Raw genomic sequence first — 57,671 nt, forward strand, 5'->3', positions numbered from 1 at the left:
GATTTCGTACCCCACCGGCGCCATGATGAACAAGGTGGCCGCCAGAGCGATTCCGTTGATGGCCATGCTCGGAGGTACCTGCTGTACGCCGATGGCATTGCGGGTAATCATCAGCACAATCACGATTTTCAAGAAGGCTGTGCAGACCACCAACAGCATGGGCATCAACGACAGCGCGCCCAGAAATATCGCCAGGACGATCGGGTCCAGCCCTTGAAGTATCATCGACCGAACACCACTCGGGACAACTGCAACCCCAGGCGCCCGTCAACTTCCACCAACTGCCCCTGGCCGATGGGCCGATCGCCATAAAACAGACCCGCCATGCCTGGGGCAAAGCCGGTAATGCCCAGTACCGAGCCGGGCACGAGGTTACGCAACTCCCCCAGGGTCAGGTTCAGTGTTCCGCAGCGTACGCTCAGCGTCATGCTCAATTCATCGAACGGCTCGGGGCCGAATACGTCCATTACGGGTTCATCGTCTTCATGCCCCGAGTGATGAGGTACATCTAAATCTTCGTCCACAGACACGTCCTCGATAGAAGTAAGAGTGAAACGTAACCACCCGGTGTCATCGTCAATGCCGCCATGCAGGCGCTCTCTGCCGACCGACACATAACCGCTGCCCCGGGCCTGGAAAAAGGTCTGTTCAAGCAGCAGCACATCGCCGGCTCGCAGACTGCCGGCCTGTACAATCGGTAACCGCAACCGCCCAAGGGTCACGGCAATTGCCAGTTGAAACGACAACGGCAGCGGCGCAGCCGTGGCCCGCCAGGCCCCCGCCTCGTACAAAGCCAAAAAGCTTTCGCTGCTCAACCACACATAACCCTCAACCCACGATGCCCCCAGGGTCACGGTGAGGCGACAGCCAAAGCCCTTTGGTCGCCCGGTGTGTAGCAATCGCACATAACCCAACAGCGCTCGCACTTCGGGGCTCAGGTAATACTGAAACAACGTCCAGAACCAGGAATCCGGTTCGTTGTCGACCCCTGCAAGGGTCACCGGACATTCGCCCAGCAGGCTAAGCAACGGCCCCGCCTTGGCGAGCGCCAGCACACCGCACTGCGTGTCGAAGCACACCACGTCACCGCCAACAGGCGCACGCCCAGGCTCAAGCCGCAACTCACCGGCCTGACCCGCAACATGGAACGGCAGGTACAGGCCGCGACCCAGCTGGCGGCGTGCGGCAACCCCGTCACTCTGGATCGAAGGTAATGTCAGTAGCGGTACGATCATGGGTTGCCGACGCTTGGCAAAAGAAGGCTGACCGGCAGCCCCAGCGCTTGCGTAAAACGGTCCTCACACTGTTGCCGTACGCCGCTGAGCCAGCGGGCCGTGGCGTCGTGTTCCGCTTCCAGTCCAATGGCCCAGCCGCTCTGCTCTCGGCGCACGCTGGCGTTGATCCGCCCCAGGCGTGGCAAGTACAACACTGCCTGCAACGGCCACTGCGAACCGGCCAACACACGAGGCGTCAGTTGTTCGGCCAGCGCCTCGATCATGGCAATACCGGCCGCAGATTTTTTTCGCGACAAGGAGGCGCTCGTCCCGGCGCCCTCCCCATCACCCGCAAACAAACGCGCAAACAGTCGCCCTTGTTCCCACGCAACCACGCCCGCCGCTCCTGACTCACGCTCTTCGCGCTCACGCAGGGGGGGTCGTTCAGTGGGTTTATTCGCAACCTGGGTCATGTCGGCTCCTGTGCAAGCAAAAGTGATAGCTCCTGTAACTTCTCCACCTGTCGCAGGCATTCGGTGGCTTGCCTCTGAGCACTGCCAACGTGGTGTTCCTTTTCTTGCCGTTGGTTGCGCAGCGCCTCAAGCTGCCCCTCTTCGCGCTGGGTACTGGCGGATAAGGAGCGCTCCTGTGCGTTCCAGGATTTCAGGCCCGCCAAGGTCAAGAGCTGGCCCTGGTGCTGACTGAGCAACTCAGCACTTTGCCGGGCTTGCTCCTGCCGAGCGTGTTCAAGTGCATCCTGGGCCTGCTGGATATGCGCGAGCAGGGCCTGCTGCGCACGCTTGGCCTCACGCAGGGCACGTTCGGCACGATCGGCCCTGTGCCTGCGCAGGCAACGCAGCATCTGCACTTCATCGTGCAGCACATCAGAAGGGGACATAGGTCGTCAGCTCCTTGAGTTGCTCCAGCGTGACGGCCATCGGTGTCGGCTCACGCAAATCCTGGCGCAGGAAACCGTCCACCGCCTGGCGACTGTTCACGGCCAGGTCCGTCAACGCATCGCTGCCAGGCTGGTACTCGCCCAGCTTGAGCATCAACTCGATCTGCTGGTACGCCGATAACAACCGTCGCAACGCCGTGCCCGCCTGAATATCCTCTGGCGCCGCAACGTTGCTCAATATTCGTGAAAGGCTCGCCAACACATCCACCGCCGGATAGTGCCCACGCTCAGCCAATTTGCGCGACAGCACGATGTGGCCGTCGAGCAATGAACGTACTTCATCGGCCACCGGGTCGTTCATGGAGTCCTGCTCAATCAGCACTGTGTAGATCGCTGTGATCACGCCGTCACGGGTCAACCCGGCGCGCTCCACCAAGCGCGGGAGCAAGCTGTACACCGAAGGCGGCAGGCCTCCGCGCCCCAGGGGTTCGCCGGCAGCCAGGCCGATTTCACGCTGGGCCCTGGCGAAACGGGTCAGGGAATCAATCAGCAGCAACACCCGCTGGCCCTTGCGCCGAAAACCTTCAGCCAGTGCCGTGGCGGTAAAAGCGGCGCGGGCACGCTCCATGCTGGAGCGATCAGACGTGGCACACACCAGTACCGCTTTGGAGCGCAGTTGCTCATCGAGCTCATGGTCGAGAAACTCACGCAGCTCGCGCCCCCGCTCGCCGATCAAGCCGAACACGATGACATCGCATTCGACGTTACGGGCGATCTCGGCCAACAAGGTGGTTTTGCCACAACCGGCCCCGGCGAACAGACCGACACGCTGGCCTTCACCGAGCGTCATCAATCCATCGATGGACCGCACCCCGGTGGCCAGCGCACGGTTGATACGCGGCCGCTCGGTGGGCAAGGGCGCTTCACATAACACCGGGCTGGTATCCGGCAGTTCGGATTCGACAAATGCGCTGGCACCCTGGCCCGTAATCGGCCTTCCGAAACCATCCAGAACCTGGCCCAGGAGCGCCTCGCTGACTTGCACCCTATGCGACACGCCCAGGCGCTCGACCGGCGCCCCCACGCGCACGCCTTCCAGGTTCCCAAGGGCACTGAGCACCGCATCCTGCTGATCAAAACCGATGATTTCAGCGAGCATGCAGTCACCCGGACCTTTTTCCACCTGGCACAAGTCACCGATACGCGCCTGAGGCAGCCGGCACTGCAGCAGCATACCGTTGACGCGCTGGATTCGCCCGCGCATGGACACCGGCGCAAAGCTGCCAAGCGCCTGGGCCTGGCGTTGCTGCCAGGCGTCCAGACGCGCTTGCTCGGAGGTACTCACCAGTGCACCTCGTAACGCTGTGCGCCATCAAAAACCACTTTGCTGTTGTCGATCAGCACCAGGCGCAAGCCGTCCACCTGATCCCCCAAAAAGAGCCGGCTACCCTCTTCCAGAACCACATGGCCGTTAGGTCCGCCGACTATTTGCACGATCCTGAACGGCAAGGCGTCATCTCGCACACGTACACGACTGATCACCGGCACCATACTGTCGAATTGCTCACCAAAGCGGCTGAGCATCCGCGACACCAGCTCCACGTCGTCCTGGGAAACATCGCCGTTTAGCACGACTTGACCGTTGATGACTTGCAAGTCGATCCGTTGGCTCAGCTCACGCTCGCCGAGCATTTTCAACAACTGCTGACGCACATCAAACGGTGAAGCCAACTCTTGTTTGCCAATCACCGATGGCATCAGCGAAGCCTGCGCGTCATGTTCCCCGGTTGAAACCATGCCCACCACTGCGATGACTACCGCCACCACCAGCATCAGGCTGATCAACCGCTTTTGCTGCGAGGGTGAGATGGACGATAACGGCAGTGTCTGCACAGGTTGTTCCGGTGATGGCAATGCTGCAGATACCGGGGCCTCAGGTTCAGGCCCAGGCCATGGATGATCTGCCAAGGCGACGCACAATCTCACGCTGCCCACCAGAAAGGGCGCGTTCAACGCCAGGCTCGGGATCTGCGCCAAGGCCTGGCCATCAGCCCCGTACACCAGCTGCGCCTGGGCCTGCACCGACCAGTTAGCGTCGCAAAACTGCAGCAGGGCATGATGCTCGGCGACCCCAGGATCGCTCAGCACCAGGTCAGCGTCCGGCTGGGCACCGATGCTCCATCGCTCGCCGAACAACGGCAACGCAGCGCCCTGGCGCAGCCCATCAAGCACGCGTAACTCATACATCATCGAGCCCTCCTTCGTACTGTCCATGGCTGCGAAATCATGCCGCTGCGCCACGCATCAATGCTTCCTGACCGAGGTCAATGCGCCCCAACACCTTGACCTTGGATGTGCTCCCCAACTCAGCGAAAGACAGCACCGGTACATGGTTGAACTCTTCGAGCAATAAAGTCCGCAAGGGGCTGCGCAAGTCCTGCGCCACCAACATCACGCTCTTGCTCTTGGCCCTCAAGGTAAAGGCCTGATTGAGCAGGTTGATAAACGCCGCGCTGTGATCCTGGTCCAACGCAAAGAACACCCCGGTCTGGGTCTGGCGCAGGGCTTCGCGCAGGATGTTTTCGCTTTGCGCAGACAACAGCCAGGCGTGCAGGCCGTCGGCTTCGCTGTACTGGTGATAGATCTGCGCCTTGAGAGCAATGCGTGCATAGTCGGCCAGGGCTTCCGGCTCACGCTCATGCTGTCCGTACTCGATCAGCGATTCGACAATCAGCCGCACCGCCCGCAGCGGGACACCTTCACTGGCCAGGCGCTGCAACACCGCAGAAAAACGCGACAGCGGCATGATGCGCTGCAGTTCCTGCACCAGTTCCGGCTGATTATGCTCAAGCCAACTCAGGATCGACTTGCTCTCCTGAATCCCCAGGAACTGTGGCCCGCTGAGCATCATCGCCTTCCTCATACGCTCCAGGATCAGGCTCGTGGCGGTGAAGCGCTCCAGTTGCGGATCATCAAGCAGCGGATCGTCAGGGGCCAACCAGAGCCAATCCTGTTCATCGCGCTCAGCCAACCCGGCGATGGCGTGCTCTGGCTCAACCTCAAACGCCATGCGCTCAACAGCCATATGATTGACCACTGACGCCCTGACCATGGGGACTTCATGCACACAAAAGCGCATCTCATCAGGGGCCAGGGAGTCATCGAGCTCGACTTCGAACGGCGGCAATGTCAGGCCAATATTGGCGACCAGCGAATTTCGCGCCTGGCGAATCCCGTGAATCAGATTCGTCACTTCAGGCGTGCCACGCAGAACAGGGGAAAACTGCAACAGGTAAGGGCGCGACGGGTCAAAGCCGCGCAAGTCCTCTTTACCGTTCTCTTCAGGGCGAACGACTTCGGCGGCCTCGTTGGAAGGCCCTGCCTGGTGTTGACGCTGGCGCACCAGGTAGTAACCCACGCTGCCGGTGATCAGCGCGATCAGGATAAATACCAGAGTAGGCATGCCAGGGACTGCGGCAAACGCAAGCATTCCCACCGAGGCAATTATCCAACTCTTGGGCTCGCTGGTCATTTGCCGGGCAATTTCGACGCCCATGTTACTGACGCCTTTGCGTCCATCCGGCGCAACACGGGTGATGATCATGCCCGCAGTCAAAGAGATCAGCAGCGCCGGAATCTGTGCAATCAGGCCATCGCCGATCGTCAGTACCGAATACAACGCCATCGAATCGCCTGCGCTCAAGCCGTGCTGGAACATTCCTGTGGAGAAGCCGCCCAACAGGTTGACCACGACGATGATCAAGCCGGCGATGGCGTCGCCCTTGACGAACTTCATCGCCCCATCCATGGCCCCGAACAGCTGGCTCTCACGCGACAACTGCTCACGCTTGTCCCTCGCCTGCATGCCGTCAATCAGCCCTGCACGCAGATCGCTATCGATAGACATCTGTTTGCCCGGCATCGCATCCAGGCTGAACCGCGCCGCCACCTCGGCGACTCGCTCCGAGCCTTTGGTGATCACCAGGAAGTTGACCAGGGTCAGGATCAGAAAGATCACCATCCCTACCGCCAGGTTTCCCCCCACCACGAAATTGCCGAAGGCCTCGACGATGTCACCGGCATCCTGTTCCAGCAGGATCAAGCGCGTGGTCGCAATCGACAGCGCCAAACGAAACATGGTGGTCAGCAACAGGATCGATGGGAACGATGAGAACGCCAGAGGGCCTGGTAGATAAAGCGCCAGTACGATCAACAGGCAAGATATGCAGATATTGAGCGCAATCAGAATATCTACCAGCCAGGTCGGCAGTGGCACGATAAAGATAAAAACAATGGCCATGACCACCACGGCGCCCAGCACTTCTGCGCGCTGTGCCACTTTGAGCAGCAAGCCGTTGATGGTCGACAGCAGGGTCACGTCATAACCCCGGCCAACTCAGGAAAACGCTGGGTACCACCGTCGATCCGGTTCAGCTCGTCCATCACCGCTACAAACCTGAACAAGGTTTCCTCACGGACTCTACTGTCAGACCATAAGGCCAACGGCAACTGCCGGATAAGAGGGTAAAGCGCGTTGAGAGCGGCCAGTTGCCTGGAGGGCGAACCACTCCCCATCTCATTCCCCAACCGCAGGATTTCCTCGGCGGCAATGCCGCTGTCGGCGTATCCAAGCAGGCGCTGCAGCAGGGAAACGGCATCCTGATCGATGCCCAGTCGCAGGTTGAACGCCAGGCAATCGGCCAATACGGTGCCCAACTGCCCACAACTTCGCAGGCCCAGCAGCAAAGAACGCAGCAGTGGGGTGGGCATCGATGACACCCGGGCCGCGATATCGTCTGCCAAGGCTTTACGCATCACATTGAGCCCTTCATAGAAGCGCTCGCCGCCGTATACGCCCAGCAGGGCTTGCATCATGGTCGCCAGCGATTGGCGCGTGACCACGCTGGCATAGTAGAGCGCGCGGAGCGCCTGGCGTTCCTGCGGGTCTGCGCCGGTTGCTTGCAAAGCGACGGCAATGTTCAGGCCAGCCTGGATTTCTCCTTTGAAACGCGCCTCGAATTTGGCAATGGCTGCGCGGGCCAAGGCAGCCTCGGATTTACGCAGTTCAGTGTCCGCCTGGCTTGCCACGTGCTTGAGGACCACGAACGCACGCGCCGGGTCGCCGCCTGTGAGGTCGAGCAATTTGTCGACGCTGGCGTTTTGCAGTAACTGCATCCTGATGCGGCGAGAAACCGAGGCCATGCTCGCCTGGGCCGGATGCCCCAACTGGTCATAAAGCTGCACCAGTTGTTCCGCAGCAGGCACGCGCGGGCCCATCTGCCGCTGGGCCAGCGGAAGTTTATTGAGCTCTACTTCCTGAGTGAACAGTTGGGCCAGTTCATCAACACCCTTCGCAGGCGCAGGCACGGCAGTATTGCTGATAACAGGTTGATCCAGGCGTTGGACCGTTGGCACATCGTTGCGCGATTCGACTTTCATGGACAGGCCAGTTCAGGAAGAGTGTGTCTCTGTGTGGCAAAGCCTACCCATATGGTTCCATTGAAAATCGAGACGACGGCAGGTTTGAAAATACTTGCACGGACCTCTAATCCTCACGTGCAAAAGTCTGCGCAAAAAAGCATCAATTCAAGATATTTATATATATAAATTAAGTAGTTACGTGATTTTTTCTGTTTGGCACAAGCAGTGCAATCGGGTTCCTGTCGATACGTTTCGACTGCGTCTACCTTAAGGAAAAAATCATGAATATTCCTATTGAAGCCTTAGTTCACCTTGGTGGCAATTCGCCTCAATTCATGCTTCATCTGACAGACGATCAACAGAAAAAGCTTCGCCGCTTTATTCATAAACGCGTGCTTAACCCGGAAGATGCGGATGATCTTTTGCAATTGACCTACCTGGAAGCCTGGCGTAATCGCGACCGTTTCAGCGGCACCGCAACGCTCAGCACCTGGATGTGCGGCATCGCGCAGAACCTGATCCGCAATCACTTTCGGCGCCTGTATGCCAAACCCGCACATTGCGAATTCGATGAGTCGCTGTGGCATGGCCAGGAAGATACCCACAGTCTGGATTGGGAGTTTGAGATCAACCGGCGCCTGGAAAATACCCTGAGCGCTATCGATCACTTGCCGACCGAGATGCGCAAGACGCTGTACGCCTCATTGGAAACCGACGGTAGCTATCAGGACACCGCCGACGTACTGGACATCCCTATCGGCACCGTGCGCTCGCGCCTGTCACGGGCACGCGAACAGCTCAAGCGCGTGACCCACACCCCCCTGCATCGCTAAGCTGAATTAGCCGGGCAAGCGTTGGGCGACAGGGATATCTGCCCAACACTGTCAGACTTGGCCTGATAGACACCAATGCTCTGCATCTGCCCCCGCTACAGAGCGCATCGGCCAGCGCCCCTCCCTGCCGCCTGTCACCCAAAGCAGCGTTTTCGGTTAAACGGTTGAAAGCGTAGAAAAAAACTCAACAAAAAGACTTGACGCATTGCCGTTCCGAGCGAATAATGCGCGCCACTTGGCTACATAGCTCAGTTGGTTAGAGCATAGCATTCATAATGCTGGGGTCCGGGGTTCAAGTCCCTGTGTAGCCACCAAGTACTAAAAACGGCTTACCGAAAGGTAGGCCGTTTTTTTGTGCGCGTAAAAAACTCCCCAACTGTATTTTGACGCCCCCCACCCCCACTGTTAGTGTCCAGCCTCCCTAAAATGCGGAGTGCCCCGATGAAACTGGACATCTACCAAGTCGACGCTTTCAGCCAACACCCCTTCGGCGGCAACCCGGCGGCGGTGTGCCCGCTCACCGAATGGTTGCCCGACGAGCAACTGCAGAATATCGCGGCTGAAAACAACCTCTCGGAAACCGCGTTTTTTGTACCCCGTGGCGAGTTCTACGAGCTGCGCTGGCTCACCCCCGAAGTCGAGGTAGACCTGTGCGGCCATGCCACCTTGGCGGCGGCCTGGGTATTGATTCATATGCTGGCCGATGCGCCGCAAGTGCTGCGTTTTGCCACGCGCAGCGGCGAGTTGCGGGTGACGCGCAATGGCGATGAACTGGCGATGGATTTCCCGGCCAAACAGCCCCAACGCTGCGAGCCACCGGCCGGAATGTTGAGCGCACTGGGCATTGAGACTGCCGAGGTGTTTGGCACCGATGACTACATCGTGCTGGTGGAAAATGAAGCGCAGGTGGCGGCACTGACACCCGATTTCGCACGGCTCAAGGGCCTGCCCAAACGTGGGATTGCAGTCACCGCCAAAAGCACACAGTTTGATTTCGTCTCACGCTGGTTCGGCCCGAATGTGGGGGTCAATGAAGACCCGGTCACCGGCTCGGCGCACACTTCGCTGGCACCGTTCTGGGCCGAGCGCCTGGGCAAGTTGCAACTGACCGCCGAGCAAGGCGGCCAGCGCAAGGGCCAGTTGCGCTGTGAACTCAAGGGCGACCGCGTGATTATCTCCGGCAAGGCGGTGCTGTACATGCAAGGCACGATTTATCTGTAAAACGCAGTTCCCGAAGGACAACAGATCATTCTCAAAATGAACGGAGTTCAGCGCGTGTTTTTGACTTCCCGCCGTCAGTTGACGGTCATCGCAGCAGCCCTGGCCCTTGCGGCCTGCCACACGTCTGTCACCGAACAACCACCAGCACCGGAGCTGGGTTCGGGCTACCGCACTGACCTGAATACCCGCCACGCCGAGCGTCATATGGCCGCCGCCGCCAACCCGCTGGCTGCCGAGGCCGGACGCGAGATGTTGCGCCAAGGCGGTTCGGCCATCGACGCGGCGATTGCGATGCAAGCGGTGCTGACCCTGGTGGAGCCACAGTCTTCCGGCATTGGTGGCGGTGCGTTCATCATGCTGTGGGATGGCAAAAACGTGCAGGCCTACGATGGCCGCGAGACCGCACCGGCGGGGGCGACCGAGCGCTTGTTCCTGAGGGCCGACGGCACGCCGATGGCGTTCACCGATGCGCAAATTGGCGGGCGCTCTGTCGGTACGCCGGGTGTATTGCGCGCACTGGAAATGGCGCACAACAAGAGCGGCCATCTGCAATGGGCAAAGCTGTTCGAGCCGGCGATCCGCCTGTCGGAGCAGGGCTTTGCCATTTCACCGCGCTTGCATAGCTTGATCGCGGCGGATCGCTTTATCGCGCAATCGCCCGAGATGGCGGCGTACTTCCTGAATGCCGATGGCTCGCCCAAAGCCACCGGCACGCTGTTGAAAAACCCGGCGCTGGCCGAGGTATTCAAGCGCATCGCCAAGGAAGGGCCGGATGCGCTGTACCACGGGGCGATTGCCGATGAGATCGCACGCAAGGTGCAGGGCAATCACAATGCCGGCAGCTTGTCCGTAGCCGACCTCAAGGGCTACAGCGCCAAGGAGCGCGCCCCACTGTGCACCGACTACAAACAATGGAAAATCTGCGGGATGCCGCCGCCCTCCTCTGGCGGGATTGCCGTGGCGCAGATCCTTGGCACCTTGCAGGCGCTGCAGACCCGCGACCCGCGCCTGGCGATCGCGCCGATGACCCCGACCAAGAGTACTTCGCCGGCCGGGCTTGAACCGACACCCGAGGCCGTGCACCTGATTGCCGAAGCCGGGCGCCTGGCCTTTGCCGATCGCGCCCTGTATGTGGCCGATGCAGACTTCACCCCCGTGCCGGTTGCCGGCCTTGTTGCACCCAACTACCTGGCCCGGCGCGCCGCGCTGATCGGCGAGCGCAGCATGGAGGTCGCCAAGCCTGGCCAACCGGAGGGCGTTCAAGTGGCGTATGCACCGGATCGCTCGCCGCTGCGCATCTCCACCTCGCAAGTGGTGGCGGTGGACGACCAGGGTGGCGCGGTGTCGATGACCACCACCGTGGAAGCGGCGTTCGGCTCCCACGTGATGGTCCAAGGCTTTTTGCTTAACAACCAGATGACCGATTTCTCGTTCATCCCCGAAGAAAACGGCCAGCCTGTGGCCAACCGCGTGCAACCCGGCAAGCGCCCGCGCTCGGCCATGGCTCCGACCCTGGTGTTCGATCGCAACAGTGGTGAGTTGCTGGCCACCGTGGGCTCCCCGGGCGGTTCGCAGATCATCGAGTACGTGAGCAAATCCCTGGTGGCCATGCTCGACTGGAAGCTCGACCCGCAAGCGGCCATCAGCCTGCCGAATTTCGGCAGCCGCAATGGCGCCACTGAGTTGGAAACCGGCCTGTTCAGCCCTGCGCTCAAACAAGCGCTCAAGGACAAGGGCCATGCCCTGAGCGAGATCGATATGACCAGCGGCGTGCAGGCCATCGTGCGCACGCGGGATGCCCAGGGCAAGGTGACATTGAGCGGCGGTGCTGACCCTCGGCGTGAAGGTGAGGCGCTGGGTGACTAAGGGGTTTTGATCAACGGAGAATGCACGGTGCACACAGCCCACAATCTCGGCGCCCTACCCGGCGTCGATCACGGTTTTTGTTCGATTGATGACCCGCTGCGACCTGATGATGTGTTCATCTGCAAGCAGGTGCACAGCGCGTCGGTGATTGAATGGCAGTCGGGCCAAGTGACTAATACGGTTGAGGCGGACGGGGTGTTCACCCGGAGCCGGCAGCCAATTGCGGTCATCACGGCCGACTGTTTGCCCATCCTGATCGCAGGCGGTGATTTAGTGGCCGCCATTCATGGCGGCTGGAAGGGCCTGCAACGCGGGATTATCGGCAATGCCGTGCAGCGTTTTATCGATGAAGGCATTAGCGCGGACCAGTTGCGGGTGGCAATTGGGCCGTCGATCAAGCCTTGCTGCTATGAGGTGAGTGAAACGTTCATTGCCCAGTTCCAAGCGGATCAAGGCCACCTATGGGAGGACAGCCAGGCGCCCTGGAGCATTGAGCAAACGACACCGCTACAAGCTCCGCACATTACACCGCCCCACGCCAGGCAAGCGGGAAGTGCCTGGTTTGACTTGAGCGGGTATGGGCTGCTGTTGCTGCAAGCGGCGGGGGTCAAGCGCGAGCAGATCGAGGTGAGTGACGTGTGCACTTATTGCACGTCACCGACGTTTGCCAGCTATCGCAGGAGGACGCATCACTTGGAGGAGCCGAAGACATTGATCTATTCGTGGATTGCTCGTACGACCTGACGGACATACCGTACCTTGTGGCGAGGGAGGTTGCTCCCGCTGGGCTGCGAAGCAGCCCTTGAACCGCAAGCCACCAGCAATCAGCGGCTGATCTTCAACCCCTTGCGCCCCGCATGTCGCTCCAGCGCCAACTCAATCAACCGGCTCACCAACTCGCTGTAGCTCATGCCCGCCGCTTGCCACAGCTTGGGGTACATGCTGATGCGGGTAAAACCGGGCAGTGAGTTGATCTCGTTGATCAGGACTTCGCCCTCATTCGTCAGGAACACATCCACCCGCGCCAGCCCTGCGCAACCCAGCACCTCAAAGGCTTCGATGGCCAGGCGGCGAATTCGCTCGCTGGCTTCATGGCTGATAGCCGCAGGCACCACCACTTGGGCGGCCTGATCGTCGATGTATTTACTGTCGTAGGAATAAAAGCCGTTGCTCACCACAATTTCGCCGCAACCGCTGGCGATGGGGTGATCATTACCCAATACAGCGCATTCGATTTCACGGCCCTGCACGGCGGACTCCACCAGCACTTTTTCATCAAAGCCCAGCGCCAGTTCAACCGCGGCGCGGTACTCGGCTTCGTTGCCGACTTTGCTCACGCCCACTGAGGAGCCCTGGTTGGCGGGCTTGACGAACATCGGCACGCCGAGCTTGTTCGCCGCCGCTTCAAAGGAAGTGCGCGCCGCGTTGCCACGGGTGAGGGTGATGAACGGCGTGACGGCAATACCCGCGTCACGCAGCAGGCGCTTGCTGATGTCTTTGTCCATGCACACGGCCGAGCCAAGCACGTCGGAGCCGACGAAAGGCAAGTCGGCCATACGCAGCAAACCTTGCAGGCAACCGTCTTCGCCAAGGGTGCCGTGGACAATCGGGAAGATCACATCAATATGTTCCAGCAGGCCCTGCCCGGAGGTTTCCACCACCTGCTGGCTGGCCTTGCCGGGCACCACCGCCAATTCGCGGTTGGATTGGTTGAGGGCGATCAGGGCCGGGTTTTCCTGGTTGATCAGGAAGTTCGACGTGTCGTTGAGGTGCCAGTGGCCGGCCTTGTCGATACCGATCAGGATGGGCTCGAAGCGCGAACGGTCGAGGGCATCGACGATGTTGCGCGCCGATTGCAGCGAGACCTCATGCTCAGCCGAACGGCCACCAAAAATAATACCTACCCGCACCTTGCTCATGACCTGGCCTCACTGTTGAAAGTAAGGCTTCTTACCACGGGTAGTCAGCGGTTCGCCACCAGATGCGCCCCGAACAACAGATAGCAACTGCCGGCAAAGCGGTCGAGCCACTTGCGCGAACGGCTGTAGAGGTTGGCCATGCGCTCGCTGGAAAACACCAAGGCTACGCTGGAATACCAACTGAACGACAACGTAGCCATGGTGATGACCGCCAAGGTCAGCAACGTCGGCGAGGGTGAGGGCGGCATGGTCGAGGCGAAGGCCGTGGCGACGAACAGAGCGGCCTTGGGGTTGGACAAATTGCCGAGCAAACCGAAACGCCATGCGGAAAATAATGAACGTCGCGGCTCATCGGGCAACACCGCCTGCCCCGTTGTCGGCGCCGAGCGCTTGAACAGCTTTAGCCCAAGGTAGATCAGGTAGCAACCGCCGATGATCTTGAACGCCAGGTACAACATGGGCGCGGCGGTAAACAGCGACTTGATACCCAGGCCACCTGCCAGCCCCCAAATAATCGTGCCCGTCGCTACGCCCGCCGACGCCACTACGCCGTGACGTCGCGAACAACTGGCGGCCAATTGCGCCGTATTGAAGAAGTTGGGGCCGGGGGTCACCACGGCGACCGTCCACAGCAGCGCGAGCGAGACCAGCGGCGCCACATAGGCAGGGTTGAAAACATCCATGGAGGGTTCACCAGCGTAGTAGACGAACAGCGATCATAGGCCCCGGCCGACGCCTGCACAATCGTACAAGACCCCAGGCAGACAACCGCGGCAGACTCGGTTAACGTGTTCCCACCTCCTTCTGTGACAAGTCACCATGGGCAAACCCACCCACTCCCTCGACTGGCTGCACCGCGCCCCGCACGCCAGCGGCCTGGACCGTATCGAGGCGTACTTTGCCGGTTTCGCATTCGACCCCCATCGCCATGACACCTACGCCATCGGGCGCACGTTGTTCGGCGTGCAGAGTTTTCATTATCGCGGTGGCATGACCCACAGCATGCCTGGCACCACCATGGTGATTCACCCGGACGAAACCCACGACGGCCGTGCCGGCAGCGATGAAGGCTTCAAGTACCGGATGATTTATGTGGAGCCGGCGCTGATCCAGCAGATCCTCGGCGGCAAACCCTTGCCTTTCATTCCCGGCGGCTTGTCCACCGACGCTCGGCTGCACCGTGCCAGCGAGGTATTGCTGCAAAGCCTGGATTGCCCGATTGACCCGATGCAAGAGCAGGACGCCATGTTCGACCTGGCCCAGGCCCTGAGCGAGGCATCCGGTGTCGTCGTCAGCCGTAAATCCTTCGACTACGCAGCCGCCGAACGCGCCCGTGAATTTATCCACAGCGCCCTGGGCCGCAGCATCACCCTGGATGAAATAGCCGACCATGCCGACCGCGACCGCTGGGCGTTATCGCGGGATTTTCGCTTGTTGTTCGGCACCAGCCCCTACCGCTACCTGACCATGCGCCGACTGGACCTGGTGCGCCACTTGTTGGCCCAGGGCCAATCGTTGGTGGATGCGGCCATGACCGCAGGCTTCACCGACCAAAGCCACATGACCCGGCAATTTCGCAGCACATACGGGATGCCGCCATCGCGTTGGGTAAAGATGCTCGGACGCTGAGTGCTGGGTTGGAATACGTTCAAACTGTGGGAGCTGGCTTGCCTGCGATGCAGACACCTCGGTGTATCAGGCACACCGCTATCGCAGGCAAGCCAGCTCCCACAGTTGGATGAGGTGGTGTTGCTGGCATTTGGTCATGGTTTGTAAAGGGCCAGCAAGCTGTGTCCCTTTAAATTGCAGGACGTTTCCGAGACAATCCCTGCCGCCTTGTGCCTGTTGGAATCGATGGCTAGTCTTCGGTCCGTCGCTGGATTTCAGTGATCGGGTTTAGCAGCCTGAGTTCAATAGGCACACGGTCCACATCTGCATTTATGGTGGCTGTGCGCGGGGCACCTTCGGGTGCGCTGGTTTTCCTATTGACCGGTCTGCTAACCCGCGTACAGCTGCCACCCTACGTTTAGCAGCGTTGGTGGTCGCTCCCATGCCCAATAGGAGTTACACCATGACCAAAGCACTTCCCGATCCACCCATGGACTGCCTCGTCGTCAACGAAGACCTCAGCTTCGAAGACGCTCAACTCTATATCTCACACCTGATCAACAGCGCCTCTGCCACCGTGTGGGACTGTTGCGATCACCTGCAACCCCATGACCGTGCCAGAATCCATGCCGCGTGGCATTTGCTGGAGATGGCCAAGACCGTGCTAAACCGCACCATCGAGTGCATGCCACGCACCTGAAAACACGACAAAACTCATGTGGGAGCTGGCTTGCCTGCGATGCAGACACCTCGGTACATCAGGTACACCGAGGTGATGCTATCGCACGCAAGCCAGCTCCCACATTTGGGTTCTGTTGTCGCCAAAATCGAGTTTGGTGTCCGAACGTGCTCTTTAGCTCGACAACTGATTGGCGAACTGCCCGACCGCACTCACCACTTTTTGCGCACCGTCCTGAATTTCCACAATCACCGTACCCGCCTCGGCCGCCAGGGCCAGGCCTTGCTCGGCTTGCAGGCGACCGTCGGCCATCAGCGCAACCGCATCGCGGGCCATGTCCTGGTTCTGGCGCACTACGCCGACGATTTCCTCGGTGGCTTTGCTGGTGCGTGAAGCCAGTTGCCGCACTTCATCGGCCACCACCGCAAAGCCACGCCCCTGCTCACCGGCACGCGCGGCTTCGATGGCGGCGTTGAGCGCCAGCAGGTTGGTCTGCTCGGCAATGCCACTGATGGTCTTGACGATGCTGCCGATCACCTGGGACTGAGCGTTCAGCGCCTCGATACCTTCGCCGGCCTGTTGCATGTGCTGGGCCAGGTCGCGCATCACGTCCACCGCCTGGGTGACCACGGTGGTGCCGCGCTGGGCGCTGTCGTCGGTTTGCAAGGAGGTGCTGTAGGCAATGTTGGCGGCGTCGGCCACCGCCTGCTCGCGGTTGACCTGCTCGGTGATCACCGTGGCGAACTTGACCACTTTGTACAGCCGTTCGTTGGCGTCCAGCACAGGGTTATAGGTGGCTTCCAACCACACCAGGCGACCGTGGCTGTCCACACGCTTGAAGCGCGCCGCCACGAACTCACCGGCGTTCAAGCGCTTCCAGAACTGCTGGTACTCGGCGCTGTTGTATTCCTGCGGTTCGCAGAACATACGGTGATGTTTACCCTGAATCTGCGCCAGGCTGTACCCCATGCTGCTGAGGAAGCGGTCATTGGCGGTGAGCACGTTTCCGTCCAGGTCGAACTCGATCAACGCGGTGGAACGCATCAGCGCGGTGATCAGGTTTTCATGCTCACGCGAACTCTCGATGGTGCGGGTGAGGTCGCTGGAGAACATCGAAAAATGCTTGATATGCCCCTGCGAACTGCGCACCGGCTGCACGATCGAGCGCAACCACGCTTCCTTGCCATTGCCACGCATAAGGCGCACGGCGCCGGCGAAGTGTTCGCCGCGGGCCAGGGCGTGCTTGAAGCGCAACTGAAACTCATCCTGGCGCACATGGGCCGGTACTAGGTCTTCGATTGCACGCCCCACAATCTCACTCAATGAATAAGCCAGTTCTTGCAGGAAGTTGGCATTCGCCCACTCCACCCGGCCTTCGGCGTCCAGCGTCAGGACGAGCATTTCGCTTTCCAGGCTCTCTTTCACCTGTAGCAAGCTCGACAATTCTTCGCGCAGAGCGGTCAGCTCCTGCTTCAGGCGGGTATTGAACATGGGGCACCATTAGGCAAATGGGGTGGGCGTCCTAATCTGCATCGGCGCTGGCGCAATTTTCTAAAGAGAGCTTGCAGCCCAAGTCGAACTATATTTTCAGCGCCATCAGCCCCCATTGAATCGGCACACACCCATCACTTGATATTCCAGGGTATTGAGCTTGCCGCTGGAGTCTTCATAGGTCATGCGCGACGGCACGGCGTTGCACGAGCGGATCGGCGGCGTCACGTTGACCACCTTGGCGATATCCAGATCCATGCCGTAGCGATAGGTCTGCACCTGGGGTACTGCCTTGCCTTTTTTGATCGCGTAAGCGGCCATGGCTTTCTCGTTGCGCTCCATCATCAGGGCAAAGGTGCGATCCCCTCCGCCTTCGGCCAGTGCACCGAACGACAAGACCACCGTTAATACGCCCAAACCCACTGTATAGAAGTTCATGACCAAGTCCTCGACTAAAAGTTAAGTGTCGAGACTAACCAACCAACCCTGACGCCAGGTTCACCAGAACATTACGTATTTGTTAGATGGCCGTTAGTTTCCAGAATCGTAATCTTCACGCAATGCGCCTGTTATACGCCGTTTGCAACTATCAGCCTGGGCCAGATCAATAAGAACGCCTGCCTCTATAAGAAGCCGATAACTGCCATCACCGAGGAGCGCATCATGAATATTCGTCACTACACCCTTCCCTTTTCACTGATGGCCGCGTTGCCCCTGGCCGTGGCGGCAGGGCAGGAAAAGCCCGAGGGTTTTATCGAAGGCAGCAGCCTGAACGTACTGGCGCGCAATTTTTACTTCAATCGCGACGATCGCAAGGGCCAATCCAGCCCCACCGGTAACGGCTATTCCGAAGCCTGGGCGCAGGGGCTGATCAGCCGGTTCGAATCCGGCTTTACCCAAGGCACCGTGGGGTTTGGCCTGGACGCGTTTGCCATGCTGGGGCTCAAGCTCGACTCCGGTGCAGGCCGCAGTGGCGGCAAGGGCTCGTTCGGTGTGTTGCCAGTGGACAGCGCCAATCAGCCCGAAAACCGCTACAGCAAACTCGGCGGCGCGGCGAAACTGCGGGTATTGGATACGGTAATCAAGGCCGGCGACGTATTCCCGCTGACGCCCGTAGTGGCGTACGGCGATTCACGGGTATTGCCCCAAAGCTTTCGCGGTTTCACCGTACAAAACACCAGCCTGGATGGCCTGAGCTTGCAAGGCGGACGCTTGAGCGGCATGAGCCAGCCCAATGAAAGCGGGATGAACAAAGGCTTTGCGACGTTCTATGCGGGCAAGGTCGACTCGCCTTGGATCGCCTACTTCGGCGGAGACTACCAACTCAACAGCCACCTTGGCTTGAGCCTCTACAGCAGCCGCTTGAAGGACGCCTGGGATCAGTACTACCTGGGCAGCAATGCCAACTATGCGCTGACCGACGACGTGTCACTGTTCGGCGATTTCAACTACTACAAGGCCGTGGACGAAGGCCGCAAACGGCTCGGCGAATTCGACAACAACATCTGGAGCGCCAGGCTTGGGGTCAAGGTCGGCGCCCATAGCTTGGCCGTGTCGCACCAGCGCAACAATGGGGACGATGACTTCGACTACCTGCGCCAGTCTGATTCGATCTTCCTCAACAACTCGATCCAGTACAGCGACTTCAATTCGCCCAAGGAGCGCTCATGGATGGTGCGCTACGACCTGGACATGCAGGCGTTCGGCATCCCGGGCCTGTCGTTCATGACCCGCTACGGCAAGGGCACCGGCGCCGACTACAGCAATGCCAACACCGTGTATATGCGTCGCGATGCGGCGGGTAACCCGCTGACCGATCAACGCCGTTGGGAACGGGATATCGAGGCCAAGTACGTGGTGCAAAGTGGGCGTTTCAAGGATTTGTCCCTGCGCTTGCGCCAGGCCACCGTGCGCTCAAGTGCCTTTGAGTCCGATCTGGAAGAAGTTCGCTTGATTGCCGAATATCCACTGGCCGTTTTGTGACACTTACATTCGCTCGCGATTAACTAACATCTGTTCACAAATAGCCGGTTATCAAAATTGTAATATTGGCCTCAGCTTCTCGTTAAGTTCAACTTTCTATACTCGCGCCAACTTATTTACCGAGCACGTTCATCTCTGAAGCTTTTGTGTAGCTCCTTTGGAAAGAGATGAATTTTTAACGCCCCGCTTGGGGCGTTTTTTTTGCCTGCGGCGCGGTGCGACCGACGGTCGCAGTTGACCCTAGAGTTACTTCAGCCTTCAGACTTTTCCCACTTTGATAACAGCCGCCATAAGGACATGGGCGCCTTCTCTCCATCATTCAAGAGGTAACCCCCATGCGTATCCTTGTGATTGAGGACGAGCAAAAAACCGCTGACTATTTGCGACAGGGTTTGAACGAAAGCGGCTACGTGGCCGACTGCGCCGCCAATGGCATTGATGGCCTGCACCTGGCCGAGCAGCATGCCTACGAGTTGGTGATTCTGGACGTCAACCTGCCGGGCAAGGATGGCTGGCAAGTGCTGGAACAACTGCGCCGCAATGGCAACCAGCGGGTGATGATGCTCACGGCCCGCGGCAGGCTGGCGGACAAGATCAAGGGCCTGGACATGGGCGCCGACGATTACCTGGTCAAGCCGTTCGAGTTCCCCGAGCTGCTGGCGCGGGTGCGCACCCTGTTGCGGCGCAGCGAACACATCCCCCAGCCGGAAGTGTTCCGCGTCTCGGACCTGGAACTGGACCCGCGTCGCCACCGCGCCTATCGCGGCACTCGGCGCATCGACTTGACCACCAAGGAATTCGCCCTGCTGCAGGTGCTGATGCGCCAGAGCGGTGAAGTGCTGACCCGCACGCAGATTATTTCGCTGGTGTGGGACATGAATTTCGACTGCGACACCAATGTGGTGGAAGTCTCCATCAGCCGCCTGCGCGCCAAGGTCGACGACCAGAGCGAGGTCAAGCTGATCCACACCATTCGCGGCGTCGGCTACGTGCTGGAGGCGCGCCCATGAAAACCGGCAGCCTGTCGATGCGCCTGGGTTTGACCGTCAGCCTGATGGGCGCGGGCCTGGTGTTGCTGCTGGCGACCCTCGCCTACCTGGCCCTCACCCATGAGCTTGAAAAACTGGCGCGCAAGAACCTGGAAAGCAAGATGGAACAGATCCAGCACAGCCTCGCCCTGGGCCTGGACGTCCATGGTATTCGCGGCCGCCCACATTCGCTGATGGACCTGGTGATGGGCCACGACAATTTCCACCTGACAATCGTCGGTACCGCGCCCGATAACAGCGTGCTGCTGAACGTCGGCAGCAAGCCCCAGGAACCACTGCTCACCGACTTCAAGCCACGGGAAACCATTGGCTATCTCAATTGGGTCGACAGCTACGGCAACCAAATACTCAGCGCCTCCAGCCTGATGCGCCTGGCCAACGGTGAACGTGTGCGAGTATTGCTGTCCCTGGACCGCATGGACGACCAGGCATTGCTCAGTGCCTACCTGCGCGCCACGCTGATTGCGCTGCCGCTGCTGTTGATATTGATCGGCATGGGCGCCTGGTGGCTGGTGCAACGTGGCCTGGCGCCGTTGAAGCAGTTCAGCCAGGTGGCGGCGAAAGTCACGACCCAGGACCTCACCCATCGCTTGTCGGTGGACAACTTGCCCCACGAACTGGGTGAACTGGCCCAAGGCATCAACGTGATGCTCGACCGCCTGGATGCCGGGGTGCAGCAACTGTCGCAATTCTCCGATGACCTGGCTCACGAACTGCGCGCGCCCTTGACCAACCTCATGGGCAAGGCCCAGTTGACCCTCTCGCGTGAGCGCCCGCCGCAGGAATACAAGGCGGTGCTGGAATCCAACACCGAAGAGCTCGAACGCCTGGCTCGCATCGTCAGTGACATGCTGTTCCTGGCCCAGGTCAGCCATCCGGCGGCGCGGGCCTCATTCACCGAGGTGTCCCTGGCGCAGGAAGCCCAGCGCGTGATGGAGTTGTTTGCCCTGAGTGCCGAAGACAAACACGTCACCCTGAGCCTGCGCGGCGAGGCCTGGGTGACTGGGGATCGTCTGATGATCCAGCGGGCGATTTCCAATTTGCTCTCCAATGCCATTCGCCATACGCCTGAAGGTTCGAGCATCCTGCTGTTGGTGGAAACCTACGGCCAGAGCGTGTCGCTGTCGGTGGGTAACCCCGGCCGAGGCATCGACGCGCACCACCTGCCGCACCTGTTCGAACGTTTCTACCGCGCCGACAGCAGTCGTACCCGCGCCGAAGGCGGCAACGGGCTGGGGTTGGCCATAGTGAAATCGATCATGCATTTGCATCAGGGGCATGCTCATGTCACCAGCCAGCCGGGGCGTTTCACACGGTTTAGCCTGGTGTTTCCTTTGCAAACAACAGAGATCTCATGTGGGAGGGGGCTCGCCCCCGATGGCAGTGTGTCAGTCAACACATGTATCAACTGACCTGCCGCTATCGGGAGCAAGTCGAATCGTCGCACCGCCCCCCCCACATTGGTTGTGTGGTGCATTCAAGATTGTTATTCGGCCTCTTCTTCACGGCGATGGGCCCACTGGTACAACGCCGGCAGCACCAGCAATGTCAGCAAAGTCGAAGAAATAATCCCGCCAATCACCACCGTCGCCAACGGGCGCTGTACTTCGGCGCCGGTGCCGGTGGCGAGTGCCATGGGGATAAACCCGAGGGACGCTACCAGCGCGGTCATCAACACCGGGCGCAGGCGGGTCAGTGCGCCTTCGTGGATTGCCACCGATAACGAGCGGCCTTCTTCACGCAGGTTGCGGATAAAGGCGATCATCACCAGCCCGTTGAGCACCGCCACACCGGACAAGGCAATAAAGCCCACCCCTGCCGAAATCGATAGCGCAATATCCCGCAGCCACAGCGCCATGATTCCACCAGTCAGCGCGAACGGAATCCCGGTGAACACCAGCAAGCCGTCCTTGAGGTTGTTGAACATCATGAACAGCAGGCCGAACACCAGCAGCAACGCCACCGGCACCACGATACGCAGGCGCTCGGAGGCTTCTTTCAACTGCTCGAATTGCCCGCCCCAGGTGGTCCAGTAGCCGGCAGGGACTTTCACCTGGGTGGTGATGGCGGCTTCGGCTTCCTCGACAAACGAGCCGATATCACGCCCCCGCACGTTGGCGCTGACGATCACCAGACGCTTGCCGTTCTCGCGGCTGATCTGGTTGGGGCCCAGCACCAGGTCGAGGCTGGCGACCTGGGACAAGGCAATAAAGCCCAGTTGCCCCGAGGTACTACCGGCCAGCGCCGGCACCGGAATCAACAGCCGTGACAAGCCTTCGATGTCTGTGCGCAGCGCGTCGGACAAGCGCACCACCATGTCGAAACGCCGATCACCTTCGTACAACGTACCGGCCTGACGCCCACCGACGGCGACAGCGATGGTGTCCTGCACATCGCCCACATTCAGGCCAAAGCGAGCGGCCTTGTCGCGGTCGATATTGATGGTTAGTACCGGCAAGCCGGAGGTCTGTTCCACCTTCACTTCCGAGGCGCCGTTGAGCTTTTGCAGGGTCTCGGCGATTTCCCCGGCGGTGCTGTTGAGTACCGCCATGTCATCGCCAAACACCTTCACCGCCACATCGCTGCGCACCCCGGAAATCAGCTCGTTGAAGCGCAGCTGGATCGGTTGCGACAGCTCGTACGCGCTGCCCGGCACAATCGCACTGGCCCGTTGGATATCGGCAATGAGGGCCTCGCGGGACTTCTTCGGGTCCGGCCATTGGTCCTTGGGTTTGAGCATCACGTAGCTGTCGGAAATATTCGGCGGCATCGGGTCGGAGGCGATTTCCGCCGTACCAGTGCGCGCAAATACCCGCTCGATTTCCGGCACTTGGGCCAGCAAGGTTTTTTCCAGTTGCTGCTGCATCTGCACCGATTGCGTCAGGCTGGTGCCAGGTACGCGCAGCGCCTGCTGGGCGAAGTCTCCCTCGCTGAGGCTGGGGATAAATTCGCTGCCCATACGGCTGGCGACCAGGCCCGATACGACGATGGTCAGCAGCGCCAGGCCAAATACCAAGGCGCGGCGCGTCATCACCCAATTGAGCACTGGGTCATACACCCGGCGTGCGCTACGCATGACGAAGTTTTCTTCTTCCTTGACCTTGCCGGTGACGAACAACGCAATCGCCGCCGGTACGAAGGTCACCGACAGAATCATCGCGCCGAGCAAGGCAATCACCACCGTGAACGCCATCGGGTGGAACATCTTCCCGGCCACCCCGGTAAGAGCAAAGATCGGCAGGTACACCACCATGATGATCAACTGCCCGAAGATCAGCGCCCGTCGCGCCTCTTTGGCAGCAGCGAACACTTCGTGCAGGCGCTCACTGCGGGTCAGCAGGCGGCCGTGACGCTGCTGCGCATGGGCCAGGCGGCGGATGGCGTTCTCGACGATCACCACCGCGCCGTCGACGATAATGCCGAAGTCCAGCGCACCGAGGCTCATCAGGTTGGCGCTGACTTTGTTGGTGAACATGCCGGTGAAGGTGAACAGCATCGCCAGCGGAATCACCATGGCGGTGATCAGCGCCGCACGGATATTGCCCAGGAACAGGAACAACACCGCCACTACCAGCAACGCGCCTTCGAAGAGGTTCTTCTTCACGGTGGCGATGGCTTTTTCCACCAGGTTGGTGCGGTCGTAGACGGTGACCGCCACCACGCCCTCGGGCAGCGAGCGATTGATCTCCTCAAGCTTTTTCGCCACTGCCTGGGACACGCTGCGGCTGTTCTCGCCGATCAACATGAACACGGTGCCCAGCACGACTTCGCGGCCGTTTTCGGTGGCGGCGCCGGTGCGCAGCTCGCGGCCAATGTCGACCTGGGCCACGTTGCGCACGCGGATCGGCGTGCCGTCCGAGGTGGTGATGACAATATTGGCGATGTCATCGATTGATGCCACCTGGCCCGGCGCACGGATCAATAACTGCTCGCCGCTGCGCTCGATATAACCGGCACCGACGTTGGCGTTGTTGCGCTCCAGCGCGGTCACCAGATCGTTGAGCGTCAGGTTATAGGCCGCCAGGCGCTTGGGGTCCGGCGCAATCTGATACTCCTTGGCGAAGCCGCCGATGGTATTGATCTCGGCCACGCCCGGCACGTTGCGCAACTGCGGCTTGATGATCCAGTCCTGGATCACCCGCAAATCGGTGGGGGTGTAAGGCGTACCGTCCTCTTTGCGCGCACCGTCCTCAGCTTCCACGGTCCACAGGAAAATTTCCCCGAGCCCGGTGGAAATCGGCCCCATCGCGGTTTCGATGCCATCGGGCAATTGTCCTCGGGCCACTTGCAGGCGCTCGTTGACCAGTTGGCGGGCAAAGAACAGGTCGGTGCCGTCCTTGAAAATCACCGTGACCTGGGACAAACCGGAACGCGACAGCGAACGCGTCTGCTGCAAGCCCGGCAGGCCGGCCATGGCGGTTTCGATGGGAAAGGTGATGCGCTGCTCGGTTTCCAGCGGCGAAAAACCGGCGGCCGCCGAGTTGATCTGCACCTGCACGTTAGTGATGTCAGGTACCGCGTCGATGGGCAATTTCTGGTAGCTGGCGATGCCGACACCGGCCATCAACAGTACCGCCAGCAACACGATGATGCGCTGCTCGATGGCGAATTGGATAAGGCGCTCAAACATGGGGAGTCACTCGCAGATCAATGGGCGTGTTCGGCCGAGCCTTTGCCCAGTTCGGACTTGAGGATGAAGCTGCCAGCCGTCGCCACTTGCGCACCGGCCTCCAGGCCCTGACGCACTTCGACGTAGCCGTTTTCACTGACGCCCAGTTCAAGATGACGGGTGATAAAGCCGTCTGCGGTGCGTACGAACACCGAGGGTTTGTCCTCGACGGTCTGGATCGCAGCTTGCGGCACGGTGACCTTGGCCTGGTAGGTATCGGTGGCGACCTGCACGGCCACGAATAAACCAGGACGCCAGGCGTCGTCGGGGTTGGGCACCGTCACACGCACGGTGGCGGTGCGCGTTTGCTCGCCGAGCAAGTTGCCGACATACGCCACGGTGCCCAGCACTTCGGTGCCCATTTCCGTCGAGCTGACTTTTACGGGTTTGCCTACACGGACCTTGTTCAAGTCCTTGGGAAAGACACCGAAGGTGACCCACACTTGAGACAGGTCCGAGAGCGTGAACGCGTTGCTGGTTTCACTGACCACCTCGCCCACGCCCAAGTGTTTTTCCACCACCACCCCGGCGAACGGCGCCCGCAGTTCATAGCGATTGCCACCGGCCAGAACTGCGCTGCCGCTGAGGGCGGTCATCTTCTGCCGCGCATTGTTCAGGGCGATTTCGGCCTCTTGCAGGGTTTGCCGCGCCAGCAGGTAATCCTGCTCGGCGGAAATTTTGTCCTGCCACAACTGGCGCTCGCGCTCAAAGGTGGTACGCGCCAGTTCGACCCGGCGCTGGCTGGCCGCCAACTCACTGCGCTGGTCGGAAATCTGCTGGCTGGCGATCACCGCCAACAGCTCGCCTTTTTTTACCGACTGGCCCAGATTGACGTTCACCGCTTCCACCACACCCGCAGCACGGGGCACGATGTGGGAGGTACGGTCTTCATCAAAACGCACCTCGCCGGGCAGCGTCAGCACCGTGCTAATCGAGCGCGGCTGAGCCTGGGCCAGTTGAATACCGGCGGCCTGGATCTGCTGCTCGGTGAGTTCAAGTTTGCCTTCTTCTTCCTCGGCGTGGGCCAAGCCCGATAGCAGCAGGCCCAAGGCGACGGCGAGCGCCATGCCATGTTTTTTGTTCATCAGGGGACTCCAGGAAAAATCAAAACCGGGCGAGGTCGCCGTAAATTCGTTCGATACGCACCCAGGCATCGGTGGCCTGGGCCGTCGCCGCGAGGTACTGGGTGCGGGCCGCGATCAAGGTACGCTGGGCGTCGAGCACATCGAGAAAGTTGAACTTGCCCATCTCGAAGCCACGGGTGGCGCTGTCGACCGCGCTCTGTGCGGCAGGCAGGATCTGTTGGTTGAACGCACGCACTTCGGTGTTCGCCGTTTGCCACAGGTCCAGGGCCTGGCGGGTTTCGGTGCGCAGGCGCAGCTCGGCGGCGTTGCGCAGGTCGCGGGCCTGGTCGGCGCGTCGAGTGGCCGCGAGGATGTTGCCCTGGTTGCGGTTGAACAGCGGGATCGGCATCGACACGCCCACCAGGTTGACCCGCTCGCGCACGCTGGCGTCATACTGGCTGCCGATGGACACATCCAGGTCCGGAATGCGCTGGGCTTTTTCCAGGCCCACGCTGGCTTCGTTCTGCACAATATTGAGTTCGGCCAGGCGCAGTTCGGCGGTTTGCTCAAGACGGGCCAGCAATGGCGCGGCGGCGGGTAACGCCGGCGCGGAGGTGCTTGGCGTGGCGACGGCCTGGAAGTCGGTGGCCGCGCTGCCGGTACTGGTGGCCAGGCGGCGGTAGGCGTCAGTGAGGCCAATCTGGGCGCGGTTCAGTTCCAGGCGGATTTCCGATACCTGCACCTGGGCGCGGGTGGCTTCCACCGGTGATGACTTGCCGGCGGTGACGCGCCCGTTGGCGACCACCAGGCCGCGTTCGGCAAGCGTCATTGAGCGTTGCGCCAGGTCGAGGCGCTCCTGAGCGCGCAGAGCGCCGTAATAGCTGTCGATGACCTCGGCGCGCAACAGGTTGCGGCGCTGCTCCAGGGTCAGCGCGGCGGCATCCTGGGCGCGAGTGGCCACCTCGATGCGCGCACCGCTCTTGCCGCCCAGTTCCAGGGTCTGGCTGAGCTTGATGCTGGTAGTGCGGCTGTTGCGGCGGGTGTCTTCGGCGTCCCAGGAGGCCACCGGGTTGGGGATCAAGCCGGCCTGCTGGCGGCCGCCCTGGGCGATGTCGATTTCCCATTGTGCGGCCGCCAGGTCCGGGTTGTTGGCGAAGGCGGTTTGCAGCGCTGCATCGAGGGTGAGGGGTTGTGCCTGGGCGGCGTTTGCGGATATCCACATTGCCAATGCCGCCGCCCCCAACAGTGTTCTAACGGAAATTGCCATAACGAGAGTTCCACGCCCATGAAGTCGCTGAGGTGTCCCAGCGGAGGCAATGTAGCTGTCGGTACTTATCAGGGCCGTGGGTGAAAGATTACAAATCCGTTAGCCAGGCTCAGGCATGCACGTCGTCGTGATCGTCATGCTGAAAACCCTCGCCCTCGACCTGGATCGTGGCATGGGAAATATCGAATTGCTCGTGCAGTAACTCCGCCACTCGGCTGAGGATCTGTTGCTCAGTACCCTGGGACGCATCCGCGACCAAATGCGTACTCAGCACATTCTTGCCACTGGTGAGGGCCCAGATGTGCAGGTCGTGCACGTCCTTGACCCCAGGCACGCTGCGGATGCCCTGCTCCACCTGCTCGATATCGACGCCTTCCGGCACACCCTGAAGCAGGATGTTCATGCTCGCCTTGAGCAGGGTCCAGGTGCGCGGCAATACCCAAAAGCCGATGGCGGCCGCGACCACGGAATCGACCCAACCCCAGCCGGTGAACATGATCACCAGCGCGGCAATGATCACGCCGACGGAGCCGAGCATGTCGCTCCAGACTTCCAGATAGGCACCCTTGACGTTAAGGCTCTCGCCGCTGGCCGCGCTGAGCAGGCGCATGGAGATCAGGTTGACGACCAGCCCCAGCAGCGCAATCACCAACATGCCGGTGGACTGGATCTCGGCGGGCGCCTGCAGCCGCTGGTAAGCCTCGTACAAGATGTAGAACGCCACGGCGAACAGCAGCAATGCATTGAACGCAGCCGCCAGAATCTCGAACCGCGCATACCCGAAGGTGCGCTTGCGATCTGCCGGGCGCTTGGCGACCTGGATCGCCACCAGGGAAATCGCCAGGGCCAGGGCGTCGGTCATCATGTGCGCCGCATCGGACAACAGCGCGAGGCTGCCGGTGACAAAGGCGCCGATGACTTCGGCCAGCATGAAGCTGCCGGTCAGCCCCAGGGCGATCCATAACTTGCGTTCGTGGCCGGCGCGTACTTGGGCGTGGCTGTGTCCTGCGCTCATGGGATGTCCTTGTGGGTTGGGAGGAAGCGGATCATAGAGCTATAGGCCAGATCCACGGGCATGGTTTGCAAAATTGTCATCTGAGCGCCAGAACGTCGTTAGCGTTGAGCGCACCAAAATCGTTCATGGACACGCTGGGGCAGTTCTATCAGGTATGCTTTTCAAGCCGAAACAAAAAGAAACATATTAGCCAACCTGCTCGATAAGGAGTTCTGTTTTGGAGTTATCGACTGCCGCGTGGATGGTTCACGACACCCGCCTTATGCTCTGCGTCCTGCTGGCCATCGCGAGCATCATCGTGCTGATCAGCGCGACCAAATTGCCGCCGTTCCTGTCGATTCTGATCGGTACCTTTATCGCCGGTGTGGGTGCCGGTCTGCCACCAGAGGAAGTGGCCAAAGCGTTCAGCAAGGGCGCCGGGGCGATTCTGGGTGAGGCCGGGATTATCATTGCCCTGGGCGCAATGCTCGGCGCGCTGATGGCCGAATCCGGCGCAGCCGACCGTATCGCCACTACCTTGCTTGGGCTGGGCAAAGGCAAGTCATTGCCGTGGGTGATGGCGCTGGTCGCCATGGTGATCGGCCTGCCGCTGTTCTTTGAAGTGGGCCTGGTGATGATGGTGCCGATCATCTTTGTGATGGCTAAGCGTTCGAACCAGCCGCTGCTGAAAATCGCCATCCCGGCATTGGCGGGCATGACCACCCTGCACGCCCTGATGCCGCCGCACCCGGGGCCGCTGATTGCCGTGGGCGCGTTGCACGCCGACCTGGGCCTGACCATGTTGCTGGGCTTTTGCCTGGCGGTACCGGCGGTGATCCTGGCCGGGCCGCTCTACGGCAACTGGCTATCCAAGCGCCTGCATGTGGATGAACCCGCCGAGATCGGCGCACTGTTCAGCGCACCGCCCAAGGCCCCGCGCCAGCCGAGCTTTGGGGTGTCATTGCTGATCATTCTGTTGCCGGTGATCCTGATGCTCGGCAGCACGCTGGCCAAAGTCGCGCTGGCGCCGGAAAGCCCCCTCGGCCTGACCTTGAAATTTCTCGGTGAACCGCTGATCGCCCTCGGCCTGGCCGTCATCGCCGCAGTGATTTGCCTCGGCTGGGCCGCAGGCATGCCACGCGCCGACGTCGGCAACACCTTGCGCAAAGCCCTGGCGCCCATCGCCGTGTTGCTGCTGACCATCGGCGCCGGTGGCGGCCTCAAGCAAACCCTGCTGGACGCAGGCGTCAGCCAGACCATCAGCAAGATCGCCGAAGGCGCGCATATGCCCTACCTGTTGCTGGCCTGGCTGATCGCCGTGGCCCTGCGCCAAGCCACCGGCTCGGCCACCGTCGCTACCACTACGACGGCGGGCATCCTCGCGCCGATGATGGCCGGGTTGGCGGCAACGCAAAGCTCATTGGTCGCCCTCGCGATTGGCGCCGGCTCGGTGTTTTTTTGTCACGTCAACGACGCCGGGTTCTGGATGGTGCGTGAGTACTTTGGCTTGCAGTTGAAGCAGACGATATGGGTGTGGTCCGTGTTGCAGACGATTGTTTCGGTGGTTGGGTTGGTGGGTACCTTGTTGCTCTGGCACTTCCTGACCTGACCCTCAGGCGGCCAAGGTGTGGCGTTTGCCAAATAACGCCACACTTCCCACCCCCACCGCCCCCATAACCACGCAATACCCCACGCAGACCCACGGGCTGGTCGGCATCAGCGCGATCAACAGCAGCGGCGTAGTACTCGCCCACAGCGCATAGGCAATGTTGTAGGTGAAGGAAATGCCCGATACCCGCACCTGCGCCGGAAACAGCCCGACCATCACCGACGGCACCGCGCCCACCACGCCGCAGCTCAAGCCTGCCACGGCGTACGCCGCGCCCAGCCACACGCCGCCGCTGATCAGGCTGGCGTACAGGATAAAAATCCCTACCGGCAGCAACAGGCTATAGACCAGCACCGCGCGCCACGCGCCGATGCGGTCCACCAGCAGGCCGGCGAGGACGCAGCCGATATTCAGGAAGACGATGCCCAACGCGCTCAGGGCGAAGGTGTGGCTGGGGCTCATGCCGAAGGTTTTCTGCATCATGGTCGGGGTGATGACCACCAGCACCACCACGGCTGAGGTGAGTACGCAGGTCAGGATCATGGCCGGCAACAGCACGGCGCGATGCTCGCGCAGCACGGTGCGTAATGGCATTTCGGCGGCGGCCTGGCGACGCGCCTGCATTTGGAGGAACACCGGGGTTTCGCTGAGCCAGCGACGCAGCCATACGCCAATCACGCCGAATACGCCGCCGAGCAGGAACGGGAAACGCCAGGCGTAGTCGAGGATTTCGGTGGGGGTGAAGACTTGCGCAAGCAAGGTCGCGGTCAATGCGCCCAGCAGGTAACCGAAGGTCAGGCCCGCTTGCAAAAAGCCCAAGGCGTAGCCGCGATGGTGGCGCGGTGCGTGCTCGGCAACGAAGGTCCAGGCGCTAGGCACTTCGCCGCCCACCGCAGCACCTTGCAGCACGCGCAGTGCCAGCAGGATCAGCGGCGCGAAATAACCGATTTGCGCGTAGGTCGGCATGATGCCGATCAGCAGGCAGGGCAAGGCCATCATCAGGATGCTCAAGCTGAATACGCGCTTGCGCCCCAGGTGGTCGGCAAAGTGCGCCATCAGGATGCCGCCCAGCGGACGGGCGAGGTAGCCGGTGACGAAGATGCCGAAGCTTTGCAACAGGCGCAGCCACTCGGGCATCTCGGGCGGGAAGAACAGTTGGCTGAGGGTCAGCGCAAAGAACACGAAGATAATGAAGTCGTAGATTTCCAGGGCTCCACCCAAGGCGGCCAGGCCCAGGGTTTTGTAGTCGGAGCGGGAAAAACGCTGCGCCCGTGGGGAAAAGGTGGCAGTCATGTGCAGGCTCGGCAGACAAACAAAATGGCGTGCAGGTTATGAGCTGAACCCATTGAAGGCAATCACGACGGATATATTTGTTTTACTCATTGATCGTTGAAGATAACTACATTCCCAAATCAATGGGGGTAGAGGAACATGCCGTAAAACTGCCAAACCCCATAATAAATACAAGAGGAAAGCTTCATGGCCGATGCTATCGAAGAAAGCCGCTACGCTCGATTTGCCCTGCGTTGTTCCAATTTTGCCGAGCGCTGGTTTCCCGACTCCTGGGTGTTTGCCGCTCTCGCGGTGATTATCGTCGCCGTGGCGACCTTGGGCATGGGCGCAGCGCCCGCCGAAGCGGCCAAGGCATTTGGCGACGGGTTCTGGAGCCTGATCCCGTTCACCATGCAGATGGCGTTTGTGGTGATCGGCGGTTATGTAGTCGCCAGCTCCCCGCCCGCAGTGAAGTTGATCGACCGCTTGGCGCGCATCCCCAAGAACGGTCGTTCGGCGGTAGCCTGGGTGGCGTTGATTTCCATGGTGGCATCGTTGCTCAACTGGGGCTTGTCCCTGGTGTTCGGCGGTTTGCTGGTGCGGGCGTTGGCCCGTCGTGCCGATTTGCGCATGGACTACCGCGCCGCCGGCGCTGCGGCATACCTGGGCCTCGGTGCCGTGTGGGCGTTGGGGCTGTCGTCGTCAGCCGCCCAGTTGCAGGCCAACCCGGCCAGCTTGCCGCCGTCGATCCTGTCGATCACCGGGATGATCCCGTTCACCGAAACGATCTTCCTGTGGCAATCCGGTGTGCTGCTTCTGGCGCTGATCGTGGTGTCGCTGATCATTGCCTACGCGACCGCGCCCGGCCCCAACAGTGCACGGGATGCCAAGGCCTGCGGCGTCGACCCGGCCTTTAACCTGCCCAAGCCGCAACCCCCGACGCGTCCAGGGGAATGGCTGGAACACAGCCCGTTGCTGACAATCCTGCTGGCATTGCTGGCAGCCGGCTGGCTGTTCCATGAGTTCTCGACCAAGCCGGCGATCAGCGCCATCTCCGGGCTCAACACCTATAACTTCCTGTTCATCATGGTCGGCGCCCTGCTGCACTGGCGCCCGCGCAGCTTCCTCGATGCCGTGGCCCGTGCGGTGCCGACCACCACCGGCGTGCTGATCCAGTTCCCGCTGTACGGCTCGATTGCCGCGCTGATGACGGTGGTCAAGGGCGGTGACGGCCAGACCCTGGCGCACCATATCTCGACGTTCTTCACCTCCATCGCCTCCCACGACACCTACGCGCTGCTGATGGGCGTGTATTCGGCGGTGCTGGGTTTCTTCATCCCATCGGGTGGCGGCAAGTGGATTATCGAGGCGCCCTATGTGATGCAAGTGGCCAATGACCTGCAATACCACCTGGGCTGGGCGGTGCAGATCTACAACGCCGCCGAGGCACTACCGAACTTGATCAACCCGTTCTATATGCTGCCGCTGCTGGGGGTGTTGGGGCTGAAGGCGCGGGACTTGATCGGGTTTTCGTTTGTGCAGTTGCTGGTGCATACGCCGCTGGTGTTGTTTTTGCTGTGGGCGCTGGGGACGACGTTGAAATATTTGCCGCCTGTGATGCCCTGAATAACGGGTGACCGCAACTGTTGGTAGAACAGCTGCGGTCAAGGATTTACAGGAAGGCGTGCCAATAGATCAGGTAATGCACTCTGTATCGTGTCCCAAACAACATCCAAGTTGATATCGAAGTAACCATGAGCGATTCGGTTGCGCATCGCTCGCATATTGCGCCAAGGAATATGTGAATGGCGTGCCGCGAAGTCCGGATGCTGATCCATGATTTTCGTCGACGCTTCACCAATGATGATCAGGCTCATGACCACAGCTTGTTGTGTTCGCCGGTCCGCCAAAAACGCTTCTTTGCTCAAGCCCTCTAAAAAGTGATAGCGTCAGTGGCAGCTTGCCTTATGTGCTCCAGATAATCCCCTAAGCGATTTTCTGTCATACAGGACGGGCCTCAGCCAACACCTTGGCGCGAAATTTCAAAGGCAAGTCGCCAGGCGTCAACAGGTCGACATTGACGCCTAACAAGTCCTCAAGCTCGACCTGCAACCCGCCAAGATCAAAAAGAGTTGTCCCCGGTGGCGCATCAACCAACAAATCAAGATCACTGCCTTCTTGGTCGGTACCCGTTAATACAGACCCAAATACTCTCGGGTTTGATATTTGGAAATGTCCTATCACTTCTCTGACAGCTGCTCGTTGTAGATCAAGTGCAGTTGAAGGTTTCACGACTCACCTCGGTGGTGTGCATTAGAAGCTCAGTCTAGAAGCGCTTACTGTGTGTAGACACGCTCCGCTCATCACATGTGTGTCTTCGTTCCGTCACATTCCATTGCTACCGTCCTGCGAAATATCTTGCAACATCTCGCCAAGGACTCCCCCCGCAATGAGTGACGAGCACAACGACCGCCCTGCCCCCAACTCTGCCCCCAACACGCCGGTCGACACCAGCCGTCGGCGCTTCCTCGGCGGTGCGGCGGTGTTGGGGGTAGGCGCGACCTTGAGTGCCTGCGGCCATACCAGCGAAGCACCGAGCACACCGGTAGCCCGGCCGCTCACACCCCAGGAGCTGGACAAGGCCTTGAGCGACCAGGTTAAAACCGTGGTGGTGATCTACGCCGAGAACCGCAGCTTCAACAACCTGTTTGCCGATTTCCCCGGGCTTGAAAAACCACTGTCAGCGTTATCTGCCACTGACACCCGGCAGCGCGACCGCGACGGTAGTGTGCTGGCCAGCCTGCCGCCCACATGGGGCGGTGTGTTGCAAGTCGGCCCGCAAACGGTGGACGGAGTGACCTACCCCAGCGGTGTGCAATTCCAGGAAAACCTGCCCAACGCACCGTTTGCCCTCAAGGGCCCGAACGCCGAAGACCTGCCATTGAGCTTGGTGACCCGCGACCTGTGGCACGTGTTCTATCAAAACCAGATGCAGATCAACGGCGGCAAGAACGACGGTTTTGTCGCCTGGGGCGATGCCGGGGGCCTGGTGATGGGCCATTACGCCCAAAGTCGTTATTCCCTGCGCCTGTGGGACGTGGCCAGGGAGTTTGTGCTCTGCGATAACTTTTTCCAGGGCGCATTTGGCGGCTCGTTCCTTAACCACCACTACCTGATCAGCGCCACGGCGCCGGTTTATCCCAATGCCGCGCAGTCGGTGGCCAAGGCGCAGATCGCCACGCTGCAAAGCGATGACCCCACCGACACGCGCCTCAAGCCGCTGGACGCGTCCCCGGCCAGCGCCATGACCGGCCCGCCGCAGTTCGGCCCCAGCGCACTGACCCCGGACGGTTACGCCGTAAACACCCTGGCCCCGCCGTATTGGCCCACCTGGATTCGCGATCCGCAAAACCCGGATTACTCAAAGCCTGACCTGCCCAATGTGCTGGTGCCGCAAACCCACGAGCACATTGGCGACAAGCTGTCGAAAAAGCACGTCGACTGGGCCTGGTATGCCGGCGCGTGGCAGGCCACTCTGGAGCAGTTCAAGGACTCAGGCGGTATCCCCAAGATTCCAAACTTCCAGTACCACCATCAGCCGTTCAACTACTTCAAGCAGCAGGGTCCGCAAAACCGTGCGGAACGTGATAAACGCCTGCGCGACGGCGGCTTGGGGGATGAATCAAGCACGAACAAGTTCTTCGCCGATGCCCAGGCCGGCAAGCTGCCGGCCGTGAGTTTCTACAAACCCCAAGGCAACCTGAACATGCACGCCGGTTATGCCGATGTGGCCTCGGGCGACCGCCATATCGCCCGCGCCCTGAAAGTGCTGCAAGAGAGCCCGCAGTGGAAAAACATGGTGGTGGTGGTCACCGTCGATGAAAACGGCGGCTGGTGGGACCATGTCGCGCCGCCCAAAGGTGACCGCTGGGGCCCGGGCACGCGGGTGCCGGCCCTGGTGGTGTCGCCGTTTGCGCGCAAAGGCACGGTTGACCACACGGTGTACGACACTGCATCGATCCTGCGTTTGATCACCCGGGTGTTCCAATTGGAGACTCTGGACGGCCTCAAGCAGCGTGACGACGCGATGATCGCTCGCGGCCAGAAGCCCATGGGCGACCTGACCAACGCTTTGCAATTTCACCCGTAGAGGCTTATCCAATAACGACATGCCTGGCGATTTAACACGCGATTTTCCCGGTCAGCCGCTACTGTGTGCAGGTGGGCTTTTATCCCGCGCAGACGGGCGTCGCTGACAAGGAACCAACTATGTTTAAAACGACCAGGCTGTCCTTCACCCTCGCCGCACTGCTGGTGAGTGCGGTCGTACAGGCCGACATCGAGGTGCCTCTGGGCAGTACGCAGCGCGTCACCCAGTTATTCGCATTTCCCAATAACTGCAACGTTATCTGCTTTCGGCCATGGACACTGGAGCAGACCGCTGAGCACTACTTGAACCAGAGCCTGCAGCGTGACGGCTACAGCCGCGCCAGGGTCAGTGTGAAAACCCACGATGGCCAGGTCTGGGCGAATTTCAGCGGCGTACCGGACACCTACGGCCAATCCTTGACCACCTTGCTCAATACCGCCGACCTCGCTTATCAGGGTGCCAGCCGGCTCAACAGCGATGGCAAGTGGGCTTATAACTGGTACCTGTTCCTACCGCTGGGCATGGCCCTGGAGAACCGCAAGAGCATCGAACTGCTGCACTTTCCTCCGGACTACTCGCTCACCCAGGCCCAGGACTACCTGGAGTCGGCCACCACTGACCGCTGGGCGGCCTTGCTTACCGACAACGGCATCCCGGCCAGCGAGACACCGGCTTACCAGACCATCATCGATATCGCGCCCATCGCCGCACCGTCCAATGCAGGCAAGGCTCTTGAGAACGTCTACAGCTACTTCACCGACTATCAGACCCGCATGGTCAAGGAACTGAGCCTGCACGCCAACGGCTCGCTGCCGATGGTGGCGTTCGGCGCGCCGGTGCGCAGTTGGCTCAAGCAACAATACGGTCAGAACGTCGGCGTGCTGGAGCTGACCCAGATCAGCCCGACACCAGGCACGAGCGTGTCAGTGCTGGGCGCCAACCACCCCAGCTACATCTGGTACGCGGCGGATCCGGCAAGCTATGACGGCGATGAACAAAAGGCCGACGAGGCCGGATTGAAAGTAATGGGGCAGGATTTAAGCGCGGCCTGCTGGCAAGCGGGCATGGGCCAGAAACCCGCCAGCGATGCGAATGTGTTGCTCAAAGCCTGCTTGAATACCTGGCAGGTCACACGCAAGGAGCAGACCTGTGAGCTGTTCTTTACCTCGGTGCGCAACCTGACCCCGGAGCAGGCCAATACCAAGTGCGCCACACCAATTATCAAGGCGCAATTGAAGCAGCTGAAAAACGCCGCACCGCCCCCCACCGTTACCTCTCCCGCGCTTTAACGCGAACCCGCGGTTTCTACTGTCAGATCTGACAGTAGAAACCGGCTTCAACTTCGGCGAGTCTTGGCTTGCGCCCACTTGCTGCAAGACTGGCAGTCAGAACACCCCAGATCCATGCAGCCCAATTCAGGAGAGTGATGAAGACTCAAGCCATGGATAAGGCTAAAACGGCAGTGAATGACTGCCTCTACCCCTTTGAGACGCTGCAGGTGGAACAGGGTTACCCCTCGACCGCACAATTCAAGGTCGTGCGATACCCTAATGGCAAGCGGGGTGGCATCAAGGCTCGCATCGACTTTGACAGTCGAGTACGCATCGCTCTGGTTTCAGGCTACGCAGTCAGCGAGCGCCGGGCGCATACGCTGCAACTGTCGCCGCGTATTCACTTGTACGATAGGTGGTTCTGCGGCCTGATACGGCACTCCTGCAAGCCGAACGTGCTCCTGGACACCACGTACATGGAACTATGGACCCTGAACACCATTACCGCAGGCAGCCTGCTGACCCTGGATTACGCCATTACTGAAGACGCGCTTTACCGGCAGTTCGCTTGCCATTGCGGCGAGCTGAACTGCCGGGGCTGGATCACCGGCAGCAAAGAGCCGTTGAACGCCCAGGGCCTGGCCTGGTGGCGTGAAAACAAACGGCCCTAGGCTTCGCCCAACGGACGCAGGCGGTATTGCGGCGGCAGTTGCTCGAAGCCACTGATGGTGGTGTTCAAGCTCTTCCAGCGACCGTCCTTGATGCCGTAGATGCAGCCATGGATCGACAGGCTCTGCCCACGATGCCAGGCATTTTGCACAATGCTGGTGTGACCGACATTGGCCACCTGCTGGATCACATTGAGTTCACACATGCGGTCAACGCGTTCTTCTTCAGTTGGCAGTTGAGCCAGCAGTTCGCGGTTCTCGTAGTAGAGATCACGAATAGTGCGCAGCCAGCCGTCGATCAGGCCGAACTGGCGGTCCTGCATCGACGCACGCACGCCGCCGCAACCATAGTGCCCCGTGACGAGGATGTGTTTGACCTTGAGCACGTCCACCGCATACTGAATCACCGACAGGCAATTAAGGTCGGTGTGCAGCACCACGTTAGCCACGTTGCGGTGCACGAACAGATCACCGGGCAACATGCCGACGATCTCATTGGCCGGCACCCGCGCGTCGGAGCAACCGATCCAAAGGTATTCCGGGGTTTGCTGGCGGGCGAGCTTGGCGAAGAATTCGGGATCTTCCTGTTTGATCGCATCCGCCCAGCGTTCGTTGTTATCAAGCAGGTCTTGTAGTTCGTTCATCAGGGAAAGCCTCAGGAATGATGCGCAGTTTTGTGACTGACAACCCCTCGTCCGGGTCACGCCGAGTGTTAATTAGCTTGAATCTTTAGGACGCAGCGCCTGTCCACACACTATAAGCCCCACAGTATGAGGATTGGCCATGACTGAATCACGACGTCCCTACGGCGCAACCCAGCCGGAACCGATCGACGACAACGAAGACCGCATGGGTTCGATGCGCGAGCTGGATTTTGACGAAGAGGACCAGACAGCGGAAATCGGCGATGAAATCCCGCGTGGCGAGCGCGAGCAGCTGATGCCCGACGAACGGGTGCGAGAGGCCGGGATGACCGGGGCCTCGACCGCTGATCATGAATCAACCGATGATGATATGAGCCCGGAAACGCTGATTCACGAGGATGGCGCGCGGGATGCCAGGGAAGCAGGTGAAGATAACCCGGCGGATTTTGACCTGAGTATCGTCGACGAGGACGAAATTGGCGGCGGCAATGGCCTGGATGAGGCCGAGCTGGCCGATATTGACCCTGTAGACGGTAACCGCTGAAAAAACGCGGTTCAACATGTGGGAGGGGGCTTGCTCCCGATGGCGGTGTGTCAGGCACTTAATAAGTCACTGCCCCATCGCTATCGGGAGCAAGCCCCCTCCCACATTGGTCTGTGTGTTCAGTCGACCAGGGTGCAGGCCATCACGACTGCATCTTCGCGGCCACCCACAGCCGGGTAATAATCCCGGCGACGGCCAATCTCATTGAAGCCATAGCGCTCATATAACCGAAACGCCCCGGTATTGCTGTCCCGCACTTCCAGGAAGCATTCCCGCGCGCTGGCCGCGTAGGCACGAGACATCAGGTGCTCCAGCAGCGCCAGACCCAATCCGCGCCCCTGGTTTTCCGGCTTGACGGTAATGTTCAGCAAATGCGCTTCATCGAGAATGATCTGCACCACCCCATGGCCCACTTGCTGCTCGCCTTCGAACATCAGCCAGATCTGGTACTTGCCCAGCCCGTCGAGAAAGATCCCTCGCGTCCAGGGATGGCTGAACGCTGCGTATTCGATTTTCAGCACCGCGTCGAGGTCGGCCTCGGTCATCGGGCGGAAGGATAAAGCCTCACTCATCAGTTGTTTTCCAGCGCGCCATCAGCCGGCGCATGGCTTGCCAGACATCAGCCTTACGCTGTGGCTCTTCCATTAATAATTCCAGACCCGGCAGGGCCCATACCGAACCCAGGCTGTCGACCTGCAGTTCGCGGTACCAGGCCTCGGCATTGGCTTCACCGGCAAACCGCACGGCAGGCAAGCCGATCAGCCACAGGCACACGCAGGGTTCGTCTTCCAGACGCGCCGAGACAAAGCCCTGGACAAAATCCCGCGCAGCTTCCGGGCCCTGATCCATGGTGCCGCGTACCAGCAGCGGCCAGCGCACCGGCTCACCGATGATTTGCGGGCTGTCGGGCAGGCCGGCGGCGCGCAGCATGTCCTTGAGCAGCAGGTAGGCCGGGTCGCGCGACTGGAAGCGCTCGCCGGTGGGCAGCTCCACCAGCAACAGGCAACGCCCGGCCCGCAGCAATTGCAGGGCAAAGCGGGGCGGCGGCACTACCGGTGCCTTGACCACCGGCGCAGCCTCCTCCACCACCTTGGCAGCCTTGGTCACCGGCGCAGGGCGTGGCACTTCGATCTTTGCCCGTTCGACCGCCGGGCGTGTTTCGACTGGGGGCTTGACCACCGCCACAGGCGCGGCCGCCTCTTCCCCTGACGACTCGAACGCCTCATAGGGCTCAAGCGCCTGCAACAACTCGGCCCGAGATGGCGCGGCAAACGGCAGTTCGGTGCGGGGCAGCCAGTTGACCACCTGCATGGCGGTCAAGTAAGCGCGACGTCGGGACTCGATAAGCACAGCTCGGCCACTTGTGGATAAGTAAAGAGCGGGGATTCTACCGCTGTTCGGCAACAATCGCCCACTGCGCACTGACCGGCTGTGGATAAATCCCGCGTCTGATGCAGTACAATCGCGACTTTTAATCGCCAACCAGCCGGCCATTCCCATGATCGAACCCAAGCGCGTCCTGCGCGCCCTCGCCGAACACTGGGCCTTACTTGAGCCTCTGTGCGAACACTTCGACCAAGGCACCCTGAGCCTGAGCGAGCTGCGCGCACAATTGGCCGCCCAACAACTGGACAGCACGCCCCAGGACATCACCAGCCTGCTGGACGTGTGGATTCGCCTGGATATCCTGGTACCTGTCGCCAAGAGCCCGAACCGTTTCGAGCTCAACGCGCAGATCCACGACTTCCTCGCTTATCTTCGCAAGGAGCACCGGCTTGGCCTGTGCCTGGAAATCGAAGCCTACCTGCGCCACCTCGAGCGTCTGGCCGGTTATATCCAGGACGCCTTCGACATCCGCGACGGCCATGACCTGGCCCGGCAACTACGCTTGCTGGATATGCGCGTGCGCGACGTGCTGAAAAAGCTTGCCAACGACGAACAGGCCCTCGCCGCCGTGGCCGATCGCGCCAAGACCAGCGACCGCCAGATCCCGTTGCGCCAGCGCTACGCCGAGGTGTTGGCAACCTGGGACGAATACGTCGAGCCGATGATCCAGTTGGTGAACGCTGACGGCGCCTTCGAGCAAGGCGTGCGCAAGGTGGAAAACGTGCTGCTGCGCATGCTCACCGAGCAACAGCGTCTTGGCCACCTGGTGGACGACGACATGCTGCTGCGCACCCACGCGCGCATCCTCGAAATGCAGACCAGCGCCCAGCTGACCTTGCGCCATGCGCGCGAGCTGCTGTTGCCGCTGCGCGAAGAAGCACGCCGGCATAACGCAGTGACTCGCGGCGCTGCGCTGGCCTTGTCGGCGATTCGCCGTAAAGGCCTGGACGCGGTGCCGCAAGCGGCGATGCCGATGTTCACCCGACCGCAAAGCACCTTCCTGGGCAGCGCCAGCCAGGTCGAGGCTTATGTGTATGCCCTGGCCAATTTCGAGCCGAAACCGGCGCGATTCCCCAAGGCGCACAAATCCCACAAGGGCGAGGCCCCGCGCGCCCCGCGTACGGTCAAGGAAATGCTCGAACGTTGCGAAGACGCCCTGCCGATGCCGGACCTGATGACCTGGCTGCTGGAGCAGGAGCCGGACGGCGCCACCGACGAATTGCTGTACTGGTTCTCACGCCTGTCCCGGGAAAAACGCTTCAAGCGCGAGCGCCTGGAACGTCGCGATTACCACACCCACGAGCATCAGGTCAGCCTGCGCTCCTTCGCCCTGCTCCCGGCCGGCGTTGACGCCACCGAGAATTCTGCGAGCACCCCTTATGCATCTTGATCTATCCGAACTGTCCCAGCTGGCGCCGATTTTTCGCGAGCTGTTCAAGGGTTACCACGTCAGCCGCCGCGACCCGGAGCTGTACGCGCAGCTGTCGAACTTCCAGGACCAGTACCGCACGCTGTTCAAGGCCTTGGGCTTTGAGCTGGTATGCGATACCCGCGGTTTCTACTACTTCGTCCCGGACACCGCCGTGGCTGCCGCGCAGGTCAACAAGACCGCCCAGCGCCTGGCCTTGTTTACCTTCATTATCGTCGAGCACCTGGCCGACCAGGGCCGCGACCCGGTTGCCGTGCTCGACGGCGGCAGCCTGGGGCGCGACGAATTGCCTTCGTTGCTGGAGAAGTACCGCGACCTGTTTATCCAGGCCGAAGTGCAGACCCAGGAAGAGCTCGAAGAAAAAATCATGCGTCGCATGACCCAACTCGGTTTTGCCAGCGAAGACAACGGTATCTACCGCTTCCTGCCACCAATGCACCGTTTCCTCGACGTGTGCCTGTCGGTGCAGCAGGACCGCGACCTCGCCGCCAGCGTGCACAGCGTATTGCCGCTGCCGGTGCCAGTGATCATCGACGAAGACAGCGATGAAAAACTGCTGAAGACCGATGACCCGCTGGACCTTAGCGCCTTCGATGAGGAAAGCGAAGAAGACGCCCTGGCCCGAGCCATTGCCGAAGAACAGGAAACCGACGTATGAGTAAGGAACGTTACGGCATCCGCCGCTTCGCCCTATTGAACACCGCCGGTTACAGCCTGGGCTTGTTCCCGCTGGAAGAGCCGCTGTCGGTGTATGGCGCGAACAACCTGGGTAAATCCGCATCCATCAACGCCTTGCAGTTCCCGATCCTGGCGCGCATGTCGGACATGAGTTTCGGCAAGTACACGCTGGAACAATCGCGGCGCTTCTACTTTGCCACCGACACCAGCTACATCCTGGTAGAAGTCTCCCTGCCCCACGGCCCGCACGTCATCGGCGTGGTCGGACGCGGGCCGGGCGGTGGTTTCGGCCACCAGTTCTTTGCCTATGCGGGCAAGCTGGACCTGGCTCATTACCAGAAAAACGACACCTGCCTGCGTCAGAAAGAGCTGTTTACCAACCTTGAGCGCGAGGGCCTCAAAGCCTACGAACTCAAGCCTGATGAACTGCGGCGCTTGCTGGTGGGCGGCCATACGTCGATCCCGCTGGACCTGACCCTGATCCCGCTGCGCTCCACCAGCGAACAGAGCTTGAAGACGTTCCGTGCGTTGTTTATCAACCTGCTGCACATGCGCGAAATCACCGCGGCCAAGCTCAAGCAACTGTTCCTCGACGCGTTCGAACACAGCTTGCGTTCAGGCAGTGTCGACTACATCGCTGCGTGCGAAGAAGCCTTCCGTGATGTACGACGCATGGAGCAGGACTACAACTCCCTGGTCGCCGCCGGGCCGTTGGTTGAAGCCTTGGCCAATGGCGTAAAACAACGCGACGCCTTGCGCGGCAAACTGCACCGCCTGTCACCGCTGCTGGATTCGTTGCTGGGCACCTGGTCGGACTACGCCAGTGCACGCAAGGAAGAGCTGACCATCCAGGCCGAGCACTACCGCAACGAGCAGGACGCGCTGCAGAACGACCAGCGTGGCGGTACTCAGGAACTGATGCGCCTGGAGCGGGAGATCAGCGGTATCCAGCGTTGGCTGGGCGAGCTGTCGGTACTCAAGCATCGCTTTGCCCTGGTGGATGACGTCAAGGTGCTGGAGCAACAGTTGCTCGCCGCCAAAGACGCCCACGATGAACTGGCGGGCGCATTGGCGCAGTCGCGACAGTTCAGCGCCGAGGACCTGGACGAGCGTCTGCGCGACCTGGAAAAGCGCTTGAAGTCGGTCAGGCAGCAACTCGATCACGCCGACAACAACAGCTATGCCAAGCTGCGCGAGGAGTTCTCGCAACAGGATGTCGAACGTCTGATGCGCCTGTTCAACAGCTCGTTGTTCAGCCTGCCTCTGGGTGAGCACGGCATCACGCTGGACGAGGACGGCCAGTGGGTCAAATCCCTGGAGCAGATCCTCGATGGCTTCAAGGGCGAGCGCTTTGAAGTGCCGGGGCTGTCCATCGACATCTCGCACATCGAGCCGCCTGCGTTGCAGGCCCTGGCCGACCGCGCCGCCTTGCGCGACCAGAAGGAGCGCCTGGAAAAAGAACTCAAGCAACTCAAAACCCAGCAGGCCGTAGCGTCCGACCGCGCGGCGAGCAAGACCCAGACCGAAGCGCTGTATCAGCAGGTGCTGGATGCTCAGAAGGCATTGGAAGATTTCCGCCGCACCCAGACCCTGAGTGCAGAAGAAGGCGAGAAGCTGGAAAACCTGGCGCAAATGGAAGCCGCCCAGGATGAGCTGAAGCGCTCCAGCGATGCCTTTACCGAGCGCGTCCAGCAATTGTCGGCCAAGCTGCAACTGGTCGGCCGCCAGATCGGCGATATGGAAGCCAAGCAACGCACGCTGGATGATGCGTTGCGTCGTCGTCAGCTGTTGCCGGCGGACCTGCCGTTCGGCACGCCGTTCATGGACCCGGTCGACGACTCCATGGACAACTTGCTGCCACTGCTCAATGACTACCAGGATAGCTGGCAGGGCTTGCTGCGCGCCGACGGCCAGATCGAAGCCTTGTACGCCCAGGTGCGCCTCAAGGGTGTGGCCAAGTTCGACAGCGAAGATGACATGGAGCGTCGCCTGCAGCTGCTGATCAACGCCTATGCGCACCGCACCGACGAAGCGTTGACGCTGGGCAAGGCACGCCGAGCAGCGGTGACCGATATCGCCCGTACCCTGCGCAATATCCGTAGCGATTACGACAGCCTTGAACACCAGTTGGCGCTGTTCAACCGCGAGATCAACAAACGCCAGGTCTCCAACCTGCAGAGCTTTCGCATCGTGCTGGCGCCGAACAAGGAAGCCCTCAAGCATATCGACCAGATCATCCACAGTGCTGGCCAGTATGAAGAAGGCGAAACGCTGTCGGTGTTCGACCTCAGCCAGAGCGCCGAGCAGGACAACAAGAACGAAGAGGCCAAGGAATACCTGGCGCGCCTCGTTGCGGCCAACCATAACCAGCTGGGCCTCAAGGACTTGTTCGAACTGGCGTTCGAGATCACCAAGGTGCACGGTCAGCCGGTGATTCATACCGACATCGATGGCGCCGCGTCCAACGGCACCACCATGACCATCAAGGCGCTGACCAACATGTATCTGTTGCTGCACTTGATGGACCGCGACCAGGCCGGCCGTGTGCGTTTGCCGTATTACCTCGATGAAGCGGCAGACATCGATGAGAAGAACCAGGCTGCCTTGCTGGAAACCAGCTTGCAACTGGGCTTCGTGCCGATCCTGGCCAGCGTGAAGCCGCAGGTTTCCGCCCAGGTGGCGATCGACCTGGAAGGCGGCAGCGGGCCGAACGGAATCTACATTGATGAGGCGGACTGGAAATACATCCGTCGCCATGATGTGGTGAAGGCGACGATGAATGTGCAAGCCGATGAGCCGGAGCTGGATGAGGTCTGACGCGTTGCGCTGACATGCAAAAAGGCCGCGATCTTTTGGATCACGGCCTTTTTTTCGGCTTGGGATTTGCGGTGTGTTTGTGGGCCTCATCGCGGGCAAGCCCGGCTCCCATAGTTAGAATGCATACTTGCCGAAAATGCATATCCCTGTGGGAGCCGGGCTTGCTCGCGAAGGCCGCGCATCGGTTTATTTACCGAGTGGAATCTTGGGCGCCCAGGTCAGCCACTCATCTTCAAACTTATCGAACAACGGGAAGGTCTGCTGTGGCCGTGCCGGGTTGCCCATGCGCTCGCCATCTGGCGTGGCAAAGGCGATACCGCCGGCCACCAAAGTCTCCAGGGACTCGGTGCGCACCGTCGCGCCCTTGAACAGGCCAAAGTCGAGACCGAAGCCGCTGGTGTTCCAGAAGCGACTGCCACTGCGTACCAGGGGGGCGTACTTGGGCTCGATCAGGATATGCACCAGCACACGGTCGGCGGTCTGGCCCAGCTCATAGCCGATGACCTTGCCCACGGTGACTTCACGGTAAGTGACCGGCACGCCTTCTTTGAGCGAACCACGGCGAGCGGCGCTGAGTGTCAGGCTCAGGCCTTGCTCCTGATGGACAGCCTCCGGTGGCTGATCCAGTGCAACAAAGTTTTTTTGCGGCCCGGCATTTTTCACCGCCGGCTGCACCTCGATGTATTGCCCGGTGACCAGGGTTTCAAGATTGGAGGTCTTCATCAGGCCCAGCTCCGGCTTGACCACCCAGAACTGGCTGCCTGCACGGGCGATACGATCAGCTACCTGAGTGATACGGGCGCGCAGCAATACAGACTGCATGTCGGCGCTGAGGTCGACGCTCTCGACCTTGCCAACATCCAGACCTTTGAAGCGTACGGCTGTACCGGGGCGCAGGCCGTCGGCACGATCGACCTTGATCGTCACCAGGGTGCCATGCTGATTCGCGGCGTCACGGTCGGCGAACAAACGGAAGCGCGGGATACGGTGCTTCAGGGGAACGTTGGGCTCCGGTGTTTCGAAGGCGATACCGCCGGCCATCAGGCTGGCCAGGGATTCGCTTTTGACCTGGATGCCACCGGTGAGCCCACCAGTGAGAGTGACACCGCTGGCGTTCCAGAAACGTGTCGAGCCGTTGACCAGGCCTTCATACTCTTTCTCGATATGAACGCCGATCACGAGTTGCTTCTTCTTGCGTGAAAACTGGTAGCTCTGCACCGAACCCACCTTGACCTGTTTGTACAGAATCGGGCTGCCGACATCCAGCGAGCCCAGGTTGTCGGTGAGCAGCACCATGTGCAGGCCGGGGGAGCGCAGGTCCAACGGCGGCGCCTTGGCGCGGGCCACATACTCACGTTGTGGCGGGGTGCCTTTGTCACCCGGGCGGATCGCGATGTAGTTACCTTTGACCAGTGCTTCCAGGCCGGTGATGCCTGCCAGGGAGATGGACGGCTTGACCACCCAGAATTGCGTGTCCTGGACCAGGTAGTCTTCGGCCAAAGGATCAAGGGTCAACTCGGCGCTGGCGCTGGACAGGTCCGGGTCGATCTTCAAGGTTTTCAGGCTACCAACCTGGATGCCTTTGTACATGACCGGGGTACGCCCGGCCTGGAGGCCTTCGAAATCGGTGAGTTTGACCTTGACCTTGATGCCGGCTGCGGCGGCATCGAAGTCCTCGTACAGGCGAAAAGGCAGGCTCGGGTCGGTGGGTGGGCTGTCTTGGCGATTCTCCGGCGTGGCGAAGGCGATACCACCGGCCACGATGCTTGAAAGCGATTCGCTGCGCACCTTCACCCCGGAGAGGTTGGCGTCGATGCTGATGCCGCTGGCGTTCCAGAAACGCGTGTGCTTGCGCACCAGGCTGGCGTAGGTCGGCTCGATATAAACCTTGATCTCGACGATGCTCTGGTCTTCGGACAACAGATAGCTTTTGACCTGGCCGACCTGAATCTGCTTGTAGAACACCGGGCTGCCACGGTTCAGCGAGCCCAGGCGGTCGGCCTTGAGCGTCAGGTGCAGGCCCGGCTTGGCGTCGGATAACGGTGGTTCTTCAGACAGCGCCTTGAACTTGCGCGTGGGCTCACCATCGCCCGGGCTGGCGGCGATGTAGTTACCCGAAACCAGGGTCTCCAGGCCCGTGATGCCGGCGAGGCTGACGCTGGGCTTGACCAACCAGAAGCGGGTGTTTGTCCTCAGATACTGCTCTACATCCTTGTTCATCTCGATGGTGGCGATCACCCCGCGATTACTGCCTTCGTCATCCAGGGCCAGGGTCTTGACCTTGCCGACGGTCATGCCTTTGTAGACGACTTCAGTCTTGTTGACTTGAATACCCTCGCCGCTCTCAAAGCGAACCTGAATCTCAAGACCTTGCTGGGAGTAGGCGCGCCACCCCAGCCAGCCACCGATGATCAGGGCAATCAGGGGCAACACCCAAATAGCCGACCAATTGGAGGCCGGGCGGGTTTTAGCTTTAGGCAAATCACTCATGGTCGTCGTCCGACTCCGTGTTATCCCAAATCAGTCGGGGATCGAAAGTTACTGCGGCAAGCATCGTCAAGATCACCACACTGGCGAACGCTGCAGCGCCGAGATTGGCCTCGACACTGGCAAGTCGCCCAAAGTTAACGACCGCCACCAGGATGGCGATCACGAAGATATCCAGCATGGACCAGCGGCCAATGAATTCGATAAAACGGTACATCACAATGCGTTGTTGCGCAGACAGCGGTTGGTGACGCTGCACCGAAAACAGCAACAGGCCGATGCCTACCAACTTGAATGTCGGCACCAGGATACTGGCGATGAACACCACGGCGGCGATAGGAAACATGCCGTGCTGCACCAGTTGGATCACACCCGCCATGATGGTACTCGGGTCACCTTGGCCGAGGGAGTTGACGGTCATGATGGGTAACAGGTTGGCGGGGATATACAAGATCGCTGCGGTGATCAGCAATGCCCAGGTACGGGTGAGGCTATTGGGGCGACGCGCATGGATCAACGCGCCGCAACGGGTACAGAGTTGCTCTTCGGTATCCGCTTCCTGCTTGTTCAATTCATGGCATTCGGTACAAATCAGAATGCCTGCATCAATCGCCCGCATGGTCATCCTCTCCTGACAGTGCTTGCCAGATCTGATGGGGCGACATGACCACCTCAAGCAGAACTTGAACCATTAATAAACTGACGAAGCAGACCAGACCCAGGCCGATCGTGATGGAGGCCATGTCGGCGAGCTTTACGATCGCCACCAATACGCCCATCAAGTAGACCTCCAGCATCCCCCAATCCTTCATATGGTGGTAGATGCGGTACAACAACAGCCCGTAACTGCGACCGATGTTCCAGCGGATGCTGAGCAACACTGCCAATTGGCAGAGCAGCTTGAGCAAGGGGATCCCCATGCTGCACAAGAACACAACGGCAGCAACGCCTTGCATACCGGTATCGAATAAGCCAACAACGCCGCTCCATACGGTGTCCTCCGAGGACTGCCCGAGTAGATTGAGCTGCATGATGGGCAAAAAGTTCGCCGGGATGTAAAGCAGCAGGGCCGCAAGTACTAAAGCAAGGCTCCGCTCGACCACATTGTGGCGGTGAGCGTACAACTCGTAGCCACAGCGTGGGCACTGGGCCTTTTCGCCAAGGGCGAGCGTTGGTTTGCGCATCAGCAAATCGCACTCATGGCATGCCACCAGCTCGTCCAGTGGTAAATCCGATACCTCAACGGCATCAACCAGATCGGGCATAGATAGGGCTCTGACTCTAAAAATAGTTAGGCGGCTATTCTAGTGCTCTGGCTCGGAAATAACTGTGCAATTTTGTCGGGCGATTGAGAGACGCCAGCGGTACGGGCAAGGGCAGACGCTTTTCGACCGCCCAAAACAAAACCCCTGTTTGCGTTAGCAAACAGGGGTTCTGGAATTTAATCTTGACGATGACCTACTCTCACATGGGGAAACCCCACACTACCATCGGCGATGCATCGTTTCACTGCTGAGTTCGGGATGGGATCAGGTGGTTCCAATGCTCTATGGTCGTCAAGAAATTCGGGTACTGAGTCGCGACCAGTTGGTCTCGCTTCAGCAAATTGGGTATGTGACAGCTTTCGGTGTTTTGTGAGCGTCGAACTTTCGGTTCATCTTCGTCTTCACACACCGCAATCTGATGCTCTTTCGAGAAACAAATTGCTTGGGTGTTATATGGTCAAGCCTCACGGGCAATTAGTATTGGTTAGCTCAACGCCTCACAGCGCTTACACACCCAACCTATCAACGTCGTAGTCTTCGACGGCCCTTCAGGGAACTCAAGGTTCCAGTGAGATCTCATCTTGAGGCTAGTTTCCCGCTTAGATGCTTTCAGCGGTTATCTATTCCGAACATAGCTACCCGGCAATGCCACTGGCGTGACAACCGGAACACCAGAGGTTCGTCCACTCCGGTCCTCTCGTACTAGGAGCAGCCCCTCTCAAATCTCAAACGTCCACGGCAGATAGGGACCGAACTGTCTCACGACGTTCTAAACCCAGCTCGCGTACCACTTTAAATGGCGAACAGCCATACCCTTGGGACCGGCTTCAGCCCCAGGATGTGATGAGCCGACATCGAGGTGCCAAACACCGCCGTCGATATGAACTCTTGGGCGGTATCAGCCTGTTATCCCCGGAGTACCTTTTATCCGTTGAGCGATGGCCCTTCCATACAGAACCACCGGATCACTAAGACCTACTTTCGTACCTGCTCGACGTGTCTGTCTCGCAGTCAAGCGCGCTTTTGCCTTTATACTCTACGACCGATTTCCGACCGGTCTGAGCGCACCTTCGTACTCCTCCGTTACTCTTTAGGAGGAGACCGCCCCAGTCAAACTACCCACCATACACTGTCCTCGATCCGGATAACGGACCTGAGTTAGAACCTCAAAGTTGCCAGGGTGGTATTTCAAGGTTGGCTCCACGCAGACTGGCGTCCACGCTTCAAAGCCTCCCACCTATCCTACACAAGCAAATTCAAAGTCCAGTGCAAAGCTATAGTAAAGGTTCACGGGGTCTTTCCGTCTAGCCGCGGATACACTGCATCTTCACAGCGATTTCAATTTCACTGAGTCTCGGGTGGAGACAGCGCCGCCATCGTTACGCCATTCGTGCAGGTCGGAACTTACCCGACAAGGAATTTCGCTACCTTAGGACCGTTATAGTTACGGCCGCCGTTTACCGGGGCTTCGATCAAGAGCTTCGCGTTAGCTAACCCCATCAATTAACCTTCCGGCACCGGGCAGGCGTCACACCCTATACGTCCACTTTCGTGTTTGCAGAGTGCTGTGTTTTTAATAAACAGTCGCAGCGGCCTGGTATCTTCGACCGGCATGAGCTTACGGAGCAAGTCCTTCACCCTCACCGGCGCACCTTCTCCCGAAGTTACGGTGCCATTTTGCCTAGTTCCTTCACCCGAGTTCTCTCAAGCGCCTTGGTATTCTCTACCCAACCACCTGTGTCGGTTTGGGGTACGGTTCCTGGTTACCTGAAGCTTAGAAGCTTTTCTTGGAAGCATGGCATCAACCACTTCGTTAACTAAAAGTTAACTCGTCATCAGCTCTCGGCCTTAAGATCCCGGATTTACCTAAGATCTCAGCCTACCACCTTAAACTTGGACAACCAACGCCAAGCTGGCCTAGCCTTCTCCGTCCCTCCATCGCAATAACCAGAAGTACAGGAATATTAACCTGTTTTCCATCGACTACGCTTTTCAGCCTCGCCTTAGGGACCGACTAACCCTGCGTCGATTAACGTTGCGCAGGAAACCTTGGTCTTTCGGCGTGGGTGTTTTTCACACCCATTGTCGTTACTCATGTCAGCATTCGCACTTCTGATACCTCCAGCAAGCTTCTCAACTCACCTTCACAGGCTTACAGAACGCTCCTCTACCGCATCACTTACGTGATACCCGTAGCTTCGGTGTATGGTTTGAGCCCCGTTACATCTTCCGCGCAGGCCGACTCGACTAGTGAGCTATTACGCTTTCTTTAAAGGGTGGCTGCTTCTAAGCCAACCTCCTAGCTGTCTAAGCCTTCCCACATCGTTTCCCACTTAACCATAACTTTGGGACCTTAGCTGACGGTCTGGGTTGTTTCCCTTTTCACGACGGACGTTAGCACCCGCCGTGTGTCTCCCATGCTCGGCACTTGTAGGTATTCGGAGTTTGCATCGGTTTGGTAAGTCGGGATGACCCCCTAGCCGAAACAGTGCTCTACCCCCTACAGTGATACATGAGGCGCTACCTAAATAGCTTTCGAGGAGAACCAGCTATCTCCGAGCTTGATTAGCCTTTCACTCCGATCCACAGGTCATCCGCTAACTTTTCAACGGTAGTCGGTTCGGTCCTCCAGTTAGTGTTACCCAACCTTCAACCTGCCCATGGATAGATCGCCCGGTTTCGGGTCTATTCCCAGCGACTAGACGCCCTATTAAGACTCGCTTTCGCTACGCCTCCCCTATTCGGTTAAGCTCGCCACTGAAAATAAGTCGCTGACCCATTATACAAAAGGTACGCAGTCACCCAACAAAGTGGGCTCCCACTGCTTGTACGCATACGGTTTCAGGATCTATTTCACTCCCCTCTCCGGGGTTCTTTTCGCCTTTCCCTCACGGTACTAGTTCACTATCGGTCAGTCAGTAGTATTTAGCCTTGGAGGATGGTCCCCCCATATTCAGACAAAGTTTCTCGTGCTCCGTCCTACTCGATTTCATGACTAAGAGATTTTCGCGTACAGGGCTATCACCCACTATGGCCGCACTTTCCAGAGCGTTCCGCTAATCTCAAAGCCACTTAAGGGCTAGTCCCCGTTCGCTCGCCACTACTAAGGGAATCTCGGTTGATTTCTTTTCCTCAGGGTACTTAGATGTTTCAGTTCCCCTGGTTCGCCTCTTGCACCTATGTATTCAGTACAAGATAACCATCTTATGATGGCTGGGTTCCCCCATTCAGACATCTCCGGATCAAAGTCTGTTTGCCGACTCCCCGAAGCTTTTCGCAGGCTACCACGTCTTTCATCGCCTCTGACTGCCAAGGCATCCACCGTATGCGCTTCTTCACTTGACCATATAACCCCAAGCAATCTGGTTATACTGTGAAGACAACATTCGCCGAAAATTCGAATTTCTCAGTTAAGAGAACTCACAAATTTTACCTTAGCCTGATCCGTTACCAGTGAAAGTAACGTTCAGTCTATCTTTCTATCACATACCCAAATTTTTAAAGAACGAACTAGTCAAAGACTAGAAATCAACATTCACCATCACAACGATGGAATGCTCATTTCTAAGCTTTATACAAACAGAAGCAGTAGTGGTGGAGCCAAACGGGATCGAACCGTTGACCTCCTGCGTGCAAGGCAGGCGCTCTCCCAGCTGAGCTATGGCCCCGTATTTCTACAGGCGTTTCCCACACAAAATTGGTGGGTCTGGGCAGATTCGAACTGCCGACCTCACCCTTATCAGGGGTGCGCTCTAACCAACTGAGCTACAGACCCAATTTCGGGCTGCTTCTTTCGTCTTCTTCAATGAATCAAGCAATTCGTGTGGGAACTTATGGAGCAGCTGATGTCGTCGATTAAGGAGGTGATCCAGCCGCAGGTTCCCCTACGGCTACCTTGTTACGACTTCACCCCAGTCATGAATCACACCGTGGTAACCGTCCTCCCGAAGGTTAGACTAGCTACTTCTGGTGCAACCCACTCCCATGGTGTGACGGGCGGTGTGTACAAGGCCCGGGAACGTATTCACCGCGACATTCTGATTCGCGATTACTAGCGATTCCGACTTCACGCAGTCGAGTTGCAGACTGCGATCCGGACTACGATCGGTTTTATGGGATTAGCTCCACCTCGCGGCTTGGCAACCCTCTGTACCGACCATTGTAGCACGTGTGTAGCCCAGGCCGTAAGGGCCATGATGACTTGACGTCATCCCCACCTTCCTCCGGTTTGTCACCGGCAGTCTCCTTAGAGTGCCCACCATGACGTGCTGGTAACTAAGGACAAGGGTTGCGCTCGTTACGGGACTTAACCCAACATCTCACGACACGAGCTGACGACAGCCATGCAGCACCTGTCTCAATGTTCCCGAAGGCACCAATCCATCTCTGGAAAGTTCATTGGATGTCAAGGCCTGGTAAGGTTCTTCGCGTTGCTTCGAATTAAACCACATGCTCCACCGCTTGTGCGGGCCCCCGTCAATTCATTTGAGTTTTAACCTTGCGGCCGTACTCCCCAGGCGGTCAACTTAATGCGTTAGCTGCGCCACTAAAAGCTCAAGGCTTCCAACGGCTAGTTGACATCGTTTACGGCGTGGACTACCAGGGTATCTAATCCTGTTTGCTCCCCACGCTTTCGCACCTCAGTGTCAGTATTAGTCCAGGTGGTCGCCTTCGCCACTGGTGTTCCTTCCTATATCTACGCATTTCACCGCTACACAGGAAATTCCACCACCCTCTACCATACTCTAGTCAGTCAGTTTTGAATGCAGTTCCCAGGTTGAGCCCGGGGATTTCACATCCAACTTAACAAACCACCTACGCGCGCTTTACGCCCAGTAATTCCGATTAACGCTTGCACCCTCTGTATTACCGCGGCTGCTGGCACAGAGTTAGCCGGTGCTTATTCTGTCGGTAACGTCAAAATTGCAGAGTATTAATCTACAACCCTTCCTCCCAACTTAAAGTGCTTTACAATCCGAAGACCTTCTTCACACACGCGGCATGGCTGGATCAGGCTTTCGCCCATTGTCCAATATTCCCCACTGCTGCCTCCCGTAGGAGTCTGGACCGTGTCTCAGTTCCAGTGTGACTGATCATCCTCTCAGACCAGTTACGGATCGTCGCCTTGGTGAGCCATTACCCCACCAACTAGCTAATCCGACCTAGGCTCATCTGATAGCGCAAGGCCCGAAGGTCCCCTGCTTTCTCCCGTAGGACGTATGCGGTATTAGCGTCCGTTTCCGAACGTTATCCCCCACTACCAGGCAGATTCCTAGGCATTACTCACCCGTCCGCCGCTCTCAAGAGAAGCAAGCTTCTCTCTACCGCTCGACTTGCATGTGTTAGGCCTGCCGCCAGCGTTCAATCTGAGCCATGATCAAACTCTTCAGTTCAAACATCTTTGGGTTTTTAAGAAACCCTAAACTTGGCTCAGCAATCGTTGGTTACATCTTTGATTTCTCGCGGAGTAACTTGTGATGCTGATAATCTTGTTGACTATCAGTCTGACTCCACAAGCACCCACACGAATTGCTTGATTCAGTTGTTAAAGAGCGGTTGGTTAAGATCTTTCGTCTCAACCGAGGCGCGCATTCTACAGCAGCCTCATTTGCTGTCAAGTGATTATTTTCAGAAGCTTTCGAAGATTTCTTCAACAACTTCAACCACTTGCGCTTAAGATCTCTCCGAAGCGGGAGGCGAATTCTACAGCGTTACACGCTGCTGTCAACACCTCTTTTTCAACTTCCTTTTGGCTTCGATGAACTGAAGCAACTTGCTATCGAAAACCACGTAACTCATTGTTTACCAAGGAGTTTTCCGTTTCGACTGCGCCGGAAGTGGGGCGAATTATAGGCTTCCAGAATCTGCCGTCAACCTTCTTTTTCACATTTCTGCCATATCGATCGAAAATGCCTTAGAAACGCGAAAGCCGGCCCCCAAGGGGGCCGGCTTTCGCTTACCGAGCCTTACAGACTAGGGAAGGCGAACTGCGACGCTTCATGACTGGCCCGTTGCGGCCACCGCTGAGTGATCGCCTTGCGACGGGTATAGAAACGCACCCCGTCCGGCCCATAGGCGTGCAGGTCACCAAACAGAGAGCGCTTCCAGCCACCAAAGCTGTGGTACGCAACCGGCACCGGCAGCGGTACGTTAACCCCTACCATGCCGACCTCAATCTCATCACAGAACAGCCGCGCCGCTTCACCGTCACGCGTGAAGATGCAGGTACCGTTGCCGTATTCATGATCGTTGATCAGTTGCATCGCCGCTTCCAGGCTATCCACCCGGACCACGCACAGCACTGGCCCAAAGATCTCTTCCTTATAGATACGCATCTGGGGGGTAACACGGTCAAACAGACTGCCGCCAAGGAAAAATCCTTGTTCATGCCCGGCAATACTCAAGCCGCGACCATCAACGACCAGCTCTGCACCCGCCGAAACACCCTCTTCTATATAGCCACTGACCTTATCCCGTGCCTGCCCCGTCACCAACGGGCCCATATCCAGGCCACAGGAGGTGCCCGCCCCGATCTTCAGCGCCTTGACCTGCGGCACCAGCTTGGCGATCAACGCGTCCGCCACCTGGTCGCCCACGCACACCGCCACCGAGATCGCCATGCAACGCTCGCCGCAAGAGCCATAAGCCGCGCCCATCAAGGCACTCACGGCGTTGTCCAGGTCTGCATCCGGCATCAGCACCGCATGGTTCTTCGCCCCGCCCAACGCTTGCACACGCTTGCCGCGCTTGGTCGCTTCGCTATAGATGTATTCGGCAATCGGCGTCGAGCCTACAAAGCTCAAGGCTTTTACTTCCGGCGCTTGAATCAATGCGTCCACCGCGCCTTTGTCGCCGTGCACCACACTCAGTACGCCTTTAGGCAGCCCAGCCTCCTGCAACAGTTGCGCGATCAACAACGTAGAACTCGGATCACGCTCCGAAGGTTTGAGGATGAAACAGTTACCGCACACAATCGCCAGCGGGTACATCCACAACGGCACCATCGCCGGGAAGTTGAACGGAGTGATACCCGCCACCACGCCCAACGGCTGGAAGTCCGACCAGGCATCAATGTTCGGCCCCACGTTGCGGCTGTATTCACCCTTGAGAATCTCCGGTGCCGAGCACGCGTACTCCACGTTCTCGATCCCACGCTTGAGCTCACCCGCCGCGTCTTCCAGGGTCTTGCCATGTTCTTCGCTGATCAACTGCGAGATCCGTGCTTCGTTCTGCTCCAGCAGTTGCTTGAAACGGAACATCACCTGGGCACGCTTGGCCGGAGGCGTATTGCGCCAGGCCGGAAACGCCGCCTTGGCTGAGTCAATCGCCTGTTGAATGGTTTCACGACTGGCCAACGGCACCTGGTGAATCACCTGGCCGGTAGACGGGTTATAGACGTCGGCACTACGACCGCTGTCGTTGACCAGCTCACCATTGATCAAATGCTGGATAAGGCTCATGCAGGGCTCCTGAAAAATTGTTCTATATAGAAGGAGAAATCAGTCGATCTTGTTCAGCACTTCGCCGACCGCGTCAAACAGACGGTCCAGGTCCTGCGGCTTGCTGTTGAAGGTTGGCCCGAACTGCAGGGTGTCGCCGCCAAAACGCACATAGAAACCGGCCTTCCACAATGCCATGCCGGCCTCGAATGGACGCACGATGGCATCCCCATCACGCGGGGTAATCTGGATAGCACCGGCCAGGCCGTAGTTGCGAATGTCGATCACATTCTTGCTGCCCTTCAAACCGTGCAGCGCATTCTCAAAGTGCGGTGCGACTTCGGCTACGCTCTGCACCAGGTTTTCTTTCTGCAACAGGTCCAATGCCGCCAAGCCCGCCGCGCAAGCCACCGGGTGCGCCGAGTAGGTGTAACCATGGGGAAATTCCACCGCGTACTCCGGCGTCGCCTGGTTCATGAAGGTCTGGTAGATCTCGCTGCTGGCAATCACCGCGCCCATCGGAATAGCGCCGTTGGTGACTTGCTTGGCGATGCACATCAGGTCCGGGGTCACGCCGAAGCTGTCGGCACCGAACATTGAGCCGGTGCGGCCAAAGCCTGTGATCACTTCGTCGAACACCAAAAGGATATTGTGCTGGTCGCATATTTCGCGCAGGCGCTTGAGATAACCCTGCGGTGGCACCAATACGCCAGCTGAACCGGCCATCGGCTCGACAAACACCGCTGCGATGTTCGACGCGTCATGCAGCTCGATCAGCTTGAGCAACTCATCGGCCAAGGCAATACCGCCCTGCTCCGGCATGCCCCGGGAGAAGGCGTTGCTGGTCAGCAAGGTGTGAGGCAGGTGGTCGACATCCATCATCGCCTGGCCAAACAGCTTACGGTTACCGTTCACACCGCCCAGGCTGGTACCAGCGATGTTCACGCCGTGGTAACCACGGGCGCGACCAATCATCTTGGTCTTGGTGGCCTGACCTTTGAGGCGCCAGTAGGCCCGCACCATCTTCACCGCCGTATCGGCACATTCAGAGCCCGAATCGGTGAAGAACACATGATTCAGGTTGCCTGGGGTCAGGTCGGTGATCTTTTCCGCCAACTGAAAGGACAACGGATGACCGTATTGGAAGCCTGGGGAGTAGTCCAAGGTGCCCAATTGCTTGGCGACCGCCTCCTGGATTTCCTTGCGCGTATGCCCGGCGCCACAGGTCCACAGGCCCGACAACGAATCATAAACCTTGCGACCCTTGTCATCGGTCAACCAACTGCCTTCAGCGGCCACGATCAGGCGCGGGTCGCGCTGGAAGTTGCGGTTGGCGGTGTAGGGCATCCAGTGCGCATCCAGCTTGAGTTGGCTGGCCAGGGTCGATGGGGCGTTTTCGGGCATGTTCATCAGCAAAACCTCGCAAGGCAAAAGGCAGCGTCGGGATTGAAAAAGCTTGGTTGCAGCTAAATTGCCACGGGGATAAAGTCGGTGAAATCCAACTCTTCTAACCTTCAGTCAGGACTTCACTAAACTATGAGCAGCCGTCGTCCCGACCCTTTGGCCCAAGTCAGCGACTTCGACATTCGCTTGCTGCGCATCTTTCGCAGCGTGGTGGAATGCGGCGGCTTCTCGGCGGCAGAGACCGTGCTCGGCATCGGCCGCTCGGCCATCAGCCAGCAGATGAGCGACCTGGAGCAGCGGCTCGGCCTCAGACTTTGCCAACGCGGCCGCGCCGGTTTTTCCCTGACGGAGGAAGGCCGCGAGGTTTATCAATCAGCCCTGCAATTGTTGAGCGCCCTGGAAAGCTTTCGCACCGAGGTCAACGGCCTGCAC

At 59.4% G+C, this 57,671-nt stretch carries 45 protein-coding genes, 3 tRNA genes, 3 rRNA genes and 2 pseudogenes (2 of these 53 running past the window's edge); 20 read left to right on the forward strand and 33 right to left on the reverse strand.

Features of this window, described 5'->3' with window-relative positions:
- The 8 genes in view from sctR to QMK52_RS03585 are tightly spaced (at most 37 nt apart) and all read right to left on the reverse strand, a layout consistent with a single transcriptional unit that may run on beyond the window.
- A protein-coding gene (gene sctR / locus QMK52_RS03550) for a type III secretion system export apparatus subunit SctR (RefSeq protein WP_005784580.1) crosses the window boundary here: on the reverse strand, positions 1-225 show its beginning. It extends 429 nt beyond the left edge of the window; 225 of the gene's 654 nt are visible here — the first part of the coding sequence; its start codon is at positions 223-225; the stop codon falls past the left edge of the window.
- On the reverse strand, positions 222-1,235 hold the full coding sequence (locus QMK52_RS03555) for a FliM/FliN family flagellar motor switch protein (RefSeq protein ID WP_194440021.1): 1,014 nt from the start codon (positions 1,233-1,235) through the stop codon (positions 222-224). The genes sctR and QMK52_RS03555 overlap by 4 nt, the downstream gene beginning before the upstream one ends.
- On the reverse strand, positions 1,232-1,687 hold the full coding sequence (locus QMK52_RS03560) for a type III secretion system HrpP C-terminal domain-containing protein (protein ID WP_005784576.1): 456 nt from the start codon (positions 1,685-1,687) through the stop codon (positions 1,232-1,234). The genes QMK52_RS03555 and QMK52_RS03560 overlap by 4 nt, the downstream gene beginning before the upstream one ends.
- On the reverse strand, positions 1,684-2,112 hold the full coding sequence (gene sctO, locus QMK52_RS03565; RefSeq protein ID WP_005784574.1) for a type III secretion system stalk subunit SctO: 429 nt from the start codon (positions 2,110-2,112) through the stop codon (positions 1,684-1,686). The genes QMK52_RS03560 and sctO overlap by 4 nt, the downstream gene beginning before the upstream one ends.
- On the reverse strand, positions 2,099-3,457 hold the full coding sequence (locus tag QMK52_RS03570; RefSeq protein WP_005784571.1) for a FliI/YscN family ATPase: 1,359 nt from the start codon (positions 3,455-3,457) through the stop codon (positions 2,099-2,101). The genes sctO and QMK52_RS03570 overlap by 14 nt, the downstream gene beginning before the upstream one ends.
- Entirely contained in the window at positions 3,454-4,359 is a 906-nt protein-coding gene (locus QMK52_RS03575) for an FHA domain-containing protein (RefSeq protein WP_005784569.1), read from the reverse strand. The genes QMK52_RS03570 and QMK52_RS03575 overlap by 4 nt, the downstream gene beginning before the upstream one ends.
- A gap of 37 nt (positions 4,360-4,396) precedes the next feature.
- Positions 4,397-6,490 carry a type III secretion system export apparatus subunit SctV gene (sctV, locus tag QMK52_RS03580; RefSeq protein WP_320403814.1) on the reverse strand — a complete coding sequence of 698 codons (2,094 nt, stop codon included), beginning with the start codon at positions 6,488-6,490 and terminating at the stop codon, positions 4,397-4,399.
- Positions 6,487-7,551 (reverse strand): TyeA family type III secretion system gatekeeper subunit, encoded by a 1,065-nt coding sequence (locus QMK52_RS03585; protein ID WP_320403815.1) that lies wholly within the window; start codon positions 7,549-7,551, stop codon positions 6,487-6,489. The genes sctV and QMK52_RS03585 overlap by 4 nt, the downstream gene beginning before the upstream one ends.
- A gap of 263 nt (positions 7,552-7,814) precedes the next feature.
- Between QMK52_RS03585 and QMK52_RS03590 the strand changes: the two genes are divergently transcribed.
- From QMK52_RS03590 to QMK52_RS03610, 5 genes are all read left to right on the forward strand, one after another.
- Positions 7,815-8,366: an RNA polymerase sigma factor gene (locus QMK52_RS03590; RefSeq protein WP_005784564.1), complete on the forward strand. Its 552-nt coding sequence runs from the start codon at positions 7,815-7,817 to the stop codon at positions 8,364-8,366.
- Positions 8,367-8,603: 237 nt separating this feature from the next.
- Positions 8,604-8,680 (forward strand) — tRNA-Met (locus QMK52_RS03595).
- 127 nt (positions 8,681-8,807) lie between these two features.
- Positions 8,808-9,587, forward strand: a complete 780-nt coding sequence (locus tag QMK52_RS03600) for a PhzF family phenazine biosynthesis protein (protein WP_005784562.1) — start codon at positions 8,808-8,810, stop codon at positions 9,585-9,587.
- Positions 9,588-9,623: 36 nt separating this feature from the next.
- Positions 9,624-11,453 (forward strand): gamma-glutamyltransferase, encoded by a 1,830-nt coding sequence (gene ggt / locus QMK52_RS03605; RefSeq protein WP_320403816.1) that lies wholly within the window; start codon positions 9,624-9,626, stop codon positions 11,451-11,453.
- 27 nt (positions 11,454-11,480) lie between these two features.
- On the forward strand, positions 11,481-12,197 hold the full coding sequence (locus tag QMK52_RS03610) for a polyphenol oxidase family protein (RefSeq protein WP_194440017.1): 717 nt from the start codon (positions 11,481-11,483) through the stop codon (positions 12,195-12,197).
- A gap of 80 nt (positions 12,198-12,277) precedes the next feature.
- On the opposite strand, the gene ddlA is transcribed toward QMK52_RS03610, so the two are convergent.
- Together ddlA and QMK52_RS03620 are read right to left on the reverse strand one after the other, a co-directional pair.
- Complete coding sequence (gene ddlA / locus QMK52_RS03615; protein ID WP_005784557.1) at positions 12,278-13,372, reverse strand: D-alanine--D-alanine ligase; 1,095 nt, start codon at positions 13,370-13,372, stop codon at positions 12,278-12,280.
- 44 nt (positions 13,373-13,416) lie between these two features.
- The gene (locus QMK52_RS03620; protein WP_005784554.1) at positions 13,417-14,055 is read right to left on the reverse strand and encodes a LysE family transporter; all 639 of its coding nucleotides are present in this window, start codon (positions 14,053-14,055) and stop codon (positions 13,417-13,419) included.
- Between the two features lie 136 nt (positions 14,056-14,191).
- Here QMK52_RS03620 and QMK52_RS03625 point away from each other — a divergent pair, with 136 nt between their 5' ends.
- Positions 14,192-15,001 carry an AraC family transcriptional regulator gene (locus QMK52_RS03625; protein ID WP_320403817.1) on the forward strand — a complete coding sequence of 270 codons (810 nt, stop codon included), beginning with the start codon at positions 14,192-14,194 and terminating at the stop codon, positions 14,999-15,001.
- Positions 15,002-15,443: 442 nt separating this feature from the next.
- Entirely contained in the window at positions 15,444-15,680 is a 237-nt protein-coding gene (locus tag QMK52_RS03630) for a hypothetical protein (protein ID WP_005784550.1), read from the forward strand.
- A gap of 153 nt (positions 15,681-15,833) precedes the next feature.
- Here QMK52_RS03630 and QMK52_RS27300 read toward each other — a convergent pair whose 3' ends face one another.
- The 3 genes and pseudogenes from QMK52_RS27300 to QMK52_RS03640 all read right to left on the reverse strand — a co-directional run bounded on the left by QMK52_RS27300 (position 15,834) and on the right by QMK52_RS03640 (position 17,588).
- Positions 15,834-16,265 carry a methyl-accepting chemotaxis protein gene (locus QMK52_RS27300; RefSeq protein ID WP_371920264.1) on the reverse strand — a complete coding sequence of 144 codons (432 nt, stop codon included), beginning with the start codon at positions 16,263-16,265 and terminating at the stop codon, positions 15,834-15,836.
- Positions 16,266-16,373: 108 nt separating this feature from the next.
- Positions 16,374-17,150, reverse strand: a pseudogene (locus QMK52_RS27305) (PAS domain-containing protein); the annotation flags it as partial.
- Positions 17,151-17,255: 105 nt separating this feature from the next.
- Positions 17,256-17,588 carry a DUF2790 domain-containing protein gene (locus QMK52_RS03640; RefSeq protein ID WP_194440014.1) on the reverse strand — a complete coding sequence of 111 codons (333 nt, stop codon included), beginning with the start codon at positions 17,586-17,588 and terminating at the stop codon, positions 17,256-17,258.
- Positions 17,589-17,813: 225 nt separating this feature from the next.
- Here QMK52_RS03640 and QMK52_RS03645 point away from each other — a divergent pair, with 225 nt between their 5' ends.
- The 3 genes from QMK52_RS03645 to QMK52_RS03655 all read left to right on the forward strand — a co-directional run bounded on the left by QMK52_RS03645 (position 17,814) and on the right by QMK52_RS03655 (position 21,594).
- Positions 17,814-19,133 carry an OprD family porin gene (locus tag QMK52_RS03645; protein WP_320403818.1) on the forward strand — a complete coding sequence of 440 codons (1,320 nt, stop codon included), beginning with the start codon at positions 17,814-17,816 and terminating at the stop codon, positions 19,131-19,133.
- A 335-nt stretch (positions 19,134-19,468) separates the two neighbouring features.
- The gene (locus QMK52_RS03650) at positions 19,469-20,143 is read left to right on the forward strand and encodes a heavy metal response regulator transcription factor (RefSeq protein WP_005784544.1); all 675 of its coding nucleotides are present in this window, start codon (positions 19,469-19,471) and stop codon (positions 20,141-20,143) included.
- A complete protein-coding gene (locus QMK52_RS03655; RefSeq protein WP_320403819.1) occupies positions 20,140-21,594 on the forward strand; it encodes a heavy metal sensor histidine kinase in 1,455 nt (484 codons plus the stop codon). The genes QMK52_RS03650 and QMK52_RS03655 overlap by 4 nt, the downstream gene beginning before the upstream one ends.
- Positions 21,595-21,668: 74 nt before the next feature.
- On the opposite strand, the gene QMK52_RS03660 is transcribed toward QMK52_RS03655, so the two are convergent.
- The 4 genes from QMK52_RS03660 to QMK52_RS03675 all read right to left on the reverse strand — a co-directional run bounded on the left by QMK52_RS03660 (position 21,669) and on the right by QMK52_RS03675 (position 28,197).
- Positions 21,669-24,812, reverse strand: a complete 3,144-nt coding sequence (locus QMK52_RS03660) for a CusA/CzcA family heavy metal efflux RND transporter (protein WP_320403820.1) — start codon at positions 24,810-24,812, stop codon at positions 21,669-21,671.
- Between the two features lie 17 nt (positions 24,813-24,829).
- Positions 24,830-25,936 carry an efflux RND transporter periplasmic adaptor subunit gene (locus tag QMK52_RS03665; RefSeq protein WP_005784540.1) on the reverse strand — a complete coding sequence of 369 codons (1,107 nt, stop codon included), beginning with the start codon at positions 25,934-25,936 and terminating at the stop codon, positions 24,830-24,832.
- Positions 25,937-25,955: 19 nt separating this feature from the next.
- Positions 25,956-27,182, reverse strand: a complete 1,227-nt coding sequence (locus QMK52_RS03670; RefSeq protein WP_320403821.1) for a TolC family protein — start codon at positions 27,180-27,182, stop codon at positions 25,956-25,958.
- 109 nt (positions 27,183-27,291) lie between these two features.
- The gene (locus QMK52_RS03675) at positions 27,292-28,197 is read right to left on the reverse strand and encodes a cation diffusion facilitator family transporter (protein WP_320403822.1); all 906 of its coding nucleotides are present in this window, start codon (positions 28,195-28,197) and stop codon (positions 27,292-27,294) included.
- Between the two features lie 217 nt (positions 28,198-28,414).
- Between QMK52_RS03675 and QMK52_RS03680 the strand changes: the two genes are divergently transcribed.
- Positions 28,415-29,785 (forward strand): gluconate:H+ symporter, encoded by a 1,371-nt coding sequence (locus QMK52_RS03680; protein WP_320403823.1) that lies wholly within the window; start codon positions 28,415-28,417, stop codon positions 29,783-29,785.
- Between the two features lie 3 nt (positions 29,786-29,788).
- Here QMK52_RS03680 and QMK52_RS03685 read toward each other — a convergent pair whose 3' ends face one another.
- Entirely contained in the window at positions 29,789-31,078 is a 1,290-nt protein-coding gene (locus QMK52_RS03685; protein WP_005784531.1) for an MFS transporter, read from the reverse strand.
- A 186-nt stretch (positions 31,079-31,264) separates the two neighbouring features.
- Between QMK52_RS03685 and QMK52_RS03690 the strand changes: the two genes are divergently transcribed.
- Positions 31,265-32,683 (forward strand): short-chain fatty acid transporter, encoded by a 1,419-nt coding sequence (locus QMK52_RS03690; protein WP_194440008.1) that lies wholly within the window; start codon positions 31,265-31,267, stop codon positions 32,681-32,683.
- Between the two features lie 38 nt (positions 32,684-32,721).
- On the opposite strand, the pseudogene QMK52_RS03695 reads toward QMK52_RS03690, so the two are convergent.
- Both QMK52_RS03695 and QMK52_RS03700 read right to left on the reverse strand, forming a co-directional pair.
- Positions 32,722-33,062: pseudogene (locus tag QMK52_RS03695) on the reverse strand (DUF86 domain-containing protein).
- Positions 33,059-33,349 (reverse strand): nucleotidyltransferase family protein, encoded by a 291-nt coding sequence (locus QMK52_RS03700; protein ID WP_005784525.1) that lies wholly within the window; start codon positions 33,347-33,349, stop codon positions 33,059-33,061. The pseudogene QMK52_RS03695 and the gene QMK52_RS03700 overlap by 4 nt, the downstream one beginning before the upstream one ends.
- 157 nt (positions 33,350-33,506) lie before the next feature.
- Between QMK52_RS03700 and acpA the strand changes: the two genes are divergently transcribed.
- From acpA to QMK52_RS03715, 3 genes are all read left to right on the forward strand, one after another.
- On the forward strand, positions 33,507-35,207 hold the full coding sequence (acpA, locus tag QMK52_RS03705) for an acid phosphatase (RefSeq protein ID WP_320403824.1): 1,701 nt from the start codon (positions 33,507-33,509) through the stop codon (positions 35,205-35,207).
- A 119-nt stretch (positions 35,208-35,326) separates the two neighbouring features.
- The gene (locus QMK52_RS03710; protein WP_320403825.1) at positions 35,327-36,496 is read left to right on the forward strand and encodes a hypothetical protein; all 1,170 of its coding nucleotides are present in this window, start codon (positions 35,327-35,329) and stop codon (positions 36,494-36,496) included.
- A gap of 137 nt (positions 36,497-36,633) precedes the next feature.
- On the forward strand, positions 36,634-37,149 hold the full coding sequence (locus tag QMK52_RS03715) for a hypothetical protein (protein ID WP_005784520.1): 516 nt from the start codon (positions 36,634-36,636) through the stop codon (positions 37,147-37,149).
- Here QMK52_RS03715 and can read toward each other — a convergent pair.
- Positions 37,146-37,790 (reverse strand): carbonate dehydratase, encoded by a 645-nt coding sequence (can, locus tag QMK52_RS03720; protein WP_005784518.1) that lies wholly within the window; start codon positions 37,788-37,790, stop codon positions 37,146-37,148. The two genes, QMK52_RS03715 and can, sit on opposite strands and share 4 nt — an antisense overlap.
- Before the next feature lie 139 nt (positions 37,791-37,929).
- On the opposite strand from can, the gene QMK52_RS03725 reads away from it, so the two are divergent.
- Positions 37,930-38,334: a serine kinase/phosphatase gene (locus QMK52_RS03725; protein WP_194440005.1), complete on the forward strand. Its 405-nt coding sequence runs from the start codon at positions 37,930-37,932 to the stop codon at positions 38,332-38,334.
- Between the two features lie 119 nt (positions 38,335-38,453).
- Here the strand turns inward: QMK52_RS03725 and rimI are convergent, their stop codons facing one another.
- Both rimI and QMK52_RS03735 read right to left on the reverse strand, forming a co-directional pair.
- On the reverse strand, positions 38,454-38,906 hold the full coding sequence (rimI, locus tag QMK52_RS03730; protein WP_005784514.1) for a ribosomal protein S18-alanine N-acetyltransferase: 453 nt from the start codon (positions 38,904-38,906) through the stop codon (positions 38,454-38,456).
- The gene (locus QMK52_RS03735; protein ID WP_194440644.1) at positions 38,899-39,645 is read right to left on the reverse strand and encodes an energy transducer TonB; all 747 of its coding nucleotides are present in this window, start codon (positions 39,643-39,645) and stop codon (positions 38,899-38,901) included. Before QMK52_RS03735 ends, rimI begins: the two co-directional genes overlap by 8 nt.
- A 187-nt stretch (positions 39,646-39,832) precedes the next feature.
- Between QMK52_RS03735 and mksB the strand changes: the two genes are divergently transcribed.
- From mksB to mksF, 3 genes are read left to right on the forward strand one after another with little or no spacing between them, the layout of a single operon-like run.
- On the forward strand, positions 39,833-41,110 hold the full coding sequence (mksB, locus tag QMK52_RS03740) for an Mks condensin complex protein MksB (protein ID WP_005784507.1): 1,278 nt from the start codon (positions 39,833-39,835) through the stop codon (positions 41,108-41,110).
- A complete protein-coding gene (mksE, locus tag QMK52_RS03745) occupies positions 41,100-41,807 on the forward strand; it encodes an Mks condensin complex protein MksE (protein WP_005784505.1) in 708 nt (235 codons plus the stop codon). Before mksB ends, mksE begins: the two co-directional genes overlap by 11 nt.
- The gene (mksF, locus tag QMK52_RS03750) at positions 41,804-44,644 is read left to right on the forward strand and encodes an Mks condensin complex protein MksF (RefSeq protein ID WP_005784503.1); all 2,841 of its coding nucleotides are present in this window, start codon (positions 41,804-41,806) and stop codon (positions 44,642-44,644) included. Before mksE ends, mksF begins: the two co-directional genes overlap by 4 nt.
- A gap of 186 nt (positions 44,645-44,830) precedes the next feature.
- Here the strand turns inward: mksF and QMK52_RS03755 are convergent, their stop codons facing one another.
- From QMK52_RS03755 to QMK52_RS03800, 10 genes are all read right to left on the reverse strand, one after another.
- Entirely contained in the window at positions 44,831-47,134 is a 2,304-nt protein-coding gene (locus QMK52_RS03755; protein ID WP_194440003.1) for a PqiB family protein, read from the reverse strand.
- Entirely contained in the window at positions 47,127-47,750 is a 624-nt protein-coding gene (locus QMK52_RS03760) for a paraquat-inducible protein A (RefSeq protein WP_005784498.1), read from the reverse strand. The genes QMK52_RS03755 and QMK52_RS03760 overlap by 8 nt, the downstream gene beginning before the upstream one ends.
- Positions 47,737-48,396, reverse strand: a complete 660-nt coding sequence (locus QMK52_RS03765) for a paraquat-inducible protein A (protein ID WP_005784496.1) — start codon at positions 48,394-48,396, stop codon at positions 47,737-47,739. The genes QMK52_RS03760 and QMK52_RS03765 overlap by 14 nt, the downstream gene beginning before the upstream one ends.
- Positions 48,397-48,576: 180 nt before the next feature.
- Positions 48,577-48,692, reverse strand: a 5S ribosomal RNA gene (rrf, locus tag QMK52_RS03770).
- Positions 48,693-48,849: 157 nt separating this feature from the next.
- A 23S ribosomal RNA gene (locus tag QMK52_RS03775) occupies positions 48,850-51,741 on the reverse strand.
- 247 nt (positions 51,742-51,988) lie between these two features.
- Positions 51,989-52,064, reverse strand: a tRNA-Ala gene (locus QMK52_RS03780).
- A gap of 30 nt (positions 52,065-52,094) precedes the next feature.
- Positions 52,095-52,171 (reverse strand) — tRNA-Ile (locus tag QMK52_RS03785).
- 81 nt (positions 52,172-52,252) lie between these two features.
- Positions 52,253-53,789 (reverse strand): 16S ribosomal RNA (locus tag QMK52_RS03790).
- Together the 16S, 23S and 5S rRNA genes with 2 tRNA genes alongside form the textbook arrangement of a ribosomal RNA operon.
- A 573-nt stretch (positions 53,790-54,362) precedes the next feature.
- Complete coding sequence (locus tag QMK52_RS03795) at positions 54,363-55,856, reverse strand: CoA-acylating methylmalonate-semialdehyde dehydrogenase (protein ID WP_005784494.1); 1,494 nt, start codon at positions 55,854-55,856, stop codon at positions 54,363-54,365.
- 39 nt (positions 55,857-55,895) lie between these two features.
- Positions 55,896-57,245: an aspartate aminotransferase family protein gene (locus QMK52_RS03800; RefSeq protein ID WP_005784493.1), complete on the reverse strand. Its 1,350-nt coding sequence runs from the start codon at positions 57,243-57,245 to the stop codon at positions 55,896-55,898.
- Positions 57,246-57,371: 126 nt separating this feature from the next.
- Between QMK52_RS03800 and QMK52_RS03805 the strand changes: the two genes are divergently transcribed.
- Positions 57,372-57,671, forward strand: partial view of a LysR family transcriptional regulator gene (locus tag QMK52_RS03805; protein WP_003188270.1) — the 5' portion only. 621 nt of this gene lie beyond the right edge of the window; only the first 300 of its 921 coding nucleotides appear in the window; it begins with the start codon at positions 57,372-57,374; its stop codon lies off the right edge, out of view.

The organism is Pseudomonas sp. P9_2, assembly GCF_034008255.1.
GTDB lineage: Bacteria > Pseudomonadota > Gammaproteobacteria > Pseudomonadales > Pseudomonadaceae > Aquipseudomonas > Aquipseudomonas synxantha_A.

What these genes read in the sequence shown, in the direction of transcription:
- QMK52_RS03630 (WP_005784550.1), top strand. Translation starts at nt 15,444, where the DNA reads ATGACCAAAGCACTTCCCGATCCACCCATGGACTGCCTCGTCGTCAAC.
- acpA (WP_320403824.1), top strand. Translation starts at nt 33,507, where the DNA reads ATGAGTGACGAGCACAACGACCGCCCTGCCCCCAACTCTGCCCCCAAC.
- QMK52_RS03690 (WP_194440008.1), top strand. Translation starts at nt 31,265, where the DNA reads ATGGCCGATGCTATCGAAGAAAGCCGCTACGCTCGATTTGCCCTGCGT.
- QMK52_RS27300 (WP_371920264.1), bottom strand. Translation starts at nt 16,265, where the DNA reads ATGCGCGACCTGGCCCAGCACATGCAACAGGCCGGCGAAGGTATCGAG.
- QMK52_RS03665 (WP_005784540.1), bottom strand. Translation starts at nt 25,936, where the DNA reads ATGAACAAAAAACATGGCATGGCGCTCGCCGTCGCCTTGGGCCTGCTG.
- ggt (WP_320403816.1), top strand. Translation starts at nt 9,624, where the DNA reads ATGAACGGAGTTCAGCGCGTGTTTTTGACTTCCCGCCGTCAGTTGACG.
- QMK52_RS03755 (WP_194440003.1), bottom strand. Translation starts at nt 47,134, where the DNA reads ATGAGTGATTTGCCTAAAGCTAAAACCCGCCCGGCCTCCAATTGGTCG.
- QMK52_RS03640 (WP_194440014.1), bottom strand. Translation starts at nt 17,588, where the DNA reads ATGAACTTCTATACAGTGGGTTTGGGCGTATTAACGGTGGTCTTGTCG.
- QMK52_RS03625 (WP_320403817.1), top strand. Translation starts at nt 14,192, where the DNA reads ATGGGCAAACCCACCCACTCCCTCGACTGGCTGCACCGCGCCCCGCAC.
- QMK52_RS03650 (WP_005784544.1), top strand. Translation starts at nt 19,469, where the DNA reads ATGCGTATCCTTGTGATTGAGGACGAGCAAAAAACCGCTGACTATTTG.
- QMK52_RS03575 (WP_005784569.1), bottom strand. Translation starts at nt 4,359, where the DNA reads ATGTATGAGTTACGCGTGCTTGATGGGCTGCGCCAGGGCGCTGCGTTG.
- mksB (WP_005784507.1), top strand. Translation starts at nt 39,833, where the DNA reads ATGATCGAACCCAAGCGCGTCCTGCGCGCCCTCGCCGAACACTGGGCC.
- QMK52_RS03620 (WP_005784554.1), bottom strand. Translation starts at nt 14,055, where the DNA reads ATGGATGTTTTCAACCCTGCCTATGTGGCGCCGCTGGTCTCGCTCGCG.
- QMK52_RS03685 (WP_005784531.1), bottom strand. Translation starts at nt 31,078, where the DNA reads ATGACTGCCACCTTTTCCCCACGGGCGCAGCGTTTTTCCCGCTCCGAC.
- QMK52_RS03560 (WP_005784576.1), bottom strand. Translation starts at nt 1,687, where the DNA reads ATGACCCAGGTTGCGAATAAACCCACTGAACGACCCCCCCTGCGTGAG.
- rimI (WP_005784514.1), bottom strand. Translation starts at nt 38,906, where the DNA reads ATGAGTGAGGCTTTATCCTTCCGCCCGATGACCGAGGCCGACCTCGAC.
- QMK52_RS03735 (WP_194440644.1), bottom strand. Translation starts at nt 39,645, where the DNA reads ATGCAGGTGGTCAACTGGCTGCCCCGCACCGAACTGCCGTTTGCCGCG.
- QMK52_RS03660 (WP_320403820.1), bottom strand. Translation starts at nt 24,812, where the DNA reads ATGTTTGAGCGCCTTATCCAATTCGCCATCGAGCAGCGCATCATCGTG.
- sctO (WP_005784574.1), bottom strand. Translation starts at nt 2,112, where the DNA reads ATGTCCCCTTCTGATGTGCTGCACGATGAAGTGCAGATGCTGCGTTGC.
- QMK52_RS03670 (WP_320403821.1), bottom strand. Translation starts at nt 27,182, where the DNA reads ATGGCAATTTCCGTTAGAACACTGTTGGGGGCGGCGGCATTGGCAATG.
- QMK52_RS03765 (WP_005784496.1), bottom strand. Translation starts at nt 48,396, where the DNA reads ATGCCCGATCTGGTTGATGCCGTTGAGGTATCGGATTTACCACTGGAC.
- QMK52_RS03715 (WP_005784520.1), top strand. Translation starts at nt 36,634, where the DNA reads ATGAAGACTCAAGCCATGGATAAGGCTAAAACGGCAGTGAATGACTGC.
- QMK52_RS03585 (WP_320403815.1), bottom strand. Translation starts at nt 7,551, where the DNA reads ATGAAAGTCGAATCGCGCAACGATGTGCCAACGGTCCAACGCCTGGAT.
- QMK52_RS03795 (WP_005784494.1), bottom strand. Translation starts at nt 55,856, where the DNA reads ATGAGCCTTATCCAGCATTTGATCAATGGTGAGCTGGTCAACGACAGC.
- QMK52_RS03555 (WP_194440021.1), bottom strand. Translation starts at nt 1,235, where the DNA reads ATGATCGTACCGCTACTGACATTACCTTCGATCCAGAGTGACGGGGTT.
- QMK52_RS03655 (WP_320403819.1), top strand. Translation starts at nt 20,140, where the DNA reads ATGAAAACCGGCAGCCTGTCGATGCGCCTGGGTTTGACCGTCAGCCTG.
- QMK52_RS03725 (WP_194440005.1), top strand. Translation starts at nt 37,930, where the DNA reads ATGACTGAATCACGACGTCCCTACGGCGCAACCCAGCCGGAACCGATC.
- QMK52_RS03645 (WP_320403818.1), top strand. Translation starts at nt 17,814, where the DNA reads ATGAATATTCGTCACTACACCCTTCCCTTTTCACTGATGGCCGCGTTG.
- mksF (WP_005784503.1), top strand. Translation starts at nt 41,804, where the DNA reads ATGAGTAAGGAACGTTACGGCATCCGCCGCTTCGCCCTATTGAACACC.
- QMK52_RS03760 (WP_005784498.1), bottom strand. Translation starts at nt 47,750, where the DNA reads ATGCGGGCGATTGATGCAGGCATTCTGATTTGTACCGAATGCCATGAA.
- QMK52_RS03600 (WP_005784562.1), top strand. Translation starts at nt 8,808, where the DNA reads ATGAAACTGGACATCTACCAAGTCGACGCTTTCAGCCAACACCCCTTC.
- QMK52_RS03675 (WP_320403822.1), bottom strand. Translation starts at nt 28,197, where the DNA reads ATGAGCGCAGGACACAGCCACGCCCAAGTACGCGCCGGCCACGAACGC.
- ddlA (WP_005784557.1), bottom strand. Translation starts at nt 13,372, where the DNA reads ATGAGCAAGGTGCGGGTAGGTATTATTTTTGGTGGCCGTTCGGCTGAG.
- QMK52_RS03710 (WP_320403825.1), top strand. Translation starts at nt 35,327, where the DNA reads ATGTTTAAAACGACCAGGCTGTCCTTCACCCTCGCCGCACTGCTGGTG.
- mksE (WP_005784505.1), top strand. Translation starts at nt 41,100, where the DNA reads ATGCATCTTGATCTATCCGAACTGTCCCAGCTGGCGCCGATTTTTCGC.
- can (WP_005784518.1), bottom strand. Translation starts at nt 37,790, where the DNA reads ATGAACGAACTACAAGACCTGCTTGATAACAACGAACGCTGGGCGGAT.
- QMK52_RS03800 (WP_005784493.1), bottom strand. Translation starts at nt 57,245, where the DNA reads ATGAACATGCCCGAAAACGCCCCATCGACCCTGGCCAGCCAACTCAAG.
- QMK52_RS03590 (WP_005784564.1), top strand. Translation starts at nt 7,815, where the DNA reads ATGAATATTCCTATTGAAGCCTTAGTTCACCTTGGTGGCAATTCGCCT.